This is a genomic window from Limnobacter sp. UBA7229 (assembly GCF_002473065.1).
Lineage (GTDB): Bacteria > Pseudomonadota > Gammaproteobacteria > Burkholderiales > Burkholderiaceae_B > Limnobacter > Limnobacter profundi.
Genome location: NZ_DKTN01000006.1, coordinates 1 through 56,411, shown reverse-complemented (window position 1 = coordinate 56,411; position 56,411 = coordinate 1). Strand labels below are relative to the sequence as shown.

Here is a 56,411-nt window from a genome sequence, read left to right as displayed (position 1 = left end):
ACAAAAAACTAGCAATTAATGTAACTAACTTGAACAATTGAGCCGGAACCTAAAATGACTGACAATTCCCCCCTGCCCGTTGGCGCTTTCACCTTTGTGTTGCATGGGGCGGGCGGCGATTTGGCCAAGCGTAAAATAATTCCGGCACTGGCGCACTTGGCGAAATCGGGATACTTTTCCGCGGAATCCAGAATCATTTTTGCCCAGCGCGAAACCCTAAGCCCTGAACAGGCTTTGGCACAAGTCGATGCGTTCTTGAAAGCGGCTGGCGACGAGGCAGCACGCGAATCGATTCCGGCGTTGCTGCCCTACCTGCATACCTTGCAAGTGGTGCTTGGCACACCGGAATCGTGCAGAGCCATGGCCAACGCTGTGGCTGGCAGCCCTGAACCTGTGGTGCATTACGCCGCCCTGCCTTCGTCACGATTCATCGATTTGATCAATTGTATTCCCACAGTGCGCGACCCCGAGAAACTTCGCTTGGTGCTGGAAAAGCCCTTGGGTTTCAATGCGAAAGAATCTGCCCTGATTGAAGAAGCCGTGGCTGCGAAACTGGATGAATCGCAGGTGTACCGCATCGATCACTACCTGGGCAAACAGGCTGTGCAGAATATGTTGGCTTTGCGTTTGGGCAACCGCATATTCGAACCCTTGCTCACCCGCGAGCATGTGGCTTATGTACAAATTACTGTGGCCGAAGATTTGGGCGTGGAAGACCGTGCCGGTTTTTACGAGCATGCCGGTGCGCTGCGCGACATGGTTCAAAGCCATATTCTGCAACTGCTGGCCATTGTAGCCATGGAGCCGCCCGTCAGCCTGGAGGCGAATTCATTGCGCGACGAAAAACTGAAGGTACTGCGTTCACTGAAAGTGCCCCAAATTACAGGCGTACCTGAAATTGTGGTGGGTCAGTATGGCGAGGGTTATGTGAAGGGCCAGGCTGTGCCCAAGTATCGCAACGAGAAAGGTGTGGCTGCCAATTCCACCACGGAAACTTATGTGAGTTTTCGAACCGAAGTGCAAACCTGGCGTTGGGCAGGTGTGCCGTTTTTGGTGCGCACAGGCAAACGCATGCCACGCCGTTTTGCAGAAATTGTGATTCAGTTTCGCGATGTGCCCAAGCCCCTGTTTGAACCTGTGGGCGGCCAATGGGTGGGCAACCAGTTGGTGATTCACCTGCAACCCGAGGACAAACTTGAACTGAAGCTGCTTGCGAAAACACCAGGTGAGCGAGAACGCTTGAAGCCTGTGTCACTGGACCTGGACTTTTTCAATACCTGGCGCATTCCCGTGCGCGATGCATACGAGCGATTGATCACCGATATTTTGCGTGGTCGTCTGGGCTTGTTTTTGCGCCGGGACGAGGTGCAAACACAGTGGCAATTTGTAGACCGTATTTTGAATGACTTGAAAAGCCACGGCATGGAACCTGTGCCTTACACCAGCGGCACTTATGGCCCTTCATCGGCCACAGCCATGGCTTTGCGGGCTGGTGCATTGTGGTCGGAGGACGGTTTGTGATCGACGACAAAGATTCCCAACTGCGTGACGACATTCGCCTGCTGGGCGCCTTGTTGGGTGAAATCATCGCCGAGCAACAGGGCTTGCCCGTGTTTACGGCCATTGAAGAAGTGCGACAGTTGTCGGTGCAGTATCGGCGCTTTGATGACAATGCAGCACGCGCCAAACTGGAGGCGCGGCTTGAGGAACTGACCCAAGACGAGACCATTTCGCTGATTCGCTCTTTCTCGATTTTTTCGATGTTGAGCAACATTGCCGAAGACTGCCATTTGATTCGCCGCAATCGCCAGCATGAGTTGGCCGGAATGCCTGCGCGTGAGGCCAGCCTGGATTACACAATCCCCGAGTTGGAACGCGTGGGTGTAAATCGTGATGCAGTACTTGCACGCCTGAAACAAACCGAATCTGTGCCAGTGCTTACCGCGCACCCCACTGAGGTGCAGCGCAAAAGTGTGCTGGATGCACAGCAAAGCATCATCGCCCTGATCCGCCACCGCGATGAAATTCAATTGACGCTTGAAGAGGCCAACGCCTGGCGGGATGAACTGAAAGCAGCTGTGCAGCGCCTGTTTCAAACCCGTTTGCTGCGCCGAAACAAATTGAGTGTGATTGACGAGGTCAACAATGCGCTGGCCTATTTCGACTCTACTTTTTTTGCGCAGGTGCCGCAGGTGTACCGCAAGCTGCAAAGCCTCCTGAATTTGCCCAGTACGGACAACTTTTTGCCGGTGAATGAAGACCCACTGGGCAAGGTGTTGACTGTGGGCTCGTGGATCGGCGGCGATCGTGATGGCAACCCGTTTGTGACTGCGCAGGTGCTGGACACCACGCTGAAAATTCAAAGTCGCAAGGTGCTGGAGCATTATCTGGCCGAGGTGAATTGCCTGATTCGCGAATTCAGCGTGACCGATTATTTCTTGAAACCCAATCCGCCTTTGACCGAATTGGCCAATGCCTCGGGGGAAGATTCAGCCCACCGCATGGATGAAACGCTGCGCCGCGCCTGTGTGGCAATTCGCAAACGGCTGGAAGCCACCTTTCAGCAAGCGGCTCAGGGCGAGTGCACTGCCCAGGCCTATGCAAGCCCAGCTGATTTTCTGGCCGATTTGAATACCCTGTTTTCTGCGCTGAATGACAACGGCATGCAGCGAATAGCCGAAGGCCGTTTGGCACTGCTGGCGCGCAAGGTGAAGGTGTTTGGTTTCTCTTTGATGGCTTTGGACCTTCGCCAAAACAGCGATGTGTTTGAAGAGGTGATTGCTGATTTGCTCAAGCAATCTACCTTGGGGAATATTGATTACCTGGCCTGTGGCGAAGCCGAACGCGTTGAGCTTTTGTGTGCTGAACTGCGCACCCCTCGTTTGCTGTTCAGCGATTCCCTGCAGTACAGCGAGCGCACCCATTCAGAAATGGCGATTTTCAGAAAGGCCAAACTTGCGCATCAAATTCTCGGCGCCACTGCCATTCAAAACTGCATCATTTCCAAAACCGCATCGGTGAGTGACCTGCTTGAACTGGCGGTGCTGCTGAAAGAGGCCCATTTGTTGAATGTGGCCAAGGGCGAGATTGCAGTCAATGTGGTGCCTTTGTTTGAAACCATTGGCGACTTGCAGGCCGCGCCCGACATCATGAATCGTTTGTTCGGTATCCCGGAATATCGGGCCTTGGTGGGCTCGCGCGGGCATGTGCAGGAAGTGATGCTGGGCTATTCAGACAGCAACAAGGATGGCGGTTTTGTCACTTCCGGTTGGAGCCTGTACCAGGCCGAAATTGGTTTGGTGGATGTGTTTGCAAAACACGGCATCAAGATTCGCCTGTTCCATGGCCGGGGTGGTTCGGTGGGGCGCGGCGGTGGTTCGAGCTACCACGCCATTTTGGGCCAACCACCGGGTGCAGTGGATGGTCGCATTCGTTTGACTGAACAAGGCGAAGTGATCGCCGCCAAGTACGGCATTGAATCGCTGAGTCGGCGCAACCTGGAGGTGTTGGTGTCTGCGAACCTGATGGTGTCTGAACACACCGAGCTGACGCGTGAAGTCCCTGCGAAGTACTTGGAACTCATGGCGAAGTTGTCGGAACATGCCTTCAAAGAATATCGGGATTTGGTTTACAACACCGATGGTTTTCTGGAGTACTTCAAACAGTCCACGGTCATTTCTGAAATTGCCAGTTTGAACATTGGTAGCCGCCCTGCTTCCCGCAAAGCCAACTGGACTATTGAAGATTTGCGCGCCATTCCCTGGGTGTTCAGCTGGGCGCAAAGCCGTGTGATGTTGCCGGGGTGGTATGGCTTTGGCACGGCAGTGGCCAAATTACGCAATGGTTTGAATGAAGCGGAATTGCTCGAGTTGCAAGCCATGGCGAAACAATGGCCCTTCTTTAACACCATGCTGTCTACATTGAACATGGTGCTGGCCAAGGCCGACATGGCGATTGCATCGCGCTACGCCGCCATGGTGGAAGACGCCGCACTGCGCGACAAAGTGTTTGGCCGCATTGCCGCCGAGCATGCACGTGCCGTGGAAGGGCTGTTGTGGCTGACTGGGCAAAAAGAATTGCTTGCAGACAATCCCTTGCTGAAACGTTCTATTCAAGCGCGTTTTCCGTATGTCGACCCGCTGAACCATGTGCAGGTGGAGTTGCTGCGCAGGCACCGCCAGGGCGAACTGGATGAACGCGTGGCTCGTGGCGTGCATTTGTCGATCAACGGCATTGCCACCGGGTTGAGGAACAGTGGGTAAATTCAAGGAGCCAATTTTTGGAAACGATACACATTGCCGACTGGAACGAGTTTGTTGCCCTGAGCACCGAGTGTGATGGTTGGGCGTTTCGGGGTTTGCAAGATGCCGACTGGCCCTTGCTGAGTTCGCTCTCGCGTTATTTGCAAAATTACGTGCCCGATAAATCCTCCTGGCGTTTGCGCGAAGAACGCGCCTTTCGAATTTTTCGCCGCAAGGCGCACAATTATTTGCCCGATGCCAGCGTGCTGGACGACGACATTCGTTGCCTGGCTTTGATGCAGCACCACGGTGCACCCACCCGCATGCTTGACTTCACCAAGTCGCCTTTTGTGGCTGCGTTTTTTGCACTGGAAAGGGCGGTCAAAAATTCGGCCGTGTTTGCCTTGGACACACCACGTTTGTGGATGGCCACGCCGATCAACAATGCCACCCTTCACCGCGACATGATCGACCCCCGAGTTCGTGGGAATTTCGAGCGCTATTTTGCTTCGAATGCCAACGACATTATGTGGGTGGGCGAACCTGACCGAATGGATGGGCGGCTGGTGGCGCAATCGGGCACGTTTGTGGTGCCGGGTGTGCTGGACAAACCGATTGATGAAATTATTCAACAGTACGAGACCGGCCCCGCGATGATCCGCAAGTTCATTTTGCCGGCCAGTATTCGCAAAGAAGCCATGTTGGCCCTGTACCGAATGAACATTACGCACGCCACCTTGTTTCCCGACCTCGACGGGCTTTCACGCTCCATTTCCTATGAGCTTGAAATTACCTGGCCCGGGCATGCCATGGCAGCCAAAAAAGTACAGTAAGCAACCCTGTGCGAGTTGTTGAAGGGCTCAGCTTCGGCTTTCCTGGCGGTACTCTTCAAGCTTGTTGCCCCGGTAAACCTGTTTAAAGAAAATGGGTGTCAGGAAGGTGGTGACAATGCCCATTAACACCAGGGTTGAGAACATGGTAGGGCCAATAAAGCCGTTCTGATAGGCAATGCCGGCCACCACCAGTTCCATCACGCCACGGCCGTTGAGTACTGCCCCCAAACCCAATGATTCCCGGTGGTCCATGCCTACCATCAAGCCCCCCAGCCATCCTGCAAACAATTTGGTGATAATCGACACCAAAATAACCACGAGCGGGAAGTTCCATTCGGTCAGGCTGACAAGTTGCAATTCAAGCCCCAGATACGCGAAGAAAATAGGACCCAGAAAACCGTTGGTAATTGACCCGAGCGTGCCTTGCAGGTCTTTGTAGCGCGAGGCGATGAAGTGTTTTTTGTCCAGAAACAGCGCACCAAAAAATGCACCAATCACAAAGTGAAAACCCAAAGCCTCACTGATGGTGCCAAACACCAGAACAAACACAATCACAATGCCGAACAAGGCTTCAGGACCAAATACCTTGATCATGGATTCTGGCAAGGCCTGCACATTCACATTGCGTTTTTCGAGCCAGTTCAGCAATTGGTTCAGCCCCACCACCACCAGGCCCATGGCCATCAGTTTCAGGGTGGCTATGCCCACAGCCACGCTGGCGTCGCCCAGTGTGAGTGTTTCAGGCAGGTTCAGCACAATGCCCAGAATGAATAGCGCAGCCACGTCGTTGACCACTGCAGTTGCCAGTGAAAATTTGGCAATCGGGGTGTGCAAAATTCCGAGGCTGTCCATCAGCTTCACGGCCACTGGCAGTGCGGTGATGGAAATGCACAGGCCCAGAAAAATCATGCGCATGATGTCCTGACCAAATGCTGCTGCCACCAAAACACCACCACCGAAGGGAATGAAAAAGCTGATGGCTGCCAACATAAGCCCGCGCCCTTTCATGGCGCCCACAATGTCGGAAAAGCGCATTTCAAGGCCGGCATTCAAAATGATCAGAAACACGGCCAATTCAGTAACACCAGCAAGGGCTTTGTTGGGTTCAATCAAACCCAGAATGGCAGGGCCCAGCAATACCCCGGCCAGAATTTCACCGATGAGCTCGGGCTGGTTGTAGCGTGCAAACAGGCGGCCGAACAAGCGGGCGACTACAATAAGCAATAGCAAGCTGGACAGCAGTGACATAGGGAAATTTACAGAAAGATGGCGATTGAGTTTACCACTGGCAAGCCTAGGGTTAACTCGGAGAACTCAATGTGGTCAAATGTGCTGTTTCAATCTTTTGACGTGGCGTTGTATGTCCGATTCTGAAAAGCACCTGGAAGAAACCTGCATCACCAGCACACGCGTGTTTGACGGGCATTTGATGAAAGTGAACCAGGACACGGTGCGCCTGCCCAATGGCGAACAATCGGTGCGCGAATACACGGTGCACCCGGGTGCGGTGGCCATTATTCCCATTCTGGATGATGGTCGCTTTGTGATGGAGCGGCAATTTCGCTACCCTTTGCACCGCGTGTTTCTGGAATTCCCGGCTGGCAAAATTGATCCGGGTGAAGACCCAGTGGCCACGGCTCACCGGGAACTGCTGGAAGAAACCGGATATGTGGCGCAAACGCTGGAATACATCACCACCATTCACCCGGTCATTTCCTATTCCACAGAAAAGATCGAGTTGTATGTGGCGCGTGGTTTAACCCTGCAAGAGCGACAGCTGGACCACAATGAGTTTCTGGACGTGGTGCTGGTTGAACCTGCCGAGTTGATGAGGCAAATCAAGGCGGGTGAAGTGAGTGATGTGAAAACGATTATTGGGGCGTTTTGGGTGGCACAAACCTGAAGTCGCACAGTGGGTGCGCTTGTGCAATGGTTTGGGCGCGTTGCAATTGCAAACCCCACTGCGCAGCCATTTGGTGGTCCAGGCTGCATGCGGCATGGCGGGTTAGTTCAGGCACGCCCTGCTGTTTAAAGTAATTGGCCAGCGGGCAAACAGTGACATCAAAGGCCACCGCACTGCTGGTGGGGTGCACTGTGCGTGCAAACGGTTTGGTGAACATCACCTTGAACATGAGGTTGGTCAACCACCGTGCGCGCACCAGTGCTTTTGCGCTGCGCAGGCGAGACAGCTTGAAACCCAATTCAATCGGTGGACCAAATATTTGCCAGTTGATGGTTTCAATCAACTGGCCTGCCTCGGTGCGAGGCATCCCCTCTTCAAGTGCTGCGCGGTACAAGGCCACATCCCATTCCATGTAGCGCATGATCAACCCCAAGCCCAGCGAATGAGGCGGGCGTGTGTGTTGAATACTTTGTTGAATGCGCTGCGCAGTTTGCCACAGTTGCGCAGTGACAACCGGTTTGACCTGCCTGCCAAAAGCATGGCCCGGAAAGTAAAACCGCAGCGCAGCCAGCAGGTTCATGGCGAGGCCTTAAAACTGAAGGTCGCGTACATACGGGTTGCTTCGGCGTTCCTGACCAAAGCTGTCTTCTGGCCCGTGGCCTGGAATAAACACGGTGTCGTTGCCCATGGGCCACAAGCGGTTGCGAATGCTGTCTATCAGGGTTTCATGGTCGCCACCGGGAAAGTCCGTGCGGCCCATGCTGCCTACAAACAGCACATCGCCCACAAACGCACGTTTGGCTTCCTCCGAGTGAAACACCACATGGCCCGGTGTGTGGCCCGGGCAGTGGCGCACATTCAGGGTGCAATTGCCAATTTGAACCGTGTCGCCATCGGCCAGCCAACGGTTGGGTGTGAAAGGCTTACTCAAGGGAAAGTTGAACATGCGGCTTTGGTCGGCCAGTCTATCGATCCAGAACTGATCGCCCTGGTGTGGGCCGATGATGGGCAAGTTCAATTGCTCGGCCAGTTCTGCCACCCCACCCGCGTGGTCAATGTGCGCGTGGGTTAGCCAGATTGCTTGCAGTTCAAGATTGCGCTCAGTAATCGCTTTGTTGAGTTTGTTCAAATCGCCACCGGGGTCGATGATGGCGGCCTTGTTGGTTTCACTGCACCACACGATGGAACAGTTTTGTGCAAAGGGTGTAACAGGAATGGTGTGGTAGCGAAGCATGTGGCGTGTGGGTGAATACAGTGGAGATATAGTAGTGAAATTGTGGTGTTGATTCAAATTAACCCGGTTCAATTGATCAAGAAAAAAGGGGGTTCGAGTTTATGGGAACACTGGCATATCGTAGATTTCTGGTGGTACTGGCTGTGGCATTCGCCGTGGCATTTGCCTTGGTGTGCATTCCGCCGTTCATCGACAACCCAGACATTGTGGGTGCGTTTGCGGGTGGTTTTGTGAACCCCTATGCTTCGGGTTATGCCATGGACATTTTCTTCACCTGGGCCGTGTTGGCCGTGTGGGTAATGTACGAGGCCAAAGTGAAGGGCATTCGCCACGGTTGGGTGGCGTTGCTGCTGGGCGTAGTACCCGGTGTTGCCACCGGGTTTGCAGTGTACCTGTTGATTCGTTTGAATCAGGAACAGGCAGCCGCTTGAAATTACACCGCCAGCGGATGATCGGCCATGTCGTGATTCACATCAGCGTGGCCTTGTTCATCTTTGCGCACGGCGATGACCACATCGCGTAGCTTGGCATCGGCGGGTAGTTTGTAATAGTCGATTGCAATTTTCGGTGCGGCGATGTTTTCAATTCGCCCTGCATCAATTTCCGCAAGGTAGTCGGTGTAGCTAACCACCGCCTGGTTTTCGAAGTAGCCCACCATGCGGTGAGCGGTTTTCGGGAAGAACACATACAGCACGAAATAGAAGTGCCAAAACACCAGTTGGGCAAACAACACCAACATCCGCTCGCCCACACTGGGCTTTGCAATTTCAATAAAAATCATCAAATGCATGCGTTCGTTTTCCGCTTCTTCAAGCAGGGTTCGAATAGTGGGGCCATAGCCGGTTTTCATTTTCCGCAAGCTTTTCAGGTGGATCCACATGCCAGCCACCATGCCGGGTACACCTGCCACGGTTTCCAGAATGACCGCCCGATGACCGTAGCGTTTGGCAAAGAAAGTGTCGGCAAACCAGCGAAAAAACATGGTCAGCGATTTTGCGAAACGGTCTGAAAAATCTTTGGGGGTGGGTTCTTGAGGCAATGCTTCCATGGGCGCTACTTCCTGAGGTGAGGTGACAACTTGTTTATTTTTTTAATGAGTCTACGCTGATTGGAATGTGGGGGCTAGCCCTGGGTAATGACAGACGGGACCTCATTTTTGCCTTTGACAGAGGAATTTGGATACTGGCAATTTTGACGGGGGATTTATGAAGTTGGGTGTTAAAGGGAAAAAGTTGATTCAGGATTTTGAGCAGTTTCGGCCAACGCTTTATGACACCGATGGTGCTGGGCATTGCACTGTTGGGTGGGGCCACTTGGTCCATCGTGGCCTTTGTGATGGTAGAGAAAATGAAAAGCAGTTCATGAAAGGAATTTCCAAATCAAGGGGTGACGAATTATTCTTTCTCGACGTGGAGCATGCGGAAAGGACTGTTAACAAACACGCTCAAAGCCTCAATCTTGAATTGAATCAGGATCAGTTTGATGCTTTGGTTTCATTCACTTACAACGTGGGAAGTGGCAACCTATCCACCATGTTAAAAAACTGTGAGAAGGGTAATAAAAAGCTTGATCTTGACAAGATACCTGCATGCATGAAGCGATATGACCGCGCTGGGGGGCAAATATTGTCGGGTCTTACCAGACGCAGACTAAGAGAAGCTGACTTGTTTGAAGGAAAGGTAAATGAATAAGTTAATGTTCAAGCTAGTTTTTCTCGGATTTTTCTCGGTGCCATCTTGGGCCTTCGCAGACAGCGCCAATGATGAAGAATTTTGTGCGCAGCTGAATGATGCAAAAACAGAGATGGAAGATACGCTTCTACGGATCAAGCAGAGAAAACAAAATGACTCGGCATTTCTTAAGGCGTTGAACAATAGCCAGAAGCAATGGATGCAATATGTGGATGCGGAATTACTCATGCAGTTTCCCTCGAAGCAGTTCATCGACTATGGTTCTGTTTTGCCGATGTGCCAATGCGTAACCCGGTTGGGTTTAGTTCAGGAAAGAATTGTCACTTTAAAGCAATGGCTTGAGCCAGTTATGGAGGGTGATGTATGTACGGGAAGTAAACGGTAAATCGAGGTTAGCGTAAGCCCCACCAGGCGCCATGAAGAGGGGCTGCAGTTGGACTACAAACACAATTTGTATTGAGACAGAAAGCCTTGTTCCGTGCAGAATACGGTTGAAGCAACAACTTTATTCAGCCAAATCCATGTTGATCAAAAGTGCAGAAGATCGCGATAGCGACATCAAGATTCTCGAATCTTTGTTAAACCACCCTGCTGCATCGGCTTTGACGAAACGCAGCATTGAAAAAGAGATTCGAGCAATCAAGGCGGGTGTGAAGGGCGAAAAGGATGCCGCCTACCAAATTGAGTACCACTACGGCCATGGGAAAAACTGGGCAGTCATTCACGACTTGCGTATTGAACACAAGAGCCGAGTTGCTCAAATTGACCACTTGCTGATTAATCGCTTGATGGAAATTTGGGTGTGCGAAAGCAAACATTTTCATCAAGGAGTTTCGATTAACGAACAAGGCGAGTTTGTCTCATTCACGGGTTCCCAAGCTTTTGGAATACCCTCGCCGCTGGAGCAGAACCGCAGGCACTGTTTACTGCTTCAAGAAGTATTTGATGACGGCGTGGTTCCGCTGGAAAAGCGTTTGGGTTTTTCGATCAAGCCGGTGATCAAAAGCCTGGTACTGGTGTCTAGTAAAGCGCGGATTACCCGGCCGTCAAAGTCGTTTCCAGGGCTTGATGAGATCATTAAAGTTGATCAGATCAAGGCGAAACTTGACCAGGCAATGGACGATGACAATAACCCCCTAAACCTTGCAAAGTTGGTCAGCAGTGAAACAGTGAAAGCGTTTGCAGAAAGGTTGGTAGCGTTGCACAAACCCCACCAGTTTAACTGGCATGGAAGATTTGGCTTACCTGTGAAAGTTGATGAGCCAGCTGCTATTGAAGTTGTAGAGGACGCCGATCCTGAACCCAAGAAATCAAAACTGGCTTGCAATACCTGTGGGACAGTAGTGGCTTACAACGTGGCCAAATTTTGCTGGTTTAACAAGCCGCGTTTTGGGGGGCAGGTTTACTGCTATGCGTGCCAGAAGAATTTGTAGGGAGATGAGTGGTTGAACTGGGAGGTCAAGATTCGTAGGCAGGTAAAGTGTTGGTGTTGGTGTTGGTGTTGGTGTTGGTGTTGGTGTTGGTGTTGGGTTGGGTTGGGTTGGGTTGGGTTGGGTTGGGTTGGGTTGGGTTGGGTTGGGGCCAATAGCGTGTGAGTTGTTTGTTACTTCCGCTTTTCGGCCATAACGGACTTTCAAATATTCTTGAAAAACGACTGCTTTCGACCCATTACAGTCATTGAAATGATCAATTAGAGTCCATTCTTACGATAGTCCGTGCCTCCTTATTCTCGACCACGGAACGGGATAGGGAAACGAATTGAAACTTGCCTGTATGTGACCAGCTTGGGCTACGGTGGTGGATGTATCATCTGTAATGAATCCACCGTCGATGATGATTGATCAACGAAGGACTTGTGAGCGAAAAGAGGAAATGGAAAAGCAGCATTGCAAAACTCTTGGAGAACTCAACGCGGCTATCGAGCAATATGGGCCAGGCGTTTTCTATAGAGGACAAACCAAGCACTATCCTGGCTCGGATGATACCCCCTCGCTATCGACCTCATTCCAGCGTCGGGGCTGCGTGCCTGATCTGATGATCAAATGGTCCCATTACGCGCAGAGAGCTTTACAGCATCTTGTTCGTGGTTGGAAGAAAACCGACGACATAGCCACCAACCAAGCGATTCTTCAACACTACGGGTTTCGCTCATTCTTTCTAGATGCTACCGGCGATCCGCGTGTCGCTGCTTGGTTTGCAAGCAATAGCTTTGAGTCTAAGATCTCCGTTAATCTGGTAGAAGACTGTTTCGAAGACCCAGTTTTGCTTCGCACCCTAAACGCATGGTTCGTACCTACGGATCAGATGGGCAACATCTACATAATTTGCCAGAAGATGCTTCGTCAGTCGGGAATTCAGGCGGCTCATCTATCAGAAATCGCAACCCACGAAGGGACTCCACGATATGTGCGACAGGACGCTTACATGGTCGGCCCTTTGAGCCAAAGTGGCCTGAATGGAGACTGCATCCTTTGTCATATCACGGCGCCAGCGGAGGTTTTTCGCGACTTCGCGGGGAATTACAGCGCTGATTGGTTGTTCCCCGAGCCATCCGATGATCCTGTGTATCGAGAGCTACTGGCGATGCCATGGGAAAAGATGCGACATATCTCTGACGATGGCTTGGAAGCGTTTGGGCGAACGCTGGAGCTTCCAGAATATTCGAATCACCTTCGGAAGCACATGCCACCTGAGAGCGCTATGTATCGCCCCTTCTGGACCAGGAACCTCCCGCCTCCACCAGACTCCCTCACCGCGACAGCCACGCAAATTGTCCAAATCCTCTGCGGTAGCACCTTGTACTACGGAGTTGGCGCGCCTCGCGTAATCCTTCCGAACATTAACAAGCTGCTTCAAGAATACGACGAAATCTCCATTGAATTGGATGGTCTTGTCTACCACGGGATGGGCACGCGTTACGGGAAAGGTGTCGGTGTTGTCAAGATGCCGAACGACATTGTCAGCGTTTTCGAGTATGGAGTGGATCATCCTGGTCTGCGCATCATGGGAATCGGGCGCTTCTATGGGATGCACTATCGGATCGACGAAAATGGTGCATGGGAGCGAGCTCTACACAAAGACGACTGCGCATGCGGTTCGGAGCACGCGGAGAATTTTGAACTCCTAGGCCGTATAGATCTTTCACTAGGAGATGGAGAATTAGAGCTCGTCGAACCTAGCCTCTATGTGCATAAAGGTATCGCCCCAACTTCTGACTTGCGAGCTACCTGGGGCAAACCTTATTAGCAAGCTCGGGTGAGCTTCGAAGAATATAATACTAGTGAAAGCTATTAGGGGCTTGTATCATTCTAGGTATGGCGTCGGTTAGATTTAGATCCAACAGCTGTTCACTTTTGGCCGATAGCTGACATCGAGGCCACACTCTCCGTTTGCGTGCTTCGGACGTGAGACTTGCGACTTAAAACGTCGCCAATGTGGTCATGAACCGACGTTGACTAACGATTGAGCGGTGCGGACGCCGAAGCACGAGCTAGGCACTTTATCCCTCACGCGTCCGCTCTAGCGATTTGTTAGGTGGCGTCCCCACCTCGGCGTGTTCCTTCTTTATTTCGGTCCAATCTTTACCCAGTGGGCTTCCAATAGACTCAAGGTCAGAAGCAGTAATCTTGTGGTGGAGCTCATGAGAGCACTTGTTTCGCAACTTATTCAGGTTTCGGAGCGCAGACACAAGATCGTCTTCAACCTCATTGGTCGCAGCCACAACACAGAGCTTTTGAGCGTAAGAGAAATTTGCGGATTCAATAATTCGATCGCCGCGTGGCATAAGAGAGCGTATTAGCTGCTCCAAATAATACTCGGTTAGCAGGTGAAAGCGCAAAACCGTGGCAACCGGATCGCCAGAAATGGCAGATCGATAGAGCTCAAAGTCTGAATTAAGCCTCTTTGAAACAGGCTGTGTGTTACCAGTCAAGATGCCACCTTACGCCAAAGCTCAGCCGCCGTTTTGCCGTAGCGAAGCGAAGGCAAAACGGCGGCTGGAGCGACTTGTTATGTCTTACTGCAACCGATATGCGGCAGTTACGCCTACTACCAAATGGCCCGGTGGCGACAGGAGCGGACCCGATTGTCCCGGCCCAAATACACACGTCGGTTCGTTGCATGGGAACGTGAATGTATAGCCGTCATAGAACCGCCGAAGAACGACACCAGAAACAACAATAGGCACCGGGCAGTTGTTGCCAGTAGTGTTGAACTGACTGTTGATCCAAATGCACTGCACCGGATTGATTGCTAGGCGCGCGCCTTGGTTGATGTCGGCCCAAGTTGGCTGGGCGGCCGCAGTTACAGGCTGACCCGAATAGCTCCAAGTTCTTGCCTGCCCCCCTTGAGTTGCATTGATGCTAGCCATGATCCTGCTTGCATTGTCCCGTGCTTGGCTTTCAAGACCATTCCAGTCGTAAGTGTATTGGAACGCAAATGTCTCAACTCCCATCTGGGCATACTGGAGCACATGGGTTAGTTCATGCGCCCACAACTCGACATTGTTGTTTGCCTGTTGGACGTCGGTGAAGGCTATGACTTCATCAAGGGTGATCGCTCCCTCTTGGTTGAGCCAATTTTTAAGGGCTCCATCTATCCCCAAGCCGCCGGCTGTGGTCCATCGGGCTTTGTCTAGGATTTGCGAAGGAAAATAAGGAGAAAGTGCCTGCCGAATATTGGTTGGAATAGGCTGCACGCCTCGATTTAGCGCCTGCCCCCGAGAGAATCGAATGGCGGTAGCTACTATTGGCGCCGCAGGATTTAGTAAAGCTTGCCCGACGTCTTTGGGGAGGTTCTGAATCATCTCCGGGATTGCGCCGAGATCTGGCGGCGAAACTGATACCTGCCCCCGGTTAAGGTCCACACTGATTCCTGTGATTTTGCTTAACCAACTGGCTTGTGCAACACCGCATCCACAAGCCAGCGCTACCCCCACAAAGTAAAGTTTCCCGTTTGTCATTCCACTATCTCCCTTCTGTGATGAAGAAATAACGTTTGAATTCACCGGCCTGCGCGGCTTTTCGCACAGGTCTGGTGGAATGATAGGTTAGCCGCTTAGGCAAAATACTCGTCGACCTTTGCTTCGAGCCAGCTCATGGCACCGCGGAAGCTCTGCATATCGGCGTCACTAACATCCTTCTTATGTGCATCCGAGCGCCCGATGGAGTTCAGCAATACCATTCTCGAGTTGAACTTCTCTACGTCTTCGGAGAAGATATTTCTGAACCCACCCTCCCAATTTTTTCTCATCAGTTCTTTGAGATCGTTGAAGTAAATTTCGTGTTTATTCGCATCGAATAGTTCACGGTAAGTTAGTGCCGAATATTTTGAACGGGTCTTAGCATCGTGCTTTGCCAAAACCAAGCGTTTAGCCTCATCCTCACCGTGTATAGATCGTAGTACTTGAGAAACAAGCCGGCGTAGACGATGTTCAATTTCGTTACGCCGCTCCCCAATTTCAGCTAGTTTCTCGGCATCTGTAAGGTTGAGCTTCTTGTATCTCTCTTTGAGGGAGAGGTGCTTCTTGATCGAATCAATTTTGAAGTCGTAGCCACTGGGTGATTTCGAGATGACTCCATAACCGAGCAGGTGTTGCGTATATGTCGAATCGCTCTCTGCAAGCTGCTCAAATTCAGAGATATCTCCCCTAGCGAGATAGGTAAGCATTGTGTACTCGTCAATATAGTGCTCAGCGAGTACCCCTATCACCAGTTCGCAAAACCCATGCCCTAGTCCTTCGTTGAATTGGGCGATTGATTTTTCATACATCAGCCTGTCAATATGCCTCTGCATACCCTTGTCCAGTTCAGACTTGATGTATGAGCACGCTTGGCGCATTAGAAATGGGTGCCCTCCAAACTCACGAACCAGATAGGCGTAGATATCGTCGTCAATAGATATCCCCATGTATGACGACAGTGTTTCGATCATCTGTTTAGCTTGCGGAAGGCTAAAGCCGGGAATGTATTCTGGCTTCACGTGACCATACAAAGGATTGTCGCCCCCCATCACGAAAGGCGTTTCCAAACATCTTGGATTTGTGCCCGCAAGTAAGAGGGTTACGGGATTTTCTTGCCTTTGTGCTAAGCTTCTCAGTGAGTGCCAAAATCGAACGTAGCTTGATCCGTTGCGCCATGCTTCTCCAAACGACACTCCAAATGTGATTTGCTCGATTTCGTCAAAAGCCAGCAGTACGCTCTTCCTGAGCTTCTTGTGAATCTTTTCAATATCTCTCGCAAACGTAATCGTTGCTTTTTCGTCTGTGTATTCGGCCTCATTGATTACCACCTTTGCATGGTGATCACTATTGATTGTGAAGGCGACGTGATACAGGGCAGCGTACCAAGGAAGCTGGTAGAGCAACTGGCAGTCGATGATGGAGGCGAAACCATTTTGGTTTGTGATTCGCCTGCATACCGAAAGCAGGATTGACGTTTTTCCACTCCGACGCAATCCAAAAAGTGAGGCACTTTGACCAGTCTGGTGCTTGTCGATTAGATTTTGGCAAAGCTCATCTCTGCCAAAGAAGTAGAGATCACGTCGAAGTGGCGAGTCGAAGTCAAAGAGATTGCGTTCGAAAAAGAATTGCTTGATTCTTTGCCTGTAGAAGTCCGTATTCTTTGGGGACTGGAGCTCCGAATACGTAAACGGCGTAATTATTCGGCACTCTTTTTGGGTCTTAATTGTTTTATTGAGCTTTTCAATAAAATCACTATCCTTTGAAATGACAAAGGCGCTGATTTTGTCTAGGCGGAAACCTGAATTCTCTTCCTGAATCTTTTCTATCGCGTCTAAAGTTCTAGGCTCAAAATTCTCGAATGGACTGAGCAGTACAATTATCTCGTCCCTTACGCCATAAGTTATTGCCTTGTCGTCCGGGAAGCGCAAAAAGAAATAACGATACTTGCTAGTGCCTATGGAAACCTCGTTGAAGCCTCCCGTAATGTAGAAATCTCTGGAGAGAACGTGCGCAATCGTTTGCTCTTCCGTAGGCAGATTGTTAACTTGAGCTCTTGGATTGATGCCTGGATAGACAGTTGGTTTTGCCATAGGGATAAAAACTTCCTCCGATGAAGTGGTGAAGAGCAGCTAACGTTCGACGTAAGGGGCGGCTTGCGGCTTGGCGCAAGACATCCCCTTGACGGAGGGGTTATACGTTGCCCTCATAGCTGTAGCTCCTTGTACTGTTCATCGATCTCCGGCAGGCTGAAGTAGTGATTGACCCACTTGTTCGGTCCGCGAAGGTACTGGACGAAGATGATCGGCCTTTCAGGTGTGCTCCGTTGACCGCTGAACTCGACCAATTGAATCTCTCTGCAGTACGGCTCTCGCCTTACGATCTCCGCGGCCCGAAAGAGGTAGTCTTGATACTGCTTCTGCTCAGGCTTTAGATAGTGCGGGCAGATCGCGCCATCGTTGATTGGCGCCAAGTTCTGCATATGCTTTCTTGCAGACGCGAAGTGGTCGGGAATAGCCTTTGATTGAAGGACATAAGACGTTCCAGGGCTCACAACCTGTTCATACAGAACGTCCCTTCCGGCGAGCGCCTCCATCACGGCCTGTCTAGTTGATTCCGAACAACAAAGGCCAAAATACACCTTCTTCACCGCGCGGTAGTCGTGCTCGTGGAGCCCGGCTGGCGCGGTGACAACTCGCACTTCTTCTTCGTACCTCCACGGCGTGGACTTCACTCCTAAGATCCTCTGAAGGAGTGTTATTGGAGTGGTAGCACCTATAAGATGCTCAGACCTGAGCGTTGGCTCCGTGTCGCTGTACTGCACGTCAAAGCAATAGTGCAAGTTCGGTTCGAACTCAATGAGTTTCTCGATGTCGTAGCCAATGCAGAAGCCGCAATGAGAACCTCCGTAGTGAGCCCAAATGAGCTCATTCAGGGGGTTGTAGCTGAGCGAGAAGACTCCGCTCTTATCGACGAAGCTCAAGAGGTCGTTCGCGGCCTCTGAAACTGTATCAAGCGAGCCTGCAAAACCAGGCGCAAATCCGGTCGCCACCTGCCGGATCAGTAAGAGCTGGCGATCTAGCGAAGACCGATCGAACCGACCCTCGAAGGGGTCGTTTAGGCTTCCTCGCGATGCTGCATAAAACGTAGCATCGCGCAATGCCCCGAGGTCTCTCTGGAGCGTTTGTGGATCGCCGCTTCGGTACTTAAATGCGAGGCGATTGGGTGAGGATTTCATGATGTATAACCTGATTTATCGAACAATAACGGCGATATCTATTTATTCGCACATCGCAAATGATTTTTTTTAATTAACCATTTCAAATATTTACGAAGCATCGCATGAACAGGATGAAAAATAAACCTTGGTTATTCGCTACCGAATACAGAGCCAAGAACTCGACGACAAAGCTCAGCTTCACCATCGACTACCGCCGAAGTTTCGAAGCCTGCTTTCGTCGATGACCCAGACCATTCAGCCCTCAATCCTATCGTCCGCTTCGGCCGAAGCGGTAATGAGCATTCGGATTTTTAAAGTCTGTAAAGTGGCCTTAAACCGACGTTGGATAACGCCCTGGTTAACCGGCGCCGAAGCGAGAAGCGCAGACGCCAACACTGACCATAAAAATGCCGAAGGCATGGCCTGTGTTGACGTCCGCGTTAAGCCGCACCCGCGACGCTCACAAGTTCAAAATCACCCATCCCTGCGTTCGTCCTATCTGTTACCTCGGCAATTCTGGTTTCTCCGCCAAGCATGCTGGCAATCTTGATTTGTGCATGGAATTGCCGTGGCCCCGTCCGGTTCAACGAGTTGACCACCAAGACCTTTGATGTGTTCTTTTGGACATTTGCCAGATGAATTTGTAGTTGCGGCAGCTCCCACTGTGGATTTGCTACCAGCGAAGACTGCAGCTCATGGATGAACCTGCTGAGGTAGTCTCTCAATACAGTATCAACGTCAACTTGAACTTTGGCCGGCAAGAGTGAGCAAACTGTAAACAAGTCTGTGTATCGGCCCTGCAGTTCTGCGTCGGTGCGCTTAACTGAGAGATAGTCCAACTCTGCCGCGACCGCCAGACGCTTTTGATCATCCGCCAATACGTATGCACTCCCTGCGTAGGAGGGAAGATATCGTTCTAGTGTACCCCCTCCAAGTAAATGAACTTGTTTAAGCCTTAGCACCTGAATCAGTTGGGTTAGTCGGCCTTCAATATTTGCCACGGTTGTAGCACCAGCGAGATTTACCACCTCCGCGCGGAATCGGTTGATAGCGGTCAATACTGCCACTCTCGCCCTCGCAAGCGTCTTTCCTTGCCAATCTGTGCGAGGGCCCAGACTATGGAGATAGGAAAGCAGGTCTCCGGCAGTTGCAGTCGGAGGATGGGCGAGAAGAACTTCTATCGTACGTGTCAATTCGCGATCTAGTTCGCCGCAATAGCGGGCGAAATCTGTACCTACGCCGGCTGATGCAAGAAAACTCTGGATGTTCTCGTCATCGCGAACGCACGCCCTCAGGTTCCCAGAAAAAAGACTATCTAAGTCGTACACAAAGTGAGCGGTCTTCCCAAGAAGTAGACAAAGCTCAAGGTACCGATTGACCTCTTCGCAGCCACCTGCATCAATAATGCAACTTCCTGCGCCAGCGACTGAAACGCCTCTTGCCTCCTGCAGATTTGCAAGAAGTTGAGCGTCAAGTATTCCCTCGACGAAGATTGGGCTATCAGAGAAGAAGAGCTGCTTGTGATGAACGTTTAGGCGCGGAACCAGTGAGGAAAGTCTATTCGTCGCCCCGTCGTCGAGATTGAAGAGCTGCCGTGGGACACTGTGGGTAGATGTGAAAGAGATGACTGACTTCACATCCTCAACCGAGCGAAAATCCAAGATAAACGGTGAATGCGTTATCAGGAATACAATCTTTTTGTTCGTCCCCTCAGATGGGGTACCAGCTACCTTGCGAACCTCTTGCATGAAGAAAGCTTGGTATTGCGGATGAAGGTTTAGTTCAGGTTCATCGATAATTAAATACGGATGCTCGTCGTTGTACAGATGGGTCAGTAGGACAAAAAGTTCCTTTATGCCGTGACATTCGTCTCTGTCAAGGCGATAGGACTGGCCAGTAAGCCCAATACTCGCAAACGCTTGTAGACGACCCGAATCCCACTCAAGCCGAATTCGTCGATTAAAGAGGTGGCTTAGTGTAGCCTCGACTTGAATGCGAAGATCAATCCGTTCCTCCAAAAGAACGATTGTGTCGATTCCCATCCCTTGTTGTCCGGCTGATTTAAAGTGACTGAAATGGTCCTTGGATAGGCCTCCAGATAAGTGATCACCGAAAATGCTACGTAGCGAAGAGTTCTGCTCCATGCCAGAGAGCCGGTCGGTACCTAGTAGTCGGGAGTTGCCTAAGTGACTACGCAAGGTAGCGGCAAACCTCGACTTACCGCTGCCGTTCGGGCCCACCAAGAAGTTGACGTATCCAAGCTTGTTCGTGGAGAACGTGGCTTGGTTCCATGGCGCTGGGAGTTCGAAACTAAGTGTTTTGTCGTACATTCGCGATAGTAAGTAAGGTGTTTTGTGCGGCCTAACTCTGAAGGTAACGGGCCGCTTTGGAGCGGCAGCGGAAAAGAGGTCCGGTTGACCACCTTGTTAGGCAAGATAGACATCATATTGATAGATGTCCATACCGTGGTGGTGAAGCGAATTTTGATAGTTGAGCTTCACCTCATTCTGAACAAGAACCTCAAATTCATGGGTCAGTCTTTGATTGCCCCTAGTCTTGAAAGCAAACGCTTTTACCTTATGGTGCTCTGCGATTCGCAGTATGGCGATACTTCCTGAGACTTCGATTGCATGCCAACGAGCAACACATGGCATTGTTGTTGTAGATATCGGGCCATTATTAATCAATGAGTCATTGGGAGAAAAAACGCCCCCGCGATAGAGAATCTGATCTTTTGGCAGAAAACCGCCAAGCGTCTCAATCTCTTTATTCACCAACAACACATTATTCTTATGTTTTGGCTTCGTTCTGAAGCCATGAATATTAGGCACGTCTTTTAAGTAGGGCATCGTCCGCTGCCATTCTTTATAGGTACTCGAAGATTGAAGGGCATGCTCTAAGGCTGATTTGGCGCTTCCTAGTCCCTCTCCCTCGATTATCGCTTTGACAATATCGATTTGGTTCGTGTATTCCAGACTATTTTCTGGCTGGGGACCTTCTGCGCTCGCTATTGCCATTTCGCGATGCGTAGGGGTGCGGGTTCTTACAGGGAAAACATTTAGAAGATCGAAATAAGGATTGCTCAAGAATCCCTCCTAATGCCTAACTTGATTTATCGAACGGTAACGGCGATATCCATTTATCCGCACATCGCAAATAATTTTTTAAATTAACTATTTTAAATATTTACAAAGCATCGCATGAACAGGATAAAAAATAAATCTCGGTTATTCACCACCAAAAGTTGAACCTGGAACTCAATTTCGAAGGTCAGCCCCATCATCTATAACCGCTAAAGTTCTGAAGTCTGCTTTTGCGAAAACTCAGACGTCCCCGCCAACAGTCCTAATGGCCGCTCTGGCCGACAAGCAGTCACCCTACTCAATCAGCTTTGCTTCCTAAAACCGCACCCCAAAACGCCCAAACGTCATCTTTGCTGCAACTTCTTAAATTGCTTGGCCAATACAACGTAAGTGACTAAACCCAACAAAGCGAAAAATACAGGCAAAGCCAAACGCAGCACAGCAATCGGCACCCAGTCCGACAACATCACGGGAATATCGGAGTAAAAAGTCTCCAGCTGGAAAACAAAAATCAAGTAGTCGAACATGAGCTTGCCAAGTATCAATACAAGCAGGAACAGGGTCGCTTGCTTTAAATGCTGCACAACTGCACCAGCCAGGAAGGGGGCAGTAATTACCAAACCTTCCAGAACAATCAAACCGCGTGACTCAAGGTTTTGAATCTGCAAGAAGTCTAGGCAGTACAGCAGGGTCAACAATAAGAATGCGAGCCCTAAAGCCAGAGCCTGTTGCGCACTAAGTGAATTTTCAGCGGACATACAAAATACTCTCGACTTCTTCGAGGATGATCGACTTGATCAAGTCGGTGGATTTGCTTCCCATTATTCCCCCACCTATATCGATACAGCCTTTAGATCCAATACGCCGACCACAGTGAATAAAGAAGTCATCTCGACCAAACATGACGTTGTCTTCTAGGGGATGCAAGGGCACTCGCCAATTTCTCCAGTGTTGCCACTGGATTGCCGCCCACTAAATTTGGAAACCCTGTGAGCCTACTTTTGACTTAAAACTTAATCAAAAAGATACTTGGGTCTGCGTCTTTGCGAGATACAAAGTCGGTTCGAAGCTACTTCAGAGTTTCTCGGAATCTAGAACTTTATGATCGCTCCAGTCGAAAACAGCCAAACTGCTAAATCCGATCCGCCTCCAGCAGCACCCCATACCAAATCAACCAAAGCTTGTCTTCACTATTCAGCAGATGTTTGATGGCCATATCACCCTCGCAATCAACACCCAAAACACTCGCTCCTTCCGGCAGTTTTGTGTTGCTATCCAAAGAATAGAATTGTAGAAACTCCACAATGGTTTGTTCATTCTTCCCGACGCGTGAGTAGTCACAGCTTTGATTTTGAAACAGAATTTCTTGCTCGCTTATAGATAGTTTGTCGCCAATTAATTCAGCAGTTTCCTCATCACTGATCCCAACGATTGGTGCGGCAGCAAGTTCCTTGCTGATAGTCCATTCCCCTTGTATGTCGCCTAATTCCGAAACGTTCGAACAAGCCGCGAGGGTAAGAAAAAGAAGGCAAAGAAGTTTATGCATGGTGCTGTTCTCGCAGATTCATGGGTTCAAGGCTGAATTTGAAAAGGAACGGTCTCTCGCTTACGACGATTCGCAAGACCATTGGAAAATTTCTTTCGGCTGGGCTTTCCGTCTTTTCCTTTTTCGGTGATGTAAACAAACCGGTTCATTTCGATTTCAACTTTTTGGTAATCACCTTTGTTGGCAAACGCCAGCACATCTTTTGCGTTGCCCACGCCTACATTAAACACAAAGCTTGTCAGGGCATCGAATTGGTCTTGGCTTAGTTGTGCTTCCCTGACATAGAAACGAACATACTTTTGAGCCTCTTCCAAACGGTCGTGAAAAGTGGCATTCAACTTGGCCAAGTCGTATTTGGTTTTCATCTGTTTTTCTGTGCATGGGCTGTAGCTAAGCAGAATGCCCACGCCCACAGTGCAATTGCCTGCAATGTCGTTGTAGGGAATTGCGGAGAAACCTTCATCTTTCGAAATATGCTCAATTCCTGATTTGGAGATGACCATTTTTGAGTTCAGTGGTTTTTGCATGGCTAAACTGGACATGACTTTGCCTCAGGGCGAGAGTTTTAAAATTTCACGAGTCTAGGGGCTGTTTTCATGGCTATCAAACTTGTACCCTGTTCAGGTTAAATAGCAACCCTCACCCAACCCATGAAAACCCTGCTCATCACCTATCACTCCATCACAGGCGGGTCCAAAGCCATGGCCCAGGCGGTGGCTGAGGGCGCAGGCACGGAACGCAACACACGCACTTTGCTTTTGCACGCCAGTGAAACAAACGCCGAACATGTTTTGAATGCGCACGGCTATGTATTCGTTACCCCCGAAACTTTGGGCAGCATGGCGGGTTTGATGAAAGACTTTTTTGACCGCACCTACTATGCAGCGCTCGATCAAATCAATGGGCGACCCTACACGGTGTTGGTGTGCGCCGGCAGCGATGGCCAGGGTGCAGTCAAGCAAATTCAGCGCATTGCCACGGGTTGGCGTTTAACGGAAATGGCACCGCCACACATTGTGCGTACCCAGGCACAAACGCCTGAAAAAATTCTGGCACCCAAAACCATTGCCCCTGCGGATTTGCAACATTGCCGCGATTTGGGCGCCGCGTTTGCAGGTGGTTTGGCTTTGGGTTTGTTTTAAATCACCAATTCAGCTTCTCCACTCAGGAAGCCGCACATCCTTCCACACAGCAAAGGCGCGCAGGCCCACGGTAACCAGTACGCAGCCCAGCATGTTCACATACGCCGGGTTGCCCAGTTCACGAAGGCCAATGTAAGCCCAGCCGCCGAAGAAAGCGCAAATGGCGTAAGGGCGGTGGTCTTTGAAGGCTTGCGGAATTTCATTGCACACAATGTCGCGCAGCACACCACCAAACACGCCAGTAATTACACCCATGAAAACGGCCACCAGGCTGGGCATACCTGCCTGAATGGCTGCGAAAACGCCTGCTGCGGTGAACAGGCCCAACCCCAAGGTATCGGGCCACAAAATGGCTTTTTCAGTGAACTTGAAATGCCGCTGCCGCATAAACAGCATGGCCACGATGCAGAGCACAAACACGGCCCACAGCAATTCAATGTACTTCACCCAGAAGAAGGGCCGCACATCGAGCAACAGGTCGCGCAGGGTACCGCCACCAAAGGCAGCAAGAAATGCCACCACGCACACACCCACGGCATCCAGCCGCTTGCGTGCACCTTCAAGAATTCCGCTCAGGGCAAAGGCCAGCGTGGCCACCACTTCAATGCCCAGTTGAATGTTCTGGCTGAATTCGCCGGGGTTTAGCGTGGCCATAGTTTCTGGTTCATGTGGTTTGAATGACAGGTTTTTGTCCATTGTAGTACCAGCAGCGCTATGCGCATAAGCAAACCGGGTTTTTCCACCCGGTGTAGAATCTAGCCAAATTCTGTCCGAGGTTTTATCGTGTCTACCCCTTTCCGTGTGTTGTCTTTCATCCCGCCGATGACGCAGCTCAACACACCCTATCCATCCACTGCTTACATCACCGGCTTTTTGCGCAAGCAGGGCGTTGATGCCGTGCAGGCCGACATTGCGCTGGGCTTGGTGCTCAAGCTGTTTTCACCGGAAGGGCTGGACAGAATTGCCTCGGAAATTGAGCAGTACGAGGAAGTGACCGAGCGCGTGGCCCTGTTCATGGATCAGTTCAGCCGTTACCGTGCCACCATTGCCCCCACCATTCGGTTTTTGCAGGGGGGCGATTCCACCCTGGCGCACCGAATCAACAGCCGGGCTTTTTTGCCGGAAGGCCCGCGGTTCGAAGCGCTGGACGTGTATGTGGACGAAGAAGGCGGCGACCCGTTGGCTTGGGCCTTTGGTGCCCTGGGCGCGCAAGACAAGGCACGCCACCTGGCCACTTTGTACCTGAACGACCTGGCCGATGTTATTGCTGATGCGATTGATGAGCGCTTTGAGTTTGTGCGTTATGCAGAATCGCTGGCCGGCAGCCAGCCCAGCTTCGACCCGCTGGCCAACGCCTTGCAGCAGCCTTTCACGCTGATCGATGAAATTTTGGTGGAATTAACGTTGGCTGAATTCAAACGCCAGCAACCGCAACTGGTGTTGTTGTCTGTGCCCTTTCCCGGCGCGGTTTACGCCGCTTTGCGCATGGCGCAGGCCATGAAGGCCGAGAACCCCACCATCAAAATTGGATTGGGTGGTGGCTATGTGAACACCGAGCTGCGTGAACTCGCCGAGCCACGCCTTTTCGACTTCATAGACTTCGTTACCCTGGATTCAGGCGAGCGCCCCCTGCTTTGCTTGATTGAACACCTGCAAGGCAAGCGCGGCCCGCAGCGGTTGGTGCGCACTTTCACGCGCAACGCTGAAGGAACGGTTCAATACACGAACTGGGCTGAACCCGATGTGCCCTTTGGCGATGTGGGCACCCCCACTTGGGATGGTTTGCCGTTGCACAGCTACCTTAGTCTGCTCGACATGTTGAACCCCATGCACCGCCTGTGGAGTGATGGGCGCTGGAACAAGCTGACCGTGGCCCATGGCTGCTACTGGAAAAAATGCAGTTTTTGCGATGTGTCGCTCGACTACATTTCCCGCTACGAGAACGCCACAGCCACTGAGCTGGTGAATCGCATTGAACAAATTGTGGCGGAAACCGGGCAAACCGGTTTTCATTTTGTGGATGAAGCCGCGCCCCCCAAAGCCTTGAAGGCCTTGGCGCAAGAATTGATTGCACGCAATGTGTCCATTTCCTGGTGGGGCAATATTCGGTTTGAAAAATCCTTCACACCCGAGCTGTGCCAGTTACTGGCCGACAGTGGTTGCATTGCGGTTAGCGGTGGGCTGGAGGTGGCATCCGACCGCTTGTTGAACCTGATGAAGAAGGGTGTTTCAGTGGAGCAGGTGGCGCGGGTCACCAAAGGCTTTACCGATGCCGGCGTGTTGGTACACGCTTACCTGATGTACGGCTTCCCCACCCAAACTGTGCAAGACACCGTGGATGCGCTGGAATATGTGCGCCAGTTGTTTGCAGAAGGCTGCATTCAATCGGGTTACTTTCACCGTTTTGCCTGCACTGTGCACTCGCCGGTGGGCAAAAACCCTGAGGAATACGGCATTCAATTGAAGCCGCTGCCCCAGGGCACTTTTGCGAAAAACGACATTGGTTTTGTCGACCCCACCGGGGTTGACCACGCCGCACTGGGCGAAGGCCTGAACCGCGCGCTGTACAACTACATGCACGGCATTGGGCTGGACCAGAACGTGCGCAGCTGGTTTGATCAAAAAGTACCCCGCGCCACGGTGCAAAAAAACTTCATTGAGCAGGCCTTGTATGGCAAACCAGTGAAAACAGCTTAATATTGACAGTATGTAAACTTCAAAGGTGGCACCATGAGTTTAAAAACCCTGTTGATGCCCATGATCACCCAACACCGGTTTGCGCGCGGCACCCTGCTCGCCCAACGCACCAAGGCCGAAAAAGCCCGGCTGGCCTCGGGCCGCCCCCACCAGGTTTACTACTTCCATCAGGTGGACGACCCCTACAGCCATTTGGTGGCCCAGGCTTTGCCCCGCTTTTTGGCGCGTTACAACATTGAATTGAAGCCACATGTGGTGAGCCCCCCACCCGATTCGGCCGCACCTGAACGGGAAAAACTGGTGGCCTACAGCCGAGTGGATGCCGCTTTGCTGGCGCAGCGCCACGGTTTGAGTTTTGTGGACTATGGCCGGCAGCCCGCCTTAGCGCGTGCCCGTCAGGCCACCCACACTTTGGTGGCAGCCATTCAAGGCGGGCAGTTTGTTGAGCATGTGGCCTCGGTGGGCCAGTGGTTGTGGGCCGGCGATGAAACCCAAATGCCTCCCGAGCAATTCAATGCATTGAAGCCGGTGTCCAGCCAAGACGTGCAAAACCACATTGCACAGGCCGACGGGTTGCGAGACAAATTAGGGCATTACCTGGGCGGCATGTTGTATTACGAGGGCGAGTGGTACTGGGGCATCGATCGCCTGTACCACCTGGAGCAGCGCTTGCAGGCTTTGGGTGCGCAAGCCAATGGGGCCATTGCCTTGTTGTTTCCTGCGGACGATGGGCTTGCGCACGCCAAGCCACTGGAGAACCCGCCAGACATTGATTTTTTCTTTTCCTTCCGCAGCCCCTATTCCGCCATTGTGGCCTCTCGCATTTTCGAGTTGGGCCGCCTGACTGGCGCGAAAGTTAATTTGCGTTTTGTATTGCCCATGGTGATGCGTGGCTTGCCCGTGCCCAAGGTGAAGCGCGAATACATTGTGTACGACACCGCCCGGGAAGCGCATGTGCGCGGTATTCCCTTTGGCCGTTTGAACGACCCCGTTGGCAAACCCACCGAACGCGGCCTGGCCTTGATTCCGTTTGCCGAACAGCACAGCAAGGGGCAAGAATTTGTACTTTCCTACATGCAGGTTGTGTGGGCTGAAGGCATTGACGCCGGAAGCGACAAAGGTTTGAAAAAAATTGTAGAACGCGCTGGTTTGCGTTGGGAAGGTGCAGAAGTGGCGCTGCAACACGAGGCCTGGCGCGAGCGAGCCACAGCCAACAGAGAGGAACTGTTTGCTGCTGGTTTGTGGGGGGTGCCCTCATTCAAAGTGGGCAATACCGTGGTGTGGGGGCAAGACCGCTTGTGGGCTGTGTATGACGCCCTGCGCTCGTATCCGGCCTGATTTGCCTAATGTACCGTTTTGAAGTATCAATGACCTCTACGCACTCCAAGTTTGAATGACATGAAAATAAGTGACGTTGCCAAGAGACTTGGCTTGAATCCAAAGACCATTCGGTTTTACGAAGATCAGGGCTTGATTGCTCCGAAGCGGGCTGATTCTGAGTCGTGGTTTTCTACTAGCAAGAACCGTGTTTTTGGACCAGAAGACCTGTCCAGGCTTGATTTTGTCAAGAAGGCTCGCGAACTCGATTTTTCGATCAAGGAAATTCAGTCTGTGCTTGATTACTATGACCAAGGCCCCGCCTGTGGTTGTGGTTCAAGAACCCGGGTTGACGAGTTGATTGAGCGAAAACTCGTCGAGGTTCAGCAATTGAAGCAAAGCCTTCAGGAACTGGAGAAAAAGTTGATCGACATTCGGGTGAACAATGCCGCGATTGCATCCAGGCTGGCTGGTGTACCCCATGAACCCGAAGGCGAATTTTTGATTGCAGACTATATTTTGCCCGCATCAACTGAAGAAAAAAATAAGGCTTGACCTTCCAGTGGCTGGAACATGCACCCTGAAATTCGGGAATGTTCCCCATGCTTTTCTAGGAGATTTTTGATGAAAGTTAAATTGTTTGCCGCTGCTGTTGGTGTGTTTGGCCTGGTGACTGTGGCCTTGGCCGCATGCCCGCTTTGCGCATAAAGTGATAGAAGCGCCGGGCCTTTTTGGGCCCGGCTTTCAATACGTGGCTTGTGCCGGGGCTGTGGCCTTAGCAACCTGATTTGCCTTGCTGAATGGGTGGGCATTTCACCGACCCATACGAGCAAAAAACACAGCAATCGCCAGGCTTGGGTTTCAGCAAAATATTGCAATGTTCACACTTGAAGAAAAACAGGCAGGCGTCCGTTGGCATTACGCAAAGGGTGCTTTTGCTGCAACTTGGACAAGTCAAAATCGACTCACGTACAACTTCAGTCATGGTGCGTTCCCCCGCTTTTACATGAACCAAGGTACTGCCAGCATGAGCAGTGAAAGCACGGCGATTAACCAGTAAATCAGCTTCTGACCGCGGCTGCAAGCGTTGCAACCCTCCTTGCGCCAGAACATTTTGTAGTAAGCAAATGCCAGCAAGCTGATCGTGATCACAATAAAAACGGGTCGGTAGGGTTCCAAGGTAGCAAACATGCCGATTGATGCACTGCTTCCTACGCCCATAGCCAGCAGCAGCAGCGGACCAAGGCAGCAAACGGAAGCCCCGAATGCCGCGAGTGCGGTCGCAATCAGGGTGCCGGTATTTTGAGGTGTTCTCATGTTGGTATTTCTCAATGCATTAGGAAGTGATATTGTGAAAGCCGTACCTAAGTACGGAGTCAACAGGCATGATTCAAAAACACACATTAAGCATCGGCGGGTTGGCCCAAGCAGCGGGCGTGAATGTTGAAACCATTCGTTACTACCAGCGCGTGGGCATGCTTGCACAACCTGCAAAACCCCTTCAGGGCGTCCGTAAATATGGTCCACGGGACATCAAGCAGATCCGCTTTATCAAGCGAGCGCAGGCCTTGGGTTTTACCCTGTCCGAGGTGGCTGAACTGCTCGCGTTGGGCAATGCGAGTTCCTGTCGTGAAACGCAGGTATTGGCTGAAAGCAAGCTGGAGTCCATTAGCTCACGGATTCAAGACCTTGTAAAAATGCAGGATACTTTGCAGCAGCTTGTGGCGCGGTGTAATGCAATAGACAAATCGACCAATTGCCCCATTATTGATGCATTGGTGGGCGATGAATAGCTTGACCTTGCCACCATGTCAGGGTTTCTAATAAAGTAAAACAAATACTGATTAAGGAAATTCCATGCCTGGTTGTAACCACTGCCCTGCTGACGAGGCCGCCAAATCCACTGCAGTCGATCCAGGTTTTCGTAAGGTGTTGTGGATTGCCTTGGTTGCCAACGCTGCCATGTTCTTCATTGAAGTGGGTGCCAGTTGGTCGGCAGGCTCCGTATCTCTGCTTGCCGATTCACTCGATTTTGGTGGTGATGCGGCCAACTATGCTTTGTCCCTGTTTGTATTGGGCATGGCGCTTCAAACCCGTGCCAAAGCAGCCTTGCTCAAAGGGATGTGCATGGGGCTGTATGGTGTCGGTGTATTGGGTTTTGCCGGGTATGCAGCCATGCACGGCCAGGTACCTTCTTACGCCACCATGGGTATCGTGGGTTTAATGGCTTTGAGCGTGAACGTGGGGGTTGCTGCCATTCAGTACCGTTACCGCAATGGCGATTCCAACATGCGCTCGGTGTGGCTGTGTAGCCGCAACGATGCAATTGGCAACCTGGCTGTATTGGGTGCTGCATTGTTGGTGGGAGTTACGCAAACAGCCTGGCCCGATCTTGCGGTGGCCGCACTCATGGCCACACTCGGTTTAACAGCGTCGTTCAGCGTTATCAGGCAGGCACGGGCTGAAATACGGGGTGAGGTGTCTGTTCCACCCCCGCATTCACACTCGCACTAGGATCGACCAAATTTCTTGCGATATTGAACCGGTGAAAGCCTGGTGGTCTGTTTGAACTGCCGCCGCAAGTTTGATTCATTGCTGTATCCCAGTTCGTCACTGATGGTGTTGACTGGCACGCTTGTCCAAATCAGTTGTTCGCTCACTTGGTGAAGTTTCAAATGCCGGGCGTAACTGGCCACCGGCATCTCGGTCAAGGCATTTACTTTTCGGGCCAAAGTGCGTTCGCTCAAATTTAACTTTCCGGCCAGTGTTTGCACGGTGATTTGTTCTGCGGGCATTTGGGTCACGATGGCGGCCAGTTTTCTAAGCAATGGGTCGGCTTGCTCCATGAATGCAAACGATCTGAATGCAGGGTGTTGCTGCACCGGCCTGGGAAGCACCATCAGCTTGATGAACTCCTGAAACGCGGGTTTACTCAGTGACTTTTCGATCAATTGCTGGGCAAGCAACAGATAACCGTGGACACCCGCTGCGGTGGCGGTTTTTTGGGTCATCACGCAATCGCTGTCGATTAGCCAATTCACATTTGGATATTTTTTTTGCATGGCATTGGCAAGCCACCAAGTGACTGTGGCGCGTTGGCGGCGAAGGCGCCCACTGTCAGCCAGAAAGCACACACCGGTGCAATAGCTCCACACCTTGGTTTGCTCAGGCAGTTGTCGAATCTGTTCAATCAGCTTGGCGTGTTGGGCAAGCAAGGACGGCAACTGGCTGGGCGATTCTGTCCACATCCCGGGCACCAGCAGCACATCCAGTTGTGTTTCCTGAAGCAGTACGTTGGCAGTTAACACCATTTGATTGGCGCATTGCACTGGTTTAAGGCTGGTGCCAACCAAGCAGGTTTCAAACAGTACTTTGCCAGATAGCCGATTACTGGCCTGTAGCAGGTCGTTGAATGCCATCAGGCCTGCGGGCATGCAATGCTCGTAAAGCAGAAGTCCAATTTTCATATGCTTTTCATGTTTGGCAGAAATTGACTGAAAATTGTCATTCTATGCCATAACGGGCGGATGTGTTTTTTTGTCATGATTCAGCATCCAAAGTGGAGATGATTCATGAAAATTCAGCAACTACGCAACGCAACCATTATTGTGGAGTTCGGCGAATACCGGGTGTTGGTCGATCCCATGCTTGCACCCCGGCATGCCCTGCCACCCTTGAAGTTCTCTGGCGGCATGTTGAGAAACCCCACAGTCAGTTTGCCTTCTCAGGCAGACATGGCCTTGCTCGATGTTACACACTGTTTGATTACCCACTGCCAGAAAGGCCATTTTGATCACCTGGACCGCTTTGGGCGGGCCTGGCTTCGGAAATATCAAATACCTGTGATTTGCACGGCGCATGATGCACCACACTTGGCTGGTAAAGGGTTGAATATTCAAGCTCTACCCGTCGACGTTGACAGTAAGAAAGCTGCTTTCCTGGGTGGTTCGATCAGCACTGTGCCGTGTGTTCATGGGCGGGGTTTTGTGGGTTCATTGATGGAACACGGGGTGGGTTACTTCATCCAGATTCCGGGTGAGCCCTCGCTTTACCTGAGTGGGGACACCATTTTCACACCTCGCATTCAAGAGTTCTTGTGGACCCGAAAGCCGGAAGTTAGTGTGGTGCCTGCCGGAGGGGCGCAATTTGATGTGGGCGGTGAAATTATTATGGGTGTCAGTGATGTGCTTGAGTTCACGCGGGCTGCCAGCGGCACGGTAATTGCCAACCACCTGGAGGCGATCAGCCACTGCCCGGTGACTCGGGATCAATTGCTGATTGCTGCACAGCATGCAGGGCTCAGTAAGCGATTGGTGGTTCCGCAAGATGGGGAGATTGTGGATTTGAACGTGTAAAAGCGAACGCACCAAAAATTCGAGCATGTAAGGAACTCATTGTATTAATCGATCGCCATGTTCAGATTGTCAGTGAGGCTTTGATAATTTCACATTCGCCTATCGTACTGTGCCCTAAACATTTCGAACGCAAGCGTTGTAATTCACTTTTCAGTGCTTGAAGTTGACTGAGCCTTTTATCGATTTCGGTCAATTTATTGTCGATGGCATCGTTGATTGGCTCGCATGACTCGCTGGGTGAATGTTTGAGTTTCAGTAAGGAGCGTATTTCATCTAGTGATATGTCAATGTTGCGACAAAACACAACGAACGCTAAATCTTCGAGATGATGCTCGCCGTATACCCGGTAGTTGGAGGCGGTTCGGTCTGGTGCACAAAGCAGGCCTTCCTTCTCGTAATAGCGTATTGCCTCTACCGTTATACCCAACTTCTCGCTTAACTCACCGATTTTCATCAATTTATCCTAGGGGTTGACTCTAAAGCTACTTTAGGGTTTTTAATGAATGTATTGCAATTTCACCAGGAGTTCAAGATGCCAGGTTGTTCAACATGTCACGACCATCAGCCGGCCCAATCAGTTTCACCAACCTACAAAAAAGTGTTGTGGGTTGCTCTGGTTGTCAATTTGGGTATGTTCATCGTTGAGGTGGCTTCAGGTTTGAAAGCGGGCTCTGTCTCCCTGTTGGCGGATTCACTTGATTTTTTTGGTGATGCAGCGAACTACGCTGTTTCCCTTTTTGTGTTGGGCATGGCACTGTCGATTCGTGCAAAGGCAGCCCTGGTTAAAGGTGCCACACTCGGAATTTTCGGGGTAGGCGTTTTGGCCTACACGGCGTATCGCCTTTGGACAGGGCAAGTTCCTGAACCTTTGACCATGGGCGTGGTAGCGGTGTTGGCACTCGTTGCCAATGTGGCTGTAGCTTTGATGCTTTACAAATGGCGTGAAGGCGACTCGAACATGCAATCTGTATGGCTTTGCAGTCGCAACGACGCGATTGGAAATGTGGCCGTAGTTGCGGCCGCCGGCTTGGTTGCCTGGACCGGTAGTGCATGGCCTGATTTGGCAGTGGCGGTGTTGATGGCTACTTTGGGTATTACCGCGGCTAGAACCATCATCGCTCAAGCATGGCGCGAATTGAACCAAACCAGTGTGTGATACTCTTATGTCCATGAAAAGATTCTTCCTAGCCCTTCTCATGTTGGTATTACCGCTTCAAGCAGTGCTTGCAGCGGTAGAAACCTATCATGGACACGGGGCAGAGTATGAATCTGCGATTGAGGCAGTGTTTCATACCCACGATGGGTATGATCACCACGCCGCACATCACGAACCAGACAACAACAAGCAGCAAGACCAAACCTGCGATGGTGATCACCACCATTGCCATGCCCACAGTGTGAGCGTGTTGCCCAGTTTGTTGACTTTTGCCACACTCCCCAATGCCTTGGACCAAGAACCTGAAGAGTTCAACGGCTTTCAATCTTTCTCGTCAAACCGCATAGAACGCCCGAAATGGGTCTGAGCAAAACCTGAATTAGCCACCCTTTGATGCCTTTTTGTGCGGGCTAAAAAAGGGCAGTTCATCTGTTTTGTTTGGAGAATTTACTTATGCATTCACCACATCGTGTGGTGTCCACTTGCCTGGCTTTATTGTTTTTGAGCGCTTCTCCTGCTGCGTTTACTCAGCAAGCCATGTCTGTGGAAACCCCAGTGACAGTTCAAGATGTCTTTGAATCGGCCTTGAGCATTGATCCTGAAGTGCAGTCTGCACTGAAGCGCATTGAAGCATTCAAAACAAGAAGGAGTGCAGCCAGCGCCTTGACTGCCCAACCACTTTCAGTGGAAGGGTCGTATCGATCCGACCGGAACTACAACAACCAAGGCTTGCGAGAAATCGAGCTGGGCGTGTCCGCACCAATCTGGAACTGGAATGAGCGGGCGCGTACCCAATCATTGCGAGACACCGAAATTGAGTTGGCGCAGTTACAACTTGAACAGAAAAAACTTGAGCTCGCTGGTCTTGTTCGCCAAGTAGTGTGGAATACGCTGGCTGCCAATCTCGATGCCGAAATTGCACAGGCGCGACTTAAATCCGCGAAAGAGTTGATGGTGGATGTTGAAAAGCGGGTGAAGGCCGGCGACTTGGCCCAAACCGATTTTTATCAGGCTTCTGCACTGTATGAACAGACCAGAGCAGAATTTGCCCGAACTCAAAGCGCTTTAAGTGATGTGAGTGCAGATTATGCGGCCACCATCGGTTTGCCTGTTTCAGTGCTTTCACAGATTCAAACCGAGAGCACTGACATTCCCAATGGGCTGAAACCGCTGGATCACCCCGCGATCAAACTGGCGCAGCTTCAGGTGTTGGCCCAGCAACAACAAAGCGATTTGGTGCAAACCCAGTCGCGCGCAAATCCTGAGGTGGGTTTGGCCATCATCAGCGACCGTGGCGCATTCACCTCGGCCAGCGAGAAATCTTTGGTGGTGTCCACGCGAATTCCTTTGGGCAACTCGTCGGAATATCAAAGCCGGGTGTTGCAGGCAGAAAGTGAAAGCATTGCAGCCGAAGCTGCACTGACAAAAACCCAGCGGCAAATCGTTGTTCTTGGCCGTGCAGCCGAGAGCAACTTGGACCTGTTCGCGCAAATCAAAGCGTCCGCTCAAGAGCAGGCCAGGCTGGCCATAAAAACATTCAGGTTGTACAAAAAATCATTCGATCTGGGTGAAACCGATTTGCCCACTTTGTTGATTGCCGAACAGAAGGCCTTTGAGGCCGACAAACTGGCCCGGAAATCTGCCATCGAATATGCCGCAAAAGTTTCAGCCTACAAACAGGCCTTGGGACTTCTACCATGAATAATATTGAGATCAACGTCATGAAACAGAGCAAATTTTTAACCAAGGTATTGTCAGCTGCGGTGCTTACCGGCTCGCTGATCTTCTCCACGACAGCTTATGCAGGCCCGGGTCACGACCACGGCGATGAAGCACCGGTTGCAGTTGGTGAAGCATCGCCCCGCGTGGTCATGGAATCGGAATTGTTCGAGGCGGTTGGTATTTTGAAAGGCCGCATGCTTGAAATTTACATTGACCATGCAGCCACCAATGCACCCGTACAAAACGCCAAGTTGGAGCTTGAACTGAACGGTCAGCAAGTGCCCGTTGAATTGCACAGCGAGGGCGAATTTGATGCACAGTTGCCCGAGGGAATCGAGGAAGGCACTGTGGCTGTCAGCATGACTGTATCCGCAGGCGACAACATTGATCTTTTGGCGGGTGACCTGATTGTTGGTCATCACGATGACCTCGATAGCGTTGAAGAAGTGCAGTCACGTCTCTCGACAATAGTCTTGTACGGGATTGGTGGATTGTTGATTCTCGCGGTGTTCGTGATCGGATATGTTCGTCTTAAATCAAAGGGAGACAAATAACCATGTTGAAAAAACAGTTTGTTCTCTCTGTATTGGCATTCAGCTTGTCAGCACCGCTTTCTGTGTACGCGGGCCCTGGGCACGATCACGGCGACGAAGCACCTGTTGCAAGCACTGGGGACGGTCCTAAGCGACTCGCTACAGGCGAGGTGTTCCTGCCAAAACCTGCACAGCGGCAGTTGGACTTGCGAACACAAGTCGTTCAAGTAAAACCTCAGGCCAAAGTAATTGAAATGAACGGTCAAGTGGCACTAGATCCCCAATCGGGCGGTGTAGTACAAACCAGCCTAGGGGGCTTTTTTGTGCCTTCGAGTGCTGGTGTTCCGCAACTGGGAGAGCCAGTAAAAAAAGGGCAAGTTTTGGGATTCATCCAGACGCCCCAAGCCCCCTTGGAAAAGTCAGCTCAATTGGCTCAATTGTCGCAATTGAAATCTGAACTGGCGTTGGCCAAACAACGCTTGGAAAGGTTAACCCTACTGGCCGACACCGTACCCAAGAAAGAAATTCAAGCCACCCAAGCGCAGGTACAAAGCCTTGGTGAGCAAGTGTCTGCGTTATCTGGCGGTATTGGCTCGCGCGAAGAGCTTCGTTCTTTGTCAAACGGCGTTGTGGCTTCGACGGCAGCAATTGCTGGCAAGGTGTTTTCTGAAGGCGATGTGCTGTTTGAAATCGTGAATCCCAAAGTGGTTCGTATTGAAGCCACTTGGTTTGAGCCCAACGCTGTTCCCCAGTTTTCCTCCGCTCAGATTCCTGCAGGTGAAAAAACTTTAAAACTAAATTACGTGGGTGCAGCCAGCAGCGTAAAAAATCAGTCGCTGTCTTTGGTATTTGAAGCCCGCGATGTTGAGAGTATCCGCTTTCCGACAGGGCAACTTTTGAAAGTATATGGGGAGCTAGTAGATCAGATAGACGGTATTGCCATACCCAGTGCTGCGGTGGTTAAAAACGCTGCCAATCAAACCATTGTATGGGTCAAGAAAGAACCGGAACTGTTCGAGCCCAAGGTGGTGTTGACTGAGCCGTTGAACGGCGTTGAGGTTTTGGTACGAAGCGGTCTGACCGGTGATGAACGCGTGGTGATTCAAGGTTCGACCTTGATCAACCAGGTTCGATAAGGGGGCGCCGACATGTTTCAAATGTTATTGGACAGCAGCCTGAAGAACCGGCTGCTGGTACTTCTCGGCGCGCTTATTTTGACCGTGTATGGGGCCTATACGCTGACCCAAACACCGGTTGATGTATTTCCCGATCTGAACAAACCAACGGTGACCGTGATTACTGAAGCCGGTGGTATGGCTTCGGAGGAAGTCGAACAATTAATTACGTTTCCTTTGGAAACAGCTTTGAACGGTCTTCCGGGTGTCGAGGTCATTCGCTCGGTATCCAGTGCCGGACTCTCGTTCATTTACGTGACTTTCAATTGGGATACTGAGATTTATCGGGCACGTCAAATGGTATCTGAGCGGCTTTCCAGCCTGGAGGAATCCATTCCTGCAGGCGTGGCGCCGGTGATGGGGCCAGTCAGTTCAATCATGGGCGAGATCATGCAAATCGCCATACCGATTGATTCGAGCAAGACCACACCCATGCAAGTGCGCGAGTATGCTGATTGGGTGCTTCGCCCCCGATTGTTATCGATTCAAGGCGTGGCACAGGTGATCCCGATTGGTGGTGAAGTACGCCAGTTTCAGGTTCAACCAGATTTGCAGCGGATGGTTAATTTGGGTATTACCATTGAGGACCTGCAGCAGGCCTTGAGCGGTTTTGCATCCAATACATCGGGCGGATTTTTGGCGCTTAATGGCCGTGAGTACTTGATTCGAAACCTTGGAAGAACGTCCTCTTTGGAGGACCTTGGAAAGGTGGCTGTAGGTTCAAAAGACGGTGTGCCAGTGCTGCTCAAGCAAGTCGCCAAGGTGGATTTTGCGGCCGCAGTTAAACGGGGTGATGCCGGGTTTGAAGGCAAACCCGCTGTAATTTTGGGCGTACAAAAGCAGCCAAGCGCTGACACCATTGCCTTAACCAAAAGGATTGAAGAGGCCCTGGTTTCCATGGGCAGCAGCTTGCCAGAAGGAATGGAAACACCGCGTGTGACTTTCAGGCAGGCCAGTTTCATTGAAGCCTCAATTTCTACTCTGCAAGGAAAGCTGATTGGCGCTTCGATATTTGTCGCTGCTGTGCTGTTTTTCTTTTTGGGTACGATTCGCCCGACCGTAATTGCACTGGTTGCCATCCCCGTGTCTATTTTCATCACAGCACTGGTGTTTGAGTATTTCGGGCTGTCAATCAACACCATGACGCTGGGTGGGTTGGCCATTGCCATTGGTGGTTTGGTCGATGATGCCGTGGTCGACGTAGAAAATATTCTTCGCCGCCTGAAGGAACAACGGGCGAAACATCCAGGCATGCCATTTGACCTGGTTGGCCTGGTGCGCAAAGCATCGCTTGAAGTAAGAACAGGTATTGTGTACGCCACCGTGATTATTGTGTTGGTGTTCATCCCCTTGTTCGCGTTGCCCGGCATTGAAGGCAAGTTGTTTGTTCCGCTGGGCATTGCATTTATCGTATCTACCCTTGCATCGCTGGTGGTTTCTGTCACGGTGACACCCGTGTTGTCGTATTACCTGTTGCCTGGCATCAAGGATCTTGATCATGGCGACACCCGCGTGTTGGCTTGGTTAAAATCCAAGTATCAGGTTGGCTTGTCTGGTGTACTCAATAACTCGAAAGCGGCAATTTGGGCCGGTGTGATTGCAGTAATTGTTGCAGGCGCATCTGTACCATTTTTTGCTAAAACATTCCTTCCGCCTTTCAATGAAGGCACCTTGCTGATCGGTATGAGGTTAAATCCTGGCGTCACTTTGGATGAGTCCTCCAAATTGGCCTCTCAAGCGGAAGTGTTGCTCAAAGACATTCCAGAAATTACGCACATTGGACGGCGAAGTGGTCGTGCGGAGCTGGATGAACATGCTGAAGGTGTTCACGTGTCTGAACTGGATTTGGGTTTGATTCCCGCCGGTGACATGACACGCCCCATGGCGGAGTTACAAGCGGAAATACGCGAACGACTCCAGAACCTGCCAGCAGCCATTGCGGTGGGGCAGCCCATTTCACATCGCATTGATCACATGTTGTCTGGGGTGCGCTCGCAAATCGCGATCAAGGTATTTGGGGAAGACTTGGATACCTTGCGTGGCACCGCTGAAACTCTGCGTGCAGAGCTGTCAACAATCGATGGACTGGTTGACCTTGAAGTTGAGAAGCAGGTGCTCGCACCAGAGATCAAAGTGCGGATCAACTACGATGCCGCATCCCGGTATGGTGTGTCTTCATCGGAAGTGTTGCATTCTCTACAGGCTTTGATTGAGGGCGAGAAAATCACTCAGGTGGTTGAAGGCAACCGGCGTTTTGCCCTGGTTTTGAAACTGGCAGAAAAAGACCGCAGTTTGGAGCAACTCAAGACTTTGCTGATACCGACCCCCTTGGGTGCAGTTCCATTGTCTTTGTTGGCCAGCATTGAAGACAGTGATGGCCCCAACCAGATAAGTCGTGATGATGGCAAACGGAGAATCGTGATTTCTGCCAACGCCCAAGGCAGAGCGCTTTCCGAAGTGGTTGAAGACATTCGTACCACAGTTGCAAATACTAATTTACCGGAAGGCTATTTCATTACTCTGGGCGGCCAGTTTGAGGCTCAGGAAGAAGCCACACGCTTAGTCGGTTTTCTGTCAATCATTTCACTCGTGCTGATGTTTGCGGTGCTTTACAGCCGTTATCAGTCGGTGCGCTTGTCGGCCATCATCATGGGCAATATTCCATTGGCCATGGTGGGTGCAGTTCTTGGCTTGTGGTTATCCGGACAGCCTTTGTCAGTGGCTGCATTGATTGGTTTTATCACGCTTGCGGGTATTTCAGTTCGCAACGGCATTTTGAAGGTGAGCCACTACATCAACCTGATGCGATTCGAACACGAGAGTTTTACCCAGTCCATGATCGTGCGCGGATCCATGGAACGGTTAAGTCCCGTGTTGATGACGGCACTGGTCACTGCATTTGCTTTGGCACCATTGCTGTTTGAGGCAGAGCGCCCGGGCACCGAAATTTTGCACCCGGTTGCAGTTGTAATTTTTGCTGGTCTGATCAGTTCAACCTTGCTGGATACCTTTTTAACGCCAGCATTGTTTTGGGTTTTTGGGCGCAAAGACGCGGAAAGGTTAATGGAGCAATCCGATGCTCAAGCATTGTAATTTTTTTAACGGAAAGGGGATGACGATGAAATCAATCAAATTGCTGACAACAAGTTTCGGTCTTGTTTTGGCCTTGAGTTCAGGCTTTGCTGTGGCACAGGAAAAAGATGAGCACAAACTTGAGCCCAAACATGGCGGTGTAGTGGTTGAAGCCAACCACATCGAGTATGAATTGGTGGTGAGGTCGGAAAATGTTCAATTGCATGCAAATGATCACGGCAAGGTGATTGACTTGAGCAAAGCCAAGGCCAAAGTGGTGTTTCTGGTGGCCGATCAAAAAATGGAAAGAACACTGGCTGGCCAGGGGGTGCTTTTGTCGGGTGAGGGTGTGGATTTGAAGGGATCTGGCTACACCGCAGTGGCCACAGTGGAATTCGCCAACAAGAAGAAAGCCACCGTTCGATTTAAAACAAACTGAGTTTGGGAAATGGAGCTGATCAAATTTTCTGCATTGTTTGCAGTGACGGCCGTTTCTGAAATTTTGGGCTGCTATTTGCCTTGGCTGATTCTGAAACAGGACAAGTCCCCATGGTTGTGGCTCCCGGCCATCGGGTTTCTTGTTTTATTTGCCTGGCTGTTGACTTTGCACCCTTCAGCTGCTGGCCGCACGTATGCCGCCTATGGCGGCATGTACATCAGCGTGGCTTTGCTCTGGCTTTACTGGATCGAGGGTATCAACTTAACCCGGTGGGATATTGCAGGTGCAGGGCTAGCCTTGGCAGGGATGGCAATCATCATGCTTCAGCCCAGGGTGTAGGTGTTTGGTAATCATCTTGCGGATGTTGCCGTATACACCTGAAGGCTACACAGGCAACCCATTTCTGCGCGGCTCAAGATTCAGATGAACAAAAGTATCAAAGGCGCATGTGAGTGAAATCACATGCGCCTTCAAGGGAAATCAACTCAAGGTTGATTGTTCAAATTAACTGGCGTCGCCTTCGGTCAGGTCTACGCCGTTGATCTTGCTGAGCACTTCAGCACGGCTGACAGTGGACTTTGATTCGGTTGCAATAACAGTCTCATCACCCGCTACTGGGTTGAATGTACCTGCTTGAACAGCTTGCTGGTAGTTGCGCTGTACTTCCTGGCGTGTAGCTTGGTCGCGCTGTGAATATTGTGCGACGTGGTCTGTTGCATCGCCATGGTTTGTAGGGCTGTTTGCAAAAGCGATTGCTGGAACAGTTGCTGAAAGGGCCAAAACAGAAGTGGCGATCAGGTTGCGTGCGTTCATGGTGTATCTCCTTGGATTGTAAAAATAAGGTACTGCGTTAAGTGTTTGCCTTTGCTTTATTGCGTTGGCATGAGTTGTACTTTACGCAGGTACGAATGACCAAGACCCCACATGAACATTACAAATTTGTAACAAAACTATTACGATTTAATGCATCCAGCGCATGCTGCGACGTGTACCTTGGCCTTCAAGCGGGTGACCAGCAAAAACAGCCCACCCAGTTTGCGGTGAATGAACAGGCAGTCAATGGGCGGGGCGTGCCAGAACTTTCGGTCTTCGCCCAGTTCAAAGCCTTTGTCGCGAATTCGCGCAGCCAGGTCGGTGTTGCCAAAATCAAAACAACCCTTGGTGCAAAAAGGCTCGCAGGCCAAATCCATCAAGTCAAGTACCAACTCCCTGTGGTGGGTTTGCGTGCTTGAATCGAAATAGCCAATGCGGGTCGCGGCCTTTTCCATCAGGCTGCGGCTGCCTGCCTGTGCAGCTTTCATCACGTCCACATAACCGTCCACCAGTTCTTTATCAAAACTGCGGGTGGCACCAAAATCAAGCAGCACCACTTTGCCGGTTTTTGGGTTGTAACGGTAGTTCGCAAAATTCGGGTCAGTTTGCATCAAGCGCATGCCCAGCAATTCTTTGAACAACAATTCGAACAGCATGGTGGCAATTTTGTCGCGAACCGGTTGGGTAGCGTGCGCCATTTGTTCGATCGGTACGCCTTCCACATAACGCATGGCCAATATGCCGCGTGTGGTTAAGCGGGTATTGACCGTGGGAACTTCAAACCGTTCGTCTTCGCCCAGTGCTTCGGTGTATTTCGCGATGTACTCAGCTTCCCGTAGGTAATCTGCCTCTTCATGCAACTGCTTCTTTGCTTCAGCAAGCAGTGCGGCTAAATCGAATGTTTTGGGTACCAAGCCCGTGAAGCGCAAAATGGTGGCCACATTGTCGATGTCGCTGTCGATGCTGTCGCGCACACCCGGGTACTGAATTTTGACAGCCAGCTTCTCGCCGTCCAATGAAATGGCCTCATGCACCTGCCCAATTGATGCGGCGGCAATCGGCGTCAGGTTAAATTCGCGCACCCTCTCGCGCCAGTTCTCGCCCCATTCTTTTTCCAGCACGGCGAGCAGTTGTTTGCGAGGCATGTGTTTGGCGTCTTGCCGAAGCCTGGCCATAATTTCAGCCAGTTGGGGTGGCAGCATGTCGCCTGCGTCCATCGACACAAGTTGCCCCAGTTTCATGGCCGCACCGCGCAGTTGTGCCAACTGGTCGGCCACGCGCAGAGCGTTTTTGGGGGTCAGCAACAGGCTGCTCAGCTTGGGCCGCTTTCCCTGTGCCAATTGTTTGGTGCCGTTCTTAACCACCGAACCTGCCACCGTGGTGGCCAAGGCACCAAACCGGCTTAAACGGGCGAAGCGGCCCGAAGGCACAGCGGATTCGTTTGAATGGTTAAAGGCGGGAGGTTTCTTGCTGGACGACATGGAAAGTACTGCTTTGAAGCAAAGGTTAAGCTCATGTTAAAACAAAAGGCGCCTGTGCGGGGAATCACAGGCGCCCTTTGAAAACCGGCAGACTACCCGGTTTTTACCATTTAGCTGGCATCACCTTCGGTCAGGTCTACACCGTTGATCTTGCTGATGACTTCAGCACGAGTGACGGTCGACTTTGCAGTTTGAACGGTAACACTCGCATCACCTGCCGCGGGGCTGAATTCGCCGGTTTGTACTGCCTTCTGATATTCATTCAACACAGCTTGGCGTGTAGCTTGGTTACGCTGACTTTCGGCTGCCACCACGTGGCTGGTGCCATCGCCTTGCTGAGTTGCTGGGTTGGCCATGACCACGGCTGGTACAGATGCTGAAATGGCCAATACGGAGGTAGCGATCAATTGACGTGCGTTCATGGTAAATCTCCTTTTGAGGTACTTCACTAAGTTTTGCCGTTGCGTTATTGCGTTGGCATGAGTCGTACTTTACGCAGCCTCGAATTACCAAGTGCCCACAGGCACATTACAAATTTGTAATTTAAAAATATCGGCCTAGCTTCTATACTGCGTGTTGTGTTTACTTGGCCGCAGCGGTGCAGTTTCGATGAAAATTCTGGTGATTGAAGACGAAAAAAAACTGGCCAGCTACCTTCAGAAAGGGTTGAGCTCGGAAGGCTTTGTGGTGGATGTTGCCCACAACGGCATTGACGGTTTGCACCTGGCCACCGAGGGCCATTACGAACTCATTATCCTAGATGGCATGTTGCCCGACCTGGATGGCTTGGGCGTTTTGGCCGCCTTGCGCCAAACCATGAACATTCCCGTACTTATGCTCACGGCCCGTTCCATGGTTGAAGACCGTGTGAAAGGTTTGCAGGCGGGTGCCGACGATTACCTGACCAAGCCTTTCGCTTTCTCTGAATTGGTGGCCCGTGTGCATGCATTGGCCCGCCGTGCGCAAGGCCAACCCAGTGCCGCTGCCGACAGCAGCCACCTCGGCCTGGCGGATCTTGAATTGGACGCCGTAAAGCGCCAGGCCAAACGGGCTGGGCAAGACTTGCGTTTGACCGCCAAAGAATTCAGCCTGTTGTGGTTGCTGTTGCGCCGAAAAGGCGAGGTGCTTTCGCGCACCGAGTTGGCAGAACTGGTGTGGGACATGCACTTTGACAGTGAAACGAATGTGGTGGATGTGGCGGTTCGGCGCTTGCGCAGCAAAATGGACGAACCTTTTGACCAGCCTTTGTTGCACACCGTGCGTGGCATGGGCTATGTGCTGGAACAACGCGCGGTGGTTGAGCAGGCCAATGAGCAGGCCGTAGGGGACCTTCCATCGTGAGGCGTTCAATAGCAAGGCGATCTTCATTGCAAATGTCGATACTCAGTATTCTGGGTGTGGGCATTATCGCCATCATCAGTTACCAGGCCATTTGCATGTGGCAAGACATGCGGCATCAGGACACACTCAGCCGCGCAGCTTCCAGTGTTGAACAGGTGTTGGGCCGCAACAGCGAGCTTTTGCCCACTGAAATGTGGAGCCGGGTAGACGAATTGCTGTTAAGCCTTGGCAACGTGCGTGCCAAAGTGCATGGCGAAAACGGGCAAGTGCTATATGGCCCGCAGTTGTTGTTAAGCCAGGTGAAGCACAAAGTGAGCTACATGCACCCCTTGAATGGATTGGGGGGCAGCATGCCCATGAACGATCTTGAGCTGGCCATGGACGTGTCTGAAGACAAAAGATTTTTGAAGTTTATTGCTTTGCTGTTTACGGCGGTGACGGTGGTTTGGGGTTTTTTCATTATGCTGCTGAGCGGCACCTTGGCACGTTTTGAACTGAAACCCCTGAACAAGTTTGGGCGGAAAATTGCAGACTTTGATCCTTCAGATATCAACGCCAGAATCAAAAGTGACCATGAACCCGAGGAGCTTTACCCGGTTGTTGAGCAGTTCAACAAGCTGATGGGCAAGGTGGGTCAATACCAGGAGCAATTGCGTTCGTTTAATTCCAACGTGGCACACGAGTTGAACACGCCCTTGTCCAGCCTTACCGTGAGCCACGAGTTGTTGCTGCGCGAGAAGAACCCCGATCCGGAGCATTTGAAAGAAGCCTTGCACAGCCACCTTGAAGAACTGCAACGCATGAACCGCATTATTCAAAGCATGCTGTTTTTGTCGCATGCCAGCCAGGGACAGTACAACGATTTTCGCTGGGTTGAAAAGTTGAGTGAACCAGTGATGACGGTGATGGACTACATGGAGGCCATGCTGGAGGAAAAGCATTTGCACTTTGAATTACACGGCGATGCTTCAGCACGCATTGATTCCGAATTGGTCAAGCGGGCTTTGTCCAACCTCGTGTCCAATGCCATTCGCTATGCCGAAGAGGGCAGCACAATTCACATTCACATTGAACCTGCGCATACCAGTAGCTTGGTCAACGTTACCGTGAGCAACAAAGGCGTGTGTATTCCCCAGCGTAGCGTGCCTCATTTGTTTGAGCCTTTCTACCGGGTAGATCAATCGCGCAATGAAAGTGGGCATAACCATGGTCTGGGCTTGGCGATTGTGGCTGCCATTGCCCGTTTGCATGGGGGTGAACCCTTTGCCCAGTGCGATGGGGAATGGGTACGCATCGGGTTTTCAGTGAAACAATAACGAGCTGGATCAAGTCGCCTGGAGGCCAAGCTAGGGGTAAATCAGTGGCATCGGTGTACAATTTCGACACCAAAATAAAAGTCGCCTTTGCTGGCCGTATTGATCAGGAACAACACCATGTGGCGCAATATTTTCAATCCGCAAAACCGTTGGATAGCGGGTGTTTCTGCGTTCCTTATGCTTTTGGCCAACGGTAGTTTTACAAGCCGCTTGATGCAAGCCTATCCCCTCTTCGATGGCAATGTGTTGTTTGTTGCATCCGTATTTTTGTTGTTTACCCTCGCCACCACTTTGTTGTTGGTATGGTTGTGCCATGGGCGTGCAGCGCCTTGGGTATTGGCTTTTTATTTGATTGCTTCAAGCATGGCGGCGTATTTCATGTCGACCTACGGCACGGTGATTGACCAAACCATGCTGGAAAACACCTTGCAAACCAATGCGGCCGAGGCAGGCGACCTGTTTTCGATTTCCATGCTGTTGTACTTGTTGGTTCTGGGTGTGTTACCTGCCTGGTATGTGCTGCGGCGCATGCCCAGGGCAAAGGGCCTTGCAACAGAACTTCGCGCCAAGGCATTGTTCAGTGTGTGTTTGCTGGCAGGCATGGTGTTGTTGATTGTGCCTTTTACCTCCCAATACGCTTCATTTTTCCGTGAACACAAAAGCCTGCGCTTTTACGCCAACCCCACGTATTTCACCTACTCAGCCATTCGCTTGGCCAGCAGCAAAATCAAAGGCAGTGCTGGCCCCGTGGTGGTGCAGGCAGTGGCGCCAGACGCTGCATTGAATGATGAACCCCCGCTGCACCCCAAGGAACTGATTGTTTTGGTGGTGGGCGAAACGGCGCGTGCCGACCGGTTTGCACTGAATGGCTACACCAAGCCCACCAACCCCATGTTGGACAAAGAAGATGTGGTTTCTCTGGGCAATGTTACTTCCTGCGGTACATCAACCGCCGTGTCGGTGCCCTGCATGTTTTCACTGGCTGGGCACGATGGCTTCGATGGTGATAAAGTCAATCAATTCGAGAACGTGCTGGATGTGCTGAAACGCCAGGGCGTTGAAATTTTGTGGCGCGACAACAATTCCGATTCCAAAGGCGTTGCCCTTCGTTTGCCCTACGAGAATTTTCGCGACCCGGCCATCAACCCGGTTTGCGATTCTGAATGCCGAGACGCCGGCATGCTGGTTGGGCTTGAAGACCACATACGAAAACACCCCGGTAAAGACCTGTTGATTGTGTTGCATCAAATGGGCAACCATGGCCCCGCTTACTACAAACGCTACCCGCCAGAGTTTGAGCGGTTTACGCCTGTGTGCAAAACCAATGAATTGTCAAAATGCACCGACGAGGAAATCAACAACGCCTACGACAATGCAATTTCGTACACAGATCATTTTTTGGCGCAAACCATTGCTTTGCTGAAAAAATTCGACTCAAGCCATGAAACTGCAATGCTTTACGTGAGCGACCACGGCGAGTCCCTGGGTGAGCAAGGCATGTATTTGCATGGCGCACCGTATGTGTTTTCGCCCAGGGAACAAACCCATGTGGCTTCGGTGTTGTGGTTTGGAAAAAACTTTGACTACCGTACTGACGACTTGAGGCTGGTCAAGGATTATCCTTTCACGCACGACGACTTGTTCTGCGCACTTATGTTGACTTTCGAGGTTGAAAGTGGCGTTTGCACGCAGCGCACCAATGCTTTGAAAGCTCATTTTGAGCAGCAAGGGCAAACAAGGTAACACCCCAGCAAAGCCATGTTGTGGCCAGTACATGGCTTACAAAATGGGCACCCTTGGCAATTTGCACGCCGCCAGCCAGCCCACCCATCAACAGCACCGCGATGGTCATTGTGCTGCGGTGTTGCCTCAACCACGGCATTGGGCTGTACAACAACACAATCCACATGAATGCGGTGGATGCGTGCCCGCTGGGAAAGCATTTTCCGGGTCCCGGGTTCGCAACAACACGGGTGTTTTGAAACAATCGGAAATAATCGGCTGTTCCGCCGTACAGCTTCAAATCCCAAGGGCAACTGTGCACGGACTGGGCCTTCAGTATGCTGACCACCAGTGCGGTCAGCAAGCTGACCAGCAGAATAAAAACAATTGCTCCCCCATATTTCAGCCTGAAAGGTTTTAAGCACAACAGAAAACCAAAACCCAGCCAAATGCCAGCCGCAAGCCAACGCAAACCATCGTGTAGAAGAAGGCCAAGCCACTGGTTTTGTTTCAATGGAAAATTCGCTGCCTGCGGATCAAAAAATACATTCGAAATGGCCTGGTCCCAGCCCGTGTAGCGGTTAAGAAAAACAATGAACAGACCTAGCAGTGCCCAGGCTGCCCAGTGGTGAATTCGGGTTGGGTTTTCAAACAGCAAATTGATCTCCTGGCCCTGAGAGGGTAGCCACACTACACCGGGTTGATGCGATAAGAGCAGTTTAACCGGCTCGCTGGGGCCGAGAAAGAGGGATTCCGGGAAGTTTCAAAAACTCATCGATGCAGAAACGCATCTAATGTTGCGCTAAGTTTGCATGGGCAAAGTAGGAACTGTCACAAGCAAACCTGCTTGATTGACTTTCAACTACGGGGTGAAATTATGAAACAGAGAAAATTGTTTACCGCCCTGATTGTAACCGCAAGCGCGATTGCCGGGGGAAGCCTCGCATATGCCAGCAACAACCCGGCAGACCTGGGCGCTTCATGGTGAGCCGGTGTAGCTGTGTTCTCCACTTGCATCGCTACACGGTGTAGCCTCAAGCTGAATGGTGGTGTGGTGCAAGTCAAACCGGTTTGCTAGCATGGTGCGAATTTGTTGAAGCAAATCAGTCCAATCCACCTCCCGGTGCTGGCATACCACATGAACTGACAAGCTGGACTTGCCGCTGGAAATGGACCACACATGCAAATCATGAATGCTGTCCACGCCCCAGTGACTTGACAGTGCCTGCTTGATCTCGTCAATGTTCAAATGTTCCGGTGTGCCCTCCAGCAAAATATGTGTGCTTTGTTTTAACAGGGCCCACGCACGTGGCAGCACCCAAAGCCCGATGCCCACGGCAATTACGGAGTCGATCCAGCCCCAACCCGTCCATCGAATCAACAAGGCACCCACGATCACGCCCACAGATCCCAGCATGTCGCCCCACACCTCCAGGTAGGCACCCTTCATATTCAGATTGTCGTCTTTCGAGCCGCTCAGGATTTTCATGCAGATCAAATTCACAAGCAGGCCAAGTGAGGCAACAATCAGCATCACGTTCGACTGAATATCGGGTGGATTCGATATTCGCAGGTACGCCTCTATCAGAATGTAAATGGCCACCCCGAACAGCAGAATGGCATTGACAGCAGCCGCCAGAATTTCGAAACGGTGGTAGCCAAATGTACGTTTTGAATCAGCCGCGCGTTTTCCAATTTGAATGGCTGCCAAGGAAATGGCCAACGCCGCAGAGTCGGTGAACATGTGTGCCGCATCGGAAATCAAAGCCAGGCTGTTGGTAAATATGCCGCCCACAACTTCGGCCACCATGAAGCTGGTGGTGAGTATCAAGGTGATCCACAGCGGTTTTTCGTATCCTTCTACTTTCACATCATGGGAATGTCCTGCGCCCATATTGTCTACCCCTTATTTAAACCAAAGTTGAACACCAAAACCCGCTGCCACTTTCACTGTTATGGCGAAGCAAACCAGAGTAAGCAATGCGCTGCCCGCCAGCGAGAACACAAACCCCACCTTGGGCAACAGCCAGGGGAAGGCCAAAAACATGGGCAGGGTGGGCAGCACATACCAGAATGTCAGGTAGGCGTGGTTGGCAATTTTTTCCTGCGGTGCCTTTTCAACAGCAAGCCAAATCAGCGTCAGCACCGTGACCATGGGCAACGCTGCGATCAACGCGCCCAGTTTGTCACTGCGCTTGGCCACTTCGGAAATAAGGACCACCAGGCCTGCGGTGGTCAGGTACTTCAAAATAATCCAGCCCATGTTGCTAGCCTATGTGTTGTAAGCAGGTTTTGCTTGTTGATCAGTAACGTTCATTTCCTCTTCCTTGCGGTGGGTCAACCGGTAAAGAATGGGAAGCACCAGCAGGGTAAGGGCGGTTGATGACAGAATTCCCCCGATTACTACTGTGGCCAGGGGCCGTTGAACCTCAGCGCCGGTACCCGTGGCAATCGCCATCGGAATAAAGCCAAGTGAAGCCACCAGCGCGGTCATCAGCACCGGGCGAAGCCGTGTCATGGCACCGTCATGAATGGCCTTGTCTAAGGGCATGCCCTCCTCGCGCAGGCTGCGGATAAATGAAATCATCACCAGCCCGTTCAGCACCGCCACACCAGAAAGTGCAATGAAGCCCACCCCCGCTGAAATTGACAATGGAATGTCGCGCAACCACAAGGCCAAAATACCGCCAGTCAATGCAAACGGTACACCCGTGAACACAATCAAACCATCCCGAACGTTGTTGAACATGATGAACAACAACAGGAATACCAGAAACAGTGACAGCGGAACTACAATTTGCAGTCGTTTGGAGGCCGATTGCAACTGTTCAAACGTACCCCCCCAGCTGATCCAGTTGCCTGCTGGTACTTTCACCTTCTGCTGAATCTGGCTTTGAGCATCGGCCACAAATGAACCAATGTCGCGGCCACGCACGTTGGCGGTTACCACCACGCGGCGCTTGCCATTTTCCCGGCTGATTTGGTTTGGCCCGGGTGCGATGTCCAGGCTTGCCACATCGCCCAGTTGAACAAACAGGGGCATGTCGCTGCCAGCCGTACTGCCTGGCAACTGAATGGGCAGCCGCGCAATGGCCTGCAGGTCGTTTCGCAGCGCTTCGGGCAAGCGCACGGTGATGTCAAACCTGCGATCGCCCTGAAACAGCACACCTGCTTCCTGCCCGCCAACGGCCATGGCAACGGTGTTTTGAACATCGGTCACGTTGATGCCAAACCGTGCAGTTTTTTCGCGATCAATTTGAACGGTCAGCATGGGCAGGCCCGTGGTTTGTTCTACTTTCACGTCTGCTGCGCCATCGACTTTTTCCAGCACTTCGGAAATTTCTCCGGCCACGGTATTCAGTGTGTCCAGGTCATCACCAAATACTTTCACAGCCACATCACTTCGCACACCCGACAATAATTCATTGAATCGCATTTGAATGGGCTGGGTGAATTCATAGTTGTTGCCTGGTATTTTCATGACAGCGGTTTGCATGGCTTCCACCAGGTCGGTTTTGCTGCGGCTGGGGTCTGGCCATTCCGAGGTGGGTTTCAGCATCACGAAATTGTCTGCCACGTTTGGTGGCATTGGGTCGGTTGCAATTTCGGCCGTGCCAATTTTGGCAAATACACGGTCCACCTCAGGAAACTGCTTGATTGTTTTTTCCAGTTCAGTTTGCATGCCAATGGCCTGGCTCAAGCTGGTGCCCGGAATACGCAGGGCATGCAAGGCAATGTCGCCTTCATTCAAGCTGGGCACAAATTCGCTGCCCATGCGGGTTGCCAGCAAACCCGATAAAACCACCAACACCACGGCAATTGAAAGCACCACCGGTTTGTTGGCCATGGACTTGACCAGTGCGGGTTCGTATCCACGCTTTGCCCACGTCATGATGCGGTTTTCTTTCTCGCTGACATTGTTGGTGATCAATAAAGCCACCGCTGCCGGAATGAAGGTGATCGAGAGAATCATGGCACCCAGCAGTGCCGCCACCACGGTGAAGGCCATGGGGTGGAACATTTTTCCTTCCACACCGGTGAGCGCAAAAATGGGCAGGTAAACCACCATGATGATGAGTTGGCCGAACAGCAGGGATCGTCGCGCTTCCTTGGAGGCCAGAAACACTTCATGAAAGCGTTCCTTGCGCGTGAGTGTTCGCCCCGCTTTGGTTTGTGCATGGGCCAAGCGGCGCACACAGTTTTCAACAATGACCACGGCACCGTCAATGATGATGCCGAAATCCAGTGCGCCCAGGCTCATCAAGTTGGCACTAACCCCGTTATTGACCATGCCAAAAAACGTGAACAGCATGGACAGTGGAATTACCATCGCCGTGATGATGGCCGCGCGAATATTGCCCAGAAAAAGAAACAGGATTGCAATTACCAGAATGGCGCCTTCAATCAGGTTTTTTTTCACGGTGTTGATGGCTTTGTCCACCAGCACCGTGCGGTCGTAAACGGTTTGCGCAACTACCCCTTCCGGCAGGTTCCGGTTTACTTCTTCCAGTTTTTTTGACACCGCTTGCGACACCACGCGACTGTTTTCACCAATCAGCATGAACACCGTGCCCAGCACCACCTCTCTGCCATTTTCTGTGGCGGCACCGGTGCGAAGTTCTTTGCCAATGTAAACCTGCGCAACATCTTTAATGCGAATGGGCACACCGGCGCGGTTTGACACAATCACGTTTTCAATGTCGGCAATGTTGTTGAGCTGACCCGGCGCACGGATCAAATACTGTTCACCCCGTTTCTCAATGTAACCAGCGCCCACATTGCTGTTGTTTTGTTCAACAGCCCGCAACAAGTCCTTCAGCGAAATACCCTGTGCAACCAGTTTGTCGGGCGAGGGTGCAATCTGGAATTCCTTGGCATAGCCGCCAATGGTGTTGATCTCGGTGACGCCGGGCACATTGCGTAGTTGGGGCTTGATGATCCAGTCCTGAATTTCCCGAAGATCCGTGGGGGTGTAGGGTGTGCCATCTTCTTTCAAAGCCCCTTCTTTGGTTTCCACGGTCCACATGAAAATTTCACCCAAACCCGTGGAAATTGGCCCCATCGCGGGATCGATTCCGGCGGGCAGTTGCCCCTTGGTTTGCTGAATGCGTTCATTGACCAGTTGGCGAGCGAAATAAATGTCGGTGCCTTCCTTGAAAATCACGGTGACCTGCGACAGGCCGTAGCGTGAAATGGAACGGGTTTCCTGCAGGCCGGGTAAACCGGCCATCACAGTTTCAATGGGAAAGGTAATGCGCTGTTCAGACTCCAGCGGCGAGTAGCCTGGTGCGGAGGTGTTGATTTGAACCTGAACGTTGGTAATGTCGGGTACAGCGTCTATTGGCAATTTTTGATAACTGTAAATACCCAGGGCAATCAGGCCCACGGTTCCCAGCATCACAAACCATCGTTGTTCGATGGCGAAACGGATTATTTTTTCAAACATGATTCGGTACTTCCTCTGTTTGCGTGCATTGGCAAAGGGTGGTGCAGATGTGGGCAAGCGTTGAATCAATGGTCATGGCTTGCCCCTGATTTGCCGATATCCGCCTTGATCAGGAAGCTGTTGGTTGCCGCGTATTGCTCACCCGCGTCCAGGCCGCCCAACACTTCAACGGTTTTGCCATCGCTGCGGCCCAGTTCAACCGGGCGTGCCTCAAACTGTTGGCCATAGCGACCAAACACGGCCGGTCCATCCAGAATGGTTTGAAGGGCTTCGGTTGAAATGGCAACCGGTACTTCACTTTCCTCGGCCACCAGTTCAACTTTCACTGGCAGCCCGGGACGCCACACAGAATCGGGGTTCGGCAACACAATGCGTGCAGTGGCGGTGCGGGTTTGTTCACCCACCAGGGAACCCACATACGCCACTTTGCCCACGCTTTCCGATTCAAATGCCGTGGCTTTCACGGTGGCTTGCTGGCCTACCTTCACTGTGTTCAGGTCTTTGGGGTAAATCGTCATTTCGGCCCACACGGTGGACAAATCGGCCACCGTGAAAATATTGGCGTCTTCTTTCAACGCCTGCCCCAAAGCAATGTTTTTTTCCACCACGGTGCCTGATATCGGTGACCGAATTTCATAGCGGGTCAGTTGGCTTCCAATGGTGGCGCCGCCATTGATCGAGGCGAGCTTTTGCCGTGCGTTCAGCACTGCAATTTCAGCCTCTTGCTTGGTATTGCGCGCTTGCAGATAATCTTGCTCGGCTGAAATTTTGTCTTCCCACAGTTTCTTTTCCCGCTCGAATGTGATGTTGGCCAATGCCAGGCGTTTTTGCGCTGCCAGCAACTCGGTTCGCTGGTCTGCCAGGGTTTGGCTGGAAATTACGGCCAGCACTTGTCCCTTTTTAACCTGATCACCCGCGTTCACGGGGGCAGATTCCACAATGCCACTCAAGCGTGGCACCACGCGTACCGTGTTGTCGCTGTTGAACTGGATTTCGCCGATCAATTCAATGCTGCTTTTGATTTTGGCCGGGCCGGCTGTGGCCAGTTCAATGCCGCTTTGTTTCATTTGCTCGGCGCTCATGTCGATTCGGAACTCGATCTGGTCATAAGCGAAGCGGTATTGCTTGCCTTGGTGTTGCGCATTCACGGCAACACGGAATGAATGGGGCTCAAACACTACGGCATCGCCGCGCAAAAAATTGTTTGCAGGTGCAAAGTTGATGGTTTGCGGCTTTCGACCCAAGCGCTCAAGTTCAATACTTGCCTTGGTGGCCTCGGGGGGCAGCAAGGCGTTGTCTTTGTAGGTGTAAATTCTGAACTCGGGGTCTACACCGTCCTCAAAAATGGTCACCTCGACCCCGTAGCCGTCTTGCGCGAAATACTTGCCCCCTTTGGGTCCTTTGACAGGTTCATTGGGGTTGGCTTGTTCAAGTTGTGTGCCATTGGTTTGCCCAGGCTGGGAATTGCCTGTGGTTAAAATAAGGGCTGGCAGCAGGGCACCCACTGCAACAAGCAGGGCGATGGAAATGATTTGTTTCTTGCTGAAATTGCGTTTCATGATTAAGTGGTCCTACTGAATATTGGCTGGTGTTTGCCCAAGAATCCCTTGCAGTTCGGCGGCATACCGGTGGGATTGGGCGAGCGATTGCTGGCTTTGCGCCATGGCATCAAACAGGGTGCGTTGTGCGTCCAGCACTTCCAGAAAACTGAACTTGCCCATCTCGAAACCCTTGCTTGCAGCGTTGTAGGCGCTTTCTGCACTGGGCAAAATGCTGTCACGCAAGGCCAGGAATTCCTCGCGGGACGCGCTCAGGTTTTCGTATGCGGCTTGTAAATCGCGAGACAAGCGGTATTGCGTTGCTGTCAGTTCATCTTTGGCCTGGTCAGCGCGTCGCAGTGATTCAAGCAAGTTGCCCTGGTTGCGGTCAAAAACAGGGATGGGAATGGATACCCCAAAAATGGCCTGGTTCAAGCCAAGTTCCTGATTTTTTCGCCCACCAAGGCTCACCGTCACATCGGGTACGCCTTTGCTGCGTTCAACCTCGCTAATGGCCTTGCGGCGGTCCACTTCAATTTGGGCTTTCCGGTATGCAGGCGATTGCTGCAACCTGTCTTCCAGTGTCTCGATGGCGGGCAGCTCGGGCAGGTTTTCAAGATTGCCTTCAACGGTTTCAAAACCGACCCGGGATTCTCCCATGGCGGTGGCCAAACGTTTTTTAGACGATTTCAGCGCACTTTCAGCGCGTGCATAATCCACGCGTGCGCCAGCCAATGCAATGCCCGCTTTGGTGGCCTCGACAGGCGATACCTTGCCTGCTTCAACCCTTTTTTGTGCAGCGCGCTGGGCGTTTTGTGCCAGGTCGATGGAAGATTGGGCAAGCCGCACACGTTCCTGTGCAACCAGCGTGTCGTAAAACGCAGAGGTGACTTCGGTTTGCAGGGTGGCCCGCACCATGGCAAGGTCAGCTTCAGCAAGGTTCTTGCCGCGCTCGGCTGCATCAATTCGAGCAGAACGCTTTCCGCCCAGTTCAATGCGCTGGTTCAGTTGCAGGGTGCTGGTGCGGGTTGCACTTCGCGTGTCTTCAACCAGGGCCTGTAATTCGGGGTTGGGGCGGGTTTCAGCCTGGCGTATGGTGCCGTCTTGTGCCAGCAGCGCATTTCGGGCCGCTGCCAGTTCAGGGTTTGCCGCATAGGCCCTTTCAAGTGCGGTGTTCAAAGTAAGGTTTGTTGTTCGCGGCAAGCTGGCTTGCCCGGATGGGGAATTAAGCCCATTGCTGGTGTATTCGGGGGTGTTGCCCTGAGCCATGGCGGCACTGGGCAGCAACGCGGTCGCAGCCAGCGTTAGCAATATTTTTCGCATCGATTTCTCCGGTGTACAAAGGAAAGAATCGGCGAGACGAATTAACGCAGTCGTTTAATGAGGTGTAAAGACAGGTGTCGTGTCGCCGTAATCAGGCAGACACAGGCCACTTGGGGCGTTCAGGGCGGGTTTGACAGAAAAAGGAATACTTTGAAGTGCTCAGCACCTGTTGGGGTGAACTGAAATCAATGATCACGCCGTTCGCGTTGTCAGCCGAAAAGCCGATAAAGCTGGATGAATGCGAATGGTCGTGGTTTTGCGGATATTGGCTATCTTGATCGTCACCGGCATCAGCTTGGCTATCGTGGGCATGATGTTCATCTTGATGGTGGCCGAAATGTGATGATTGTTGCGCAAGCTCGTCATGCGCGCAATAATCCGCCACCGCGCCCCAGGAGGCCTGGAGCGGCAGCAGAAACATAAGGAACATGAAGATGAATGAACGATACATGTTATTAGGATGTCATTTTTTCGGTGTTCATGTCAATTGCGGTTCTGTGTGAATCGAAAAGCCAATCACCGTAACTTGATTTTCGCTGCTTGCAAACACATCACCACCATGCAGTTTCGCAATTGCAGCCACAATGGCCAAACCAAGTCCGTGATTGCTCCCAGTGTCACTTCGCCCCTCTTCAGCACGGAAAAAGGGTTCGAACAAACGGTTCAGTTTGACTGGGTCAATTGTCGGGCCTTCATTCGAAACCTTGATCCACACCCTCTCTGCTTCTCCGGTAATTTGCACGGTAATTTCTGTGTTGGCCTGCGCATACCGAATTGCATTGGACAGCAAATTGCTCACTGCTCGTTTAATCAATTCGGTTTCAGCCTCCACCGTGGCATCGCTTTTAACTGTGATGCGAAGATCTCTGTCTTCGGCCAACTGTTCAAGGTATTCCGCGACTGATACCACCAGCTGACGAAGACTTGGCACAGATTGAAGTTGCAGTTCTCTGCCCTGGTTTGCATTGGCCAGGAACAGCATGCTGCGAATAATTCGTGCCATGCGGTCGAGTTCGTCGAGGTGATCACCGACAATTTTTTGAAGGTCCTCACCTTCGATCAGTTTGCGGCGTTGAAGCAGCTCATGGCTAATGGTCAAGCTCGACAGTGGTGTA

57 protein-coding genes are annotated in these 56,411 nt (G+C 51.6%); 28 read left to right on the top strand and 29 right to left on the bottom strand.

The features are described 5' to 3' along the window. The first annotated feature begins 54 nt into the window (after nt 1–54). Genes zwf through B4C79_RS04085 form a run of 3 tightly spaced genes read left to right on the top strand, consistent with a single transcriptional unit; the run spans nt 55 to nt 5,074 of the window. The gene (gene zwf / locus B4C79_RS04095) at nt 55–1,521 is read left to right on the top strand and encodes a glucose-6-phosphate dehydrogenase (RefSeq protein WP_291740037.1); all 1,467 of its coding nucleotides are present in this window, start codon (nt 55–57) and stop codon (nt 1,519–1,521) included. Next, nucleotides 1,518–4,262, top strand: coding sequence for a phosphoenolpyruvate carboxylase (gene ppc, locus B4C79_RS04090; RefSeq protein WP_291740039.1), 2,745 nt, complete (start codon nt 1,518–1,520; stop codon nt 4,260–4,262). The genes zwf and ppc overlap by 4 nt, the downstream gene beginning before the upstream one ends. Before the next feature lie 17 nt (nt 4,263–4,279). After that, entirely contained in the window at nt 4,280–5,074 is a 795-nt protein-coding gene (locus tag B4C79_RS04085) for an FRG domain-containing protein (protein ID WP_291740041.1), read from the top strand. 27 nt (nt 5,075–5,101) lie between these two features. On the opposite strand, the gene B4C79_RS04080 is transcribed toward B4C79_RS04085, so the two are convergent. Beyond that, on the bottom strand, nt 5,102–6,322 hold the full coding sequence (locus tag B4C79_RS04080) for a cation:proton antiporter (protein WP_291751261.1): 1,221 nt from the start codon (nt 6,320–6,322) through the stop codon (nt 5,102–5,104). A 112-nt stretch (nt 6,323–6,434) separates the two neighbouring features. Here B4C79_RS04080 and B4C79_RS04075 point away from each other — a divergent pair, with 112 nt between their 5' ends. Next, complete coding sequence (locus tag B4C79_RS04075; RefSeq protein ID WP_291740045.1) at nt 6,435–6,977, top strand: NUDIX domain-containing protein; 543 nt, start codon at nt 6,435–6,437, stop codon at nt 6,975–6,977. Here the strand turns inward: B4C79_RS04075 and B4C79_RS04070 are convergent. Together B4C79_RS04070 and B4C79_RS04065 are read right to left on the bottom strand one after the other, a co-directional pair. Beyond that, complete coding sequence (locus tag B4C79_RS04070) at nt 6,946–7,557, bottom strand: L-2-amino-thiazoline-4-carboxylic acid hydrolase (protein ID WP_291740046.1); 612 nt, start codon at nt 7,555–7,557, stop codon at nt 6,946–6,948. The genes B4C79_RS04075 and B4C79_RS04070 overlap by 32 nt on opposite strands. 9 nt (nt 7,558–7,566) lie before the next feature. Beyond that, nucleotides 7,567–8,211 (bottom strand): MBL fold metallo-hydrolase, encoded by a 645-nt coding sequence (locus B4C79_RS04065; RefSeq protein ID WP_291740048.1) that lies wholly within the window; start codon nt 8,209–8,211, stop codon nt 7,567–7,569. Nucleotides 8,212–8,312: 101 nt separating this feature from the next. Between B4C79_RS04065 and B4C79_RS04060 the strand changes: the two genes are divergently transcribed. Continuing rightward, entirely contained in the window at nt 8,313–8,642 is a 330-nt protein-coding gene (locus B4C79_RS04060) for a DUF2834 domain-containing protein (protein ID WP_291740050.1), read from the top strand. Between the two features lie 2 nt (nt 8,643–8,644). Here the strand turns inward: B4C79_RS04060 and B4C79_RS04055 are convergent, their stop codons facing one another. Next, nucleotides 8,645–9,259: an alternative oxidase gene (locus B4C79_RS04055; protein WP_171096972.1), complete on the bottom strand. Its 615-nt coding sequence runs from the start codon at nt 9,257–9,259 to the stop codon at nt 8,645–8,647. Nucleotides 9,260–9,416: 157 nt separating this feature from the next. Between B4C79_RS04055 and B4C79_RS04050 the strand changes: the two genes are divergently transcribed. The 4 genes from B4C79_RS04050 (at nt 9,417) to B4C79_RS04035 (ending at nt 13,148) form a co-directional block, all read left to right on the top strand. Further along, nucleotides 9,417–9,902, top strand: coding sequence for a lysozyme (locus tag B4C79_RS04050; RefSeq protein ID WP_291740052.1), 486 nt, complete (start codon nt 9,417–9,419; stop codon nt 9,900–9,902). Continuing rightward, nucleotides 9,895–10,287 (top strand): lysozyme inhibitor LprI family protein, encoded by a 393-nt coding sequence (locus tag B4C79_RS04045; RefSeq protein WP_291740054.1) that lies wholly within the window; start codon nt 9,895–9,897, stop codon nt 10,285–10,287. The genes B4C79_RS04050 and B4C79_RS04045 overlap by 8 nt, the downstream gene beginning before the upstream one ends. A gap of 106 nt (nt 10,288–10,393) precedes the next feature. After that, nucleotides 10,394–11,335 (top strand): nuclease-related domain-containing protein, encoded by a 942-nt coding sequence (locus B4C79_RS04040; protein WP_291740055.1) that lies wholly within the window; start codon nt 10,394–10,396, stop codon nt 11,333–11,335. Between the two features lie 364 nt (nt 11,336–11,699). Then, nucleotides 11,700–13,148 carry an FRG domain-containing protein gene (locus B4C79_RS04035; protein WP_291762247.1) on the top strand — a complete coding sequence of 483 codons (1,449 nt, stop codon included), beginning with the start codon at nt 11,700–11,702 and terminating at the stop codon, nt 13,146–13,148. A gap of 253 nt (nt 13,149–13,401) precedes the next feature. Here the strand turns inward: B4C79_RS04035 and B4C79_RS04030 are convergent, their stop codons facing one another. The 9 genes from B4C79_RS04030 to B4C79_RS03990 form a co-directional block, all read right to left on the bottom strand. Continuing rightward, nucleotides 13,402–13,833 (bottom strand): hypothetical protein, encoded by a 432-nt coding sequence (locus B4C79_RS04030; protein WP_291751255.1) that lies wholly within the window; start codon nt 13,831–13,833, stop codon nt 13,402–13,404. A gap of 84 nt (nt 13,834–13,917) precedes the next feature. Continuing rightward, nucleotides 13,918–14,862: an eCIS core domain-containing protein gene (locus B4C79_RS04025; RefSeq protein ID WP_291751253.1), complete on the bottom strand. Its 945-nt coding sequence runs from the start codon at nt 14,860–14,862 to the stop codon at nt 13,918–13,920. A gap of 95 nt (nt 14,863–14,957) precedes the next feature. Beyond that, on the bottom strand, nt 14,958–16,952 hold the full coding sequence (locus B4C79_RS04020; RefSeq protein WP_291751250.1) for a hypothetical protein: 1,995 nt from the start codon (nt 16,950–16,952) through the stop codon (nt 14,958–14,960). A gap of 113 nt (nt 16,953–17,065) precedes the next feature. Continuing rightward, on the bottom strand, nt 17,066–18,097 hold the full coding sequence (locus tag B4C79_RS04015; protein ID WP_291751248.1) for a DUF2971 domain-containing protein: 1,032 nt from the start codon (nt 18,095–18,097) through the stop codon (nt 17,066–17,068). Nucleotides 18,098–18,519: 422 nt separating this feature from the next. Then, the gene (locus B4C79_RS04010) at nt 18,520–20,121 is read right to left on the bottom strand and encodes an ATP-dependent nuclease (RefSeq protein ID WP_291751246.1); all 1,602 of its coding nucleotides are present in this window, start codon (nt 20,119–20,121) and stop codon (nt 18,520–18,522) included. A gap of 384 nt (nt 20,122–20,505) precedes the next feature. Beyond that, on the bottom strand, nt 20,506–21,165 hold the full coding sequence (locus tag B4C79_RS04005; protein WP_291751244.1) for a hypothetical protein: 660 nt from the start codon (nt 21,163–21,165) through the stop codon (nt 20,506–20,508). A 341-nt stretch (nt 21,166–21,506) separates the two neighbouring features. Next, entirely contained in the window at nt 21,507–21,830 is a 324-nt protein-coding gene (locus tag B4C79_RS04000) for a hypothetical protein (RefSeq protein ID WP_291741406.1), read from the bottom strand. 464 nt (nt 21,831–22,294) lie between these two features. Further along, a complete protein-coding gene (locus tag B4C79_RS03995; protein WP_291741409.1) occupies nt 22,295–22,708 on the bottom strand; it encodes a hypothetical protein in 414 nt (137 codons plus the stop codon). A gap of 26 nt (nt 22,709–22,734) precedes the next feature. Beyond that, nucleotides 22,735–23,250, bottom strand: coding sequence for a lysozyme (locus tag B4C79_RS03990; RefSeq protein ID WP_291741412.1), 516 nt, complete (start codon nt 23,248–23,250; stop codon nt 22,735–22,737). A 108-nt stretch (nt 23,251–23,358) separates the two neighbouring features. On the opposite strand from B4C79_RS03990, the gene B4C79_RS03985 reads away from it, so the two are divergent. Then, nucleotides 23,359–23,850 carry a flavodoxin family protein gene (locus tag B4C79_RS03985; RefSeq protein WP_291741415.1) on the top strand — a complete coding sequence of 164 codons (492 nt, stop codon included), beginning with the start codon at nt 23,359–23,361 and terminating at the stop codon, nt 23,848–23,850. A 9-nt stretch (nt 23,851–23,859) separates the two neighbouring features. Here B4C79_RS03985 and B4C79_RS03980 read toward each other — a convergent pair whose 3' ends face one another. Next, a complete protein-coding gene (locus tag B4C79_RS03980; RefSeq protein ID WP_291741431.1) occupies nt 23,860–24,504 on the bottom strand; it encodes a trimeric intracellular cation channel family protein in 645 nt (214 codons plus the stop codon). A gap of 168 nt (nt 24,505–24,672) precedes the next feature. Here B4C79_RS03980 and B4C79_RS03975 point away from each other — a divergent pair, with 168 nt between their 5' ends. The 3 genes from B4C79_RS03975 to B4C79_RS03965 are packed head-to-tail and all read left to right on the top strand — an operon-like array spanning nt 24,673 to nt 28,419. Then, on the top strand, nt 24,673–26,547 hold the full coding sequence (locus B4C79_RS03975; protein WP_291741434.1) for a B12-binding domain-containing radical SAM protein: 1,875 nt from the start codon (nt 24,673–24,675) through the stop codon (nt 26,545–26,547). Between the two features lie 33 nt (nt 26,548–26,580). Further along, a complete protein-coding gene (locus B4C79_RS03970; protein WP_291741418.1) occupies nt 26,581–27,885 on the top strand; it encodes a DsbA family protein in 1,305 nt (434 codons plus the stop codon). Between the two features lie 60 nt (nt 27,886–27,945). Then, nucleotides 27,946–28,419, top strand: coding sequence for a MerR family transcriptional regulator (locus tag B4C79_RS03965; RefSeq protein WP_205882465.1), 474 nt, complete (start codon nt 27,946–27,948; stop codon nt 28,417–28,419). 220 nt (nt 28,420–28,639) lie between these two features. On the opposite strand, the gene B4C79_RS03960 is transcribed toward B4C79_RS03965, so the two are convergent. Next, nucleotides 28,640–28,849, bottom strand: a complete 210-nt coding sequence (locus tag B4C79_RS03960) for a GDCCVxC domain-containing (seleno)protein (RefSeq protein ID WP_240965860.1) — start codon at nt 28,847–28,849, stop codon at nt 28,640–28,642. Nucleotides 28,850–28,866: 17 nt separating this feature from the next. Continuing rightward, a complete protein-coding gene (locus tag B4C79_RS03955; protein WP_291741426.1) occupies nt 28,867–29,181 on the bottom strand; it encodes a mercuric transporter MerT family protein in 315 nt (104 codons plus the stop codon). A gap of 68 nt (nt 29,182–29,249) precedes the next feature. On the opposite strand from B4C79_RS03955, the gene merR reads away from it, so the two are divergent. Together merR and B4C79_RS03945 are read left to right on the top strand one after the other, a co-directional pair. Beyond that, entirely contained in the window at nt 29,250–29,657 is a 408-nt protein-coding gene (gene merR / locus B4C79_RS03950) for an Hg(II)-responsive transcriptional regulator (RefSeq protein ID WP_291741428.1), read from the top strand. A 64-nt stretch (nt 29,658–29,721) separates the two neighbouring features. Further along, on the top strand, nt 29,722–30,378 hold the full coding sequence (locus B4C79_RS03945; RefSeq protein ID WP_291751242.1) for a cation transporter: 657 nt from the start codon (nt 29,722–29,724) through the stop codon (nt 30,376–30,378). On the opposite strand, the gene B4C79_RS03940 is transcribed toward B4C79_RS03945, so the two are convergent. Continuing rightward, nucleotides 30,375–31,331, bottom strand: coding sequence for a GlxA family transcriptional regulator (locus tag B4C79_RS03940; RefSeq protein WP_291751239.1), 957 nt, complete (start codon nt 31,329–31,331; stop codon nt 30,375–30,377). The genes B4C79_RS03945 and B4C79_RS03940 overlap by 4 nt on opposite strands. 105 nt (nt 31,332–31,436) lie before the next feature. On the opposite strand from B4C79_RS03940, the gene B4C79_RS03935 reads away from it, so the two are divergent. Beyond that, nucleotides 31,437–32,219, top strand: coding sequence for an MBL fold metallo-hydrolase (locus B4C79_RS03935; RefSeq protein WP_291751236.1), 783 nt, complete (start codon nt 31,437–31,439; stop codon nt 32,217–32,219). A 61-nt stretch (nt 32,220–32,280) separates the two neighbouring features. Here the strand turns inward: B4C79_RS03935 and B4C79_RS03930 are convergent, their stop codons facing one another. After that, complete coding sequence (locus tag B4C79_RS03930; protein ID WP_291740415.1) at nt 32,281–32,673, bottom strand: Cd(II)/Pb(II)-responsive transcriptional regulator; 393 nt, start codon at nt 32,671–32,673, stop codon at nt 32,281–32,283. 45 nt (nt 32,674–32,718) lie between these two features. Here B4C79_RS03930 and B4C79_RS03925 point away from each other — a divergent pair, with 45 nt between their 5' ends. The 8 genes from B4C79_RS03925 to B4C79_RS03890 all read left to right on the top strand — a co-directional run bounded on the left by B4C79_RS03925 (nt 32,719) and on the right by B4C79_RS03890 (nt 40,655). After that, entirely contained in the window at nt 32,719–33,375 is a 657-nt protein-coding gene (locus B4C79_RS03925) for a cation diffusion facilitator family transporter (RefSeq protein WP_348700825.1), read from the top strand. Nucleotides 33,376–33,382: 7 nt separating this feature from the next. Beyond that, nucleotides 33,383–33,742: a hypothetical protein gene (locus tag B4C79_RS03920; RefSeq protein WP_291751234.1), complete on the top strand. Its 360-nt coding sequence runs from the start codon at nt 33,383–33,385 to the stop codon at nt 33,740–33,742. An 86-nt stretch (nt 33,743–33,828) separates the two neighbouring features. Next, nucleotides 33,829–35,076, top strand: coding sequence for a TolC family protein (locus tag B4C79_RS03915; RefSeq protein WP_291740419.1), 1,248 nt, complete (start codon nt 33,829–33,831; stop codon nt 35,074–35,076). After that, complete coding sequence (locus B4C79_RS03910) at nt 35,073–35,651, top strand: hypothetical protein (RefSeq protein WP_291740420.1); 579 nt, start codon at nt 35,073–35,075, stop codon at nt 35,649–35,651. Before B4C79_RS03915 ends, B4C79_RS03910 begins: the two co-directional genes overlap by 4 nt. A gap of 2 nt (nt 35,652–35,653) precedes the next feature. Beyond that, nucleotides 35,654–36,766 (top strand): efflux RND transporter periplasmic adaptor subunit, encoded by a 1,113-nt coding sequence (locus tag B4C79_RS03905; protein WP_291740422.1) that lies wholly within the window; start codon nt 35,654–35,656, stop codon nt 36,764–36,766. A 12-nt stretch (nt 36,767–36,778) separates the two neighbouring features. Continuing rightward, nucleotides 36,779–39,898, top strand: coding sequence for an efflux RND transporter permease subunit (locus tag B4C79_RS03900; RefSeq protein ID WP_291740423.1), 3,120 nt, complete (start codon nt 36,779–36,781; stop codon nt 39,896–39,898). A 25-nt stretch (nt 39,899–39,923) separates the two neighbouring features. Beyond that, nucleotides 39,924–40,316 carry a hypothetical protein gene (locus B4C79_RS03895; RefSeq protein ID WP_240965866.1) on the top strand — a complete coding sequence of 131 codons (393 nt, stop codon included), beginning with the start codon at nt 39,924–39,926 and terminating at the stop codon, nt 40,314–40,316. A gap of 9 nt (nt 40,317–40,325) precedes the next feature. Then, nucleotides 40,326–40,655, top strand: a complete 330-nt coding sequence (locus tag B4C79_RS03890; protein ID WP_171097020.1) for a YnfA family protein — start codon at nt 40,326–40,328, stop codon at nt 40,653–40,655. Nucleotides 40,656–40,820: 165 nt separating this feature from the next. Here the strand turns inward: B4C79_RS03890 and B4C79_RS03885 are convergent, their stop codons facing one another. The 3 genes from B4C79_RS03885 to B4C79_RS03875 all read right to left on the bottom strand — a co-directional run bounded on the left by B4C79_RS03885 (nt 40,821) and on the right by B4C79_RS03875 (nt 43,032). After that, on the bottom strand, nt 40,821–41,129 hold the full coding sequence (locus tag B4C79_RS03885) for a DUF4148 domain-containing protein (protein WP_171097021.1): 309 nt from the start codon (nt 41,127–41,129) through the stop codon (nt 40,821–40,823). 140 nt (nt 41,130–41,269) lie between these two features. Next, the gene (locus tag B4C79_RS03880; RefSeq protein WP_291740426.1) at nt 41,270–42,610 is read right to left on the bottom strand and encodes an ABC1 kinase family protein; all 1,341 of its coding nucleotides are present in this window, start codon (nt 42,608–42,610) and stop codon (nt 41,270–41,272) included. A 110-nt stretch (nt 42,611–42,720) separates the two neighbouring features. Next, nucleotides 42,721–43,032 (bottom strand): hypothetical protein, encoded by a 312-nt coding sequence (locus tag B4C79_RS03875; protein ID WP_291740428.1) that lies wholly within the window; start codon nt 43,030–43,032, stop codon nt 42,721–42,723. A 187-nt stretch (nt 43,033–43,219) separates the two neighbouring features. Between B4C79_RS03875 and B4C79_RS03870 the strand changes: the two genes are divergently transcribed. The 3 genes from B4C79_RS03870 to B4C79_RS03860 all read left to right on the top strand — a co-directional run bounded on the left by B4C79_RS03870 (nt 43,220) and on the right by B4C79_RS03860 (nt 47,010). Further along, entirely contained in the window at nt 43,220–43,951 is a 732-nt protein-coding gene (locus B4C79_RS03870; protein ID WP_291740429.1) for a heavy metal response regulator transcription factor, read from the top strand. 32 nt (nt 43,952–43,983) lie between these two features. Beyond that, complete coding sequence (locus tag B4C79_RS03865; protein WP_291740430.1) at nt 43,984–45,267, top strand: ATP-binding protein; 1,284 nt, start codon at nt 43,984–43,986, stop codon at nt 45,265–45,267. 117 nt (nt 45,268–45,384) lie between these two features. Beyond that, nucleotides 45,385–47,010 carry a phosphoethanolamine transferase gene (locus B4C79_RS03860; protein ID WP_171097032.1) on the top strand — a complete coding sequence of 542 codons (1,626 nt, stop codon included), beginning with the start codon at nt 45,385–45,387 and terminating at the stop codon, nt 47,008–47,010. On the opposite strand, the gene B4C79_RS03855 is transcribed toward B4C79_RS03860, so the two are convergent. Next, nucleotides 46,919–47,647, bottom strand: a complete 729-nt coding sequence (locus B4C79_RS03855; protein ID WP_171097035.1) for a phosphatase PAP2 family protein — start codon at nt 47,645–47,647, stop codon at nt 46,919–46,921. The two genes, B4C79_RS03860 and B4C79_RS03855, sit on opposite strands and share 92 nt — an antisense overlap. 219 nt (nt 47,648–47,866) lie before the next feature. Here B4C79_RS03855 and B4C79_RS03850 point away from each other — a divergent pair, with 219 nt between their 5' ends. After that, nucleotides 47,867–47,977 carry an MICOS complex subunit MIC60 gene (locus B4C79_RS03850; RefSeq protein WP_240605654.1) on the top strand — a complete coding sequence of 37 codons (111 nt, stop codon included), beginning with the start codon at nt 47,867–47,869 and terminating at the stop codon, nt 47,975–47,977. Here B4C79_RS03850 and B4C79_RS03845 read toward each other — a convergent pair. The 7 genes from B4C79_RS03845 to B4C79_RS03815 all read right to left on the bottom strand — a co-directional run. Continuing rightward, nucleotides 47,969–48,883 (bottom strand): cation diffusion facilitator family transporter, encoded by a 915-nt coding sequence (locus B4C79_RS03845; RefSeq protein ID WP_240965870.1) that lies wholly within the window; start codon nt 48,881–48,883, stop codon nt 47,969–47,971. The genes B4C79_RS03850 and B4C79_RS03845 overlap by 9 nt on opposite strands. Before the next feature lie 12 nt (nt 48,884–48,895). After that, nucleotides 48,896–49,252 (bottom strand): DUF3147 family protein, encoded by a 357-nt coding sequence (locus B4C79_RS03840; protein ID WP_105027835.1) that lies wholly within the window; start codon nt 49,250–49,252, stop codon nt 48,896–48,898. A 9-nt stretch (nt 49,253–49,261) separates the two neighbouring features. Further along, a complete protein-coding gene (locus B4C79_RS03835; protein WP_171097039.1) occupies nt 49,262–52,435 on the bottom strand; it encodes an efflux RND transporter permease subunit in 3,174 nt (1,057 codons plus the stop codon). Nucleotides 52,436–52,500: 65 nt separating this feature from the next. Next, nucleotides 52,501–53,994 carry an efflux RND transporter periplasmic adaptor subunit gene (locus B4C79_RS03830; RefSeq protein ID WP_291742611.1) on the bottom strand — a complete coding sequence of 498 codons (1,494 nt, stop codon included), beginning with the start codon at nt 53,992–53,994 and terminating at the stop codon, nt 52,501–52,503. Between the two features lie 12 nt (nt 53,995–54,006). Continuing rightward, nucleotides 54,007–55,296, bottom strand: coding sequence for a TolC family protein (locus tag B4C79_RS03825; protein WP_171097043.1), 1,290 nt, complete (start codon nt 55,294–55,296; stop codon nt 54,007–54,009). Between the two features lie 91 nt (nt 55,297–55,387). Then, on the bottom strand, nt 55,388–55,747 hold the full coding sequence (locus tag B4C79_RS03820; RefSeq protein WP_171097045.1) for a hypothetical protein: 360 nt from the start codon (nt 55,745–55,747) through the stop codon (nt 55,388–55,390). Nucleotides 55,748–55,774: 27 nt separating this feature from the next. Then, the coding region (locus tag B4C79_RS03815; RefSeq protein ID WP_291751228.1) for an ATP-binding protein at nt 55,775–56,411 on the bottom strand (637 nt) is incomplete at its 5' end.

Bases quoted from the DNA above. Each gene is read 5' to 3' on its own strand.
- zwf (WP_291740037.1), top strand. From the start codon at position 55: ATGACTGACAATTCCCCCCTGCCCGTTGGCGCTTTCACCTTTGTGTTG.
- B4C79_RS04080 (WP_291751261.1), bottom strand. From the start codon at position 6,322: ATGTCACTGCTGTCCAGCTTGCTATTGCTTATTGTAGTCGCCCGCTTG.
- B4C79_RS04075 (WP_291740045.1), top strand. From the start codon at position 6,435: ATGTCCGATTCTGAAAAGCACCTGGAAGAAACCTGCATCACCAGCACA.
- B4C79_RS04070 (WP_291740046.1), bottom strand. From the start codon at position 7,557: ATGAACCTGCTGGCTGCGCTGCGGTTTTACTTTCCGGGCCATGCTTTT.
- B4C79_RS04065 (WP_291740048.1), bottom strand. From the start codon at position 8,211: ATGCTTCGCTACCACACCATTCCTGTTACACCCTTTGCACAAAACTGT.
- B4C79_RS04060 (WP_291740050.1), top strand. From the start codon at position 8,313: ATGGGAACACTGGCATATCGTAGATTTCTGGTGGTACTGGCTGTGGCA.
- B4C79_RS04055 (WP_171096972.1), bottom strand. From the start codon at position 9,259: ATGGAAGCATTGCCTCAAGAACCCACCCCCAAAGATTTTTCAGACCGT.
- B4C79_RS04050 (WP_291740052.1), top strand. From the start codon at position 9,417: ATGAAGTTGGGTGTTAAAGGGAAAAAGTTGATTCAGGATTTTGAGCAG.
- B4C79_RS04045 (WP_291740054.1), top strand. From the start codon at position 9,895: ATGAATAAGTTAATGTTCAAGCTAGTTTTTCTCGGATTTTTCTCGGTG.
- B4C79_RS04025 (WP_291751253.1), bottom strand. From the start codon at position 14,862: ATGACAAACGGGAAACTTTACTTTGTGGGGGTAGCGCTGGCTTGTGGA.
- B4C79_RS04020 (WP_291751250.1), bottom strand. From the start codon at position 16,952: ATGGCAAAACCAACTGTCTATCCAGGCATCAATCCAAGAGCTCAAGTT.
- B4C79_RS04015 (WP_291751248.1), bottom strand. From the start codon at position 18,097: ATGAAATCCTCACCCAATCGCCTCGCATTTAAGTACCGAAGCGGCGAT.
- B4C79_RS04010 (WP_291751246.1), bottom strand. From the start codon at position 20,121: ATGGGAATCGACACAATCGTTCTTTTGGAGGAACGGATTGATCTTCGC.
- B4C79_RS03995 (WP_291741409.1), bottom strand. From the start codon at position 22,708: ATGCATAAACTTCTTTGCCTTCTTTTTCTTACCCTCGCGGCTTGTTCG.
- B4C79_RS03990 (WP_291741412.1), bottom strand. From the start codon at position 23,250: ATGTCCAGTTTAGCCATGCAAAAACCACTGAACTCAAAAATGGTCATC.
- B4C79_RS03985 (WP_291741415.1), top strand. From the start codon at position 23,359: ATGAAAACCCTGCTCATCACCTATCACTCCATCACAGGCGGGTCCAAA.
- B4C79_RS03980 (WP_291741431.1), bottom strand. From the start codon at position 24,504: ATGGCCACGCTAAACCCCGGCGAATTCAGCCAGAACATTCAACTGGGC.
- B4C79_RS03975 (WP_291741434.1), top strand. From the start codon at position 24,673: ATGACGCAGCTCAACACACCCTATCCATCCACTGCTTACATCACCGGC.
- B4C79_RS03970 (WP_291741418.1), top strand. From the start codon at position 26,581: ATGAGTTTAAAAACCCTGTTGATGCCCATGATCACCCAACACCGGTTT.
- B4C79_RS03965 (WP_205882465.1), top strand. From the start codon at position 27,946: ATGAAAATAAGTGACGTTGCCAAGAGACTTGGCTTGAATCCAAAGACC.
- B4C79_RS03960 (WP_240965860.1), bottom strand. From the start codon at position 28,849: ATGACTGAAGTTGTACGTGAGTCGATTTTGACTTGTCCAAGTTGCAGC.
- B4C79_RS03955 (WP_291741426.1), bottom strand. From the start codon at position 29,181: ATGAGAACACCTCAAAATACCGGCACCCTGATTGCGACCGCACTCGCG.
- merR (WP_291741428.1), top strand. From the start codon at position 29,250: ATGATTCAAAAACACACATTAAGCATCGGCGGGTTGGCCCAAGCAGCG.
- B4C79_RS03945 (WP_291751242.1), top strand. From the start codon at position 29,722: ATGCCTGGTTGTAACCACTGCCCTGCTGACGAGGCCGCCAAATCCACT.
- B4C79_RS03940 (WP_291751239.1), bottom strand. From the start codon at position 31,331: ATGAAAATTGGACTTCTGCTTTACGAGCATTGCATGCCCGCAGGCCTG.
- B4C79_RS03935 (WP_291751236.1), top strand. From the start codon at position 31,437: ATGAAAATTCAGCAACTACGCAACGCAACCATTATTGTGGAGTTCGGC.
- B4C79_RS03930 (WP_291740415.1), bottom strand. From the start codon at position 32,673: ATGAAAATCGGTGAGTTAAGCGAGAAGTTGGGTATAACGGTAGAGGCA.
- B4C79_RS03925 (WP_348700825.1), top strand. From the start codon at position 32,719: ATGAATGTATTGCAATTTCACCAGGAGTTCAAGATGCCAGGTTGTTCA.
- B4C79_RS03920 (WP_291751234.1), top strand. From the start codon at position 33,383: ATGTCCATGAAAAGATTCTTCCTAGCCCTTCTCATGTTGGTATTACCG.
- B4C79_RS03915 (WP_291740419.1), top strand. From the start codon at position 33,829: ATGCATTCACCACATCGTGTGGTGTCCACTTGCCTGGCTTTATTGTTT.
- B4C79_RS03910 (WP_291740420.1), top strand. From the start codon at position 35,073: ATGAATAATATTGAGATCAACGTCATGAAACAGAGCAAATTTTTAACC.
- B4C79_RS03905 (WP_291740422.1), top strand. From the start codon at position 35,654: ATGTTGAAAAAACAGTTTGTTCTCTCTGTATTGGCATTCAGCTTGTCA.
- B4C79_RS03900 (WP_291740423.1), top strand. From the start codon at position 36,779: ATGTTTCAAATGTTATTGGACAGCAGCCTGAAGAACCGGCTGCTGGTA.
- B4C79_RS03895 (WP_240965866.1), top strand. From the start codon at position 39,924: ATGAAATCAATCAAATTGCTGACAACAAGTTTCGGTCTTGTTTTGGCC.
- B4C79_RS03890 (WP_171097020.1), top strand. From the start codon at position 40,326: ATGGAGCTGATCAAATTTTCTGCATTGTTTGCAGTGACGGCCGTTTCT.
- B4C79_RS03885 (WP_171097021.1), bottom strand. From the start codon at position 41,129: ATGAACGCACGCAACCTGATCGCCACTTCTGTTTTGGCCCTTTCAGCA.
- B4C79_RS03880 (WP_291740426.1), bottom strand. From the start codon at position 42,610: ATGTCGTCCAGCAAGAAACCTCCCGCCTTTAACCATTCAAACGAATCC.
- B4C79_RS03875 (WP_291740428.1), bottom strand. From the start codon at position 43,032: ATGAACGCACGTCAATTGATCGCTACCTCCGTATTGGCCATTTCAGCA.
- B4C79_RS03870 (WP_291740429.1), top strand. From the start codon at position 43,220: ATGAAAATTCTGGTGATTGAAGACGAAAAAAAACTGGCCAGCTACCTT.
- B4C79_RS03865 (WP_291740430.1), top strand. From the start codon at position 43,984: ATGTCGATACTCAGTATTCTGGGTGTGGGCATTATCGCCATCATCAGT.
- B4C79_RS03860 (WP_171097032.1), top strand. From the start codon at position 45,385: ATGTGGCGCAATATTTTCAATCCGCAAAACCGTTGGATAGCGGGTGTT.
- B4C79_RS03850 (WP_240605654.1), top strand. From the start codon at position 47,867: ATGAAACAGAGAAAATTGTTTACCGCCCTGATTGTAACCGCAAGCGCG.
- B4C79_RS03845 (WP_240965870.1), bottom strand. From the start codon at position 48,883: ATGGGCGCAGGACATTCCCATGATGTGAAAGTAGAAGGATACGAAAAA.
- B4C79_RS03840 (WP_105027835.1), bottom strand. From the start codon at position 49,252: ATGGGCTGGATTATTTTGAAGTACCTGACCACCGCAGGCCTGGTGGTC.
- B4C79_RS03835 (WP_171097039.1), bottom strand. From the start codon at position 52,435: ATGTTTGAAAAAATAATCCGTTTCGCCATCGAACAACGATGGTTTGTG.
- B4C79_RS03830 (WP_291742611.1), bottom strand. From the start codon at position 53,994: ATGAAACGCAATTTCAGCAAGAAACAAATCATTTCCATCGCCCTGCTT.
- B4C79_RS03825 (WP_171097043.1), bottom strand. From the start codon at position 55,296: ATGCGAAAAATATTGCTAACGCTGGCTGCGACCGCGTTGCTGCCCAGT.
- B4C79_RS03820 (WP_171097045.1), bottom strand. From the start codon at position 55,747: ATGTATCGTTCATTCATCTTCATGTTCCTTATGTTTCTGCTGCCGCTC.